The organism is Actinoplanes sp. NPDC049802, from assembly GCF_040656595.1.
In the GTDB taxonomy this organism is placed as follows: domain Bacteria; phylum Actinomycetota; class Actinomycetes; order Mycobacteriales; family Micromonosporaceae; genus Actinoplanes.
The window spans coordinates 1-55,081 of sequence record NZ_JBFAMR010000049.1 but is presented as its reverse complement, the minus strand read 5'-3'; the positions used below and the strand labels follow the sequence as shown (position 1 = coordinate 55,081).

Here is a 55,081-nt window from a genome sequence, read left to right as displayed (position 1 = left end):
GGCCGCATAGGTGGCCCAGTCGCCATTGGACAGTCGCTGCATTTGGATGGCGGCTTTGATGTGGATGCCGAGCATTTTCGCAAGGATCGTGGCGGGGACCTCGGCGGCGAGCATGAACAGCGCGATGTTGCGGCCTTGGCGAGGTTGCAGGCTGTGCACGTGGAGTCGTCGGGCGAGAGCACCTTCGGTGAGGGGACGTCCGGGCCATCGTCCAGGGAAGAGCCAGCTGGACGGGGTGTTGATCAGGCTGCCGCCCGATGGTTGGCGTGTGGCATCGGCGAGTTCGTTGACGAGGCGGTCCAGCGGGGCGGGCAGGACGATAGGCCGGCTGCCCAGGGCGAGCAGCGTTTGGCCGCCGACGTGGCTCAGATGTTGGGTCGTCAGCGCGCAGATGACGTTGAGCATCTGGGCGTAGAGCAGAACGAGGAGACCGGCGACCCGGTCGGCGGTCGGATAGGTGTCGTCGTGCAGCAGCCGTCGCGTGTCGGCCCAGCGGCGGTCCTGGTCAAGGGCCGGGCAGGGCCGGTCCAGCGGGTTGCCGGAGCGGTGAGCCGGGGCGCGTAGTGGTGGATGGCGGCCCACCGCACGAAGTTCGCAGATCGGGTTGCGCGTGCGGGCTTCTGGCCAGCCACTGGTCGAGATCGGCTTGAGTGCAGGTGGCCAAGGGTGGATCCGCGGGTGTGCAGCCAGTCCAGGAAAGCGGCGGCGCGAGGTGTCGCTGACGGCGGTGCCCGCGGGATCACCCCCGCGCACGCGGGGTGATCCGTGGGGCCAGGACGTGCCGATCACCGACGAGCACTGCTCCCCGCAGCTGCGGGGATGATCCCGTCTGCCCTCACCTCGCCCGAGGCCGGCGTCTCGGGTCGCTGTTCGCGGCATCTCGGACGACGTACGCTGGCGGGCGTGGGTATTCGTGGGACAGCGGCGGCGGACCGGCAGAGCCGGCCGGGGCGGCGTGCGCTGGTCGCCGCCGACCTGAGCATGCTGCGGGGCCCGGTGAGCGGGGTTGTCGTGCTGCCGAACCGGCTGGTGTGGGCGCCGGCGCCGGCGGGCCGTTTCGACCTGGACGACCCGTTCGACCGGCTGCGGGTGTATGAGATCGTGCTGCGCGAGGCCGTCCATGAGGCCGAACTGCGCAGGTGGCTGAACGGCGCCGTCCTGGTCGAGGTGTGGCCGCATCTGTATCTGCCGCGAGGGGTGCGGCAGGCGTGGGAGGCGATCCACCCGCAGTTGGCGGTCGTGCCGGCGCGGTGACAACCGAATCGGTGGACGCCTTTCATCTGCGGGTGGCCCGGATCGCGCTGGCGGTCGCCGACCGGTACGGGTTCGCCCTCGGCGGCGGCCTGGCGTTGATCCTGTACGGCATCGTGTCCCGGCCTACCGAGGACGTCGACGTGTTCGGGGAGGAGGGCTGCAGCGTGGCCGCCGCCGCGGCTGCGGTGACGGCGGCCTTGCGGGAGGCGGGCATCCGTGTCGAGCCGGTGGACGCGAGTTCGGAGGTTGTCGACCTCGATTATCTGATGGCCGAGTTGGTCGCCTACCGGCCCGATGGCCGGGCGGTGCGGTTGAGTCTGGGCCATCTGTCCCGGACCCGGGAGCCGGTGTTGTTGGACATCGGACCGGTGATGGCCGTCGACGACCTCATCGCGTGGAAGGTGGCCGCCTTGGTGAACCGGGCTGAGGTGCGCGACTTCGTGGATGTGGCGGCGTTCCTGGACGGCCGCTCCCCCGGCATGTTGTTGAAGCTGGCGCGGACGGTGGATCCGGGGTTGTTCGACGAGGATGTCGCCGCTGCGGGCCGCAGGCTGGATCGGACGCCGGATCGGGCCTTCGCCGCCTACGGCCTCGCCCCTGTCGAGGTGACGCGGTTACGAACCCGATTCAGTGGCTGGCCACGCAGCTGACCGCTCCGGTTCCCGGGACGCATCCGGCGGATCATCACGGTTCGTGAGGATCGATGCCAGGGCGAGCTTTCCCGGTCAGCGGATGGTGGCTTGGCCGGGTTCGGCGGTCGCCTCGTACACGGCGATCGCTGTGCCGTCGGATCGGGTCACTACCCAGACGTGGCCGGCGTAGGTGGTTTGGTCGTAGCTCTGGCCGGGCGCGAGATCGGCGTACCAGACTCGTTTTTGCTGGTAGTCGAGCCATTGCACGGAGACGGACGCTCCGGTGGTGTTGAGGAATCGGATCGAGCTGGCGTCCCAGACCGCCTTGGCGCTGCTCTTCTCCTTTTCGGCGCCGGCGGGCAGTGCGGTGAGTTCGGGCAGTTCCGGCGCGGCCGGTGTCTCGGCGGCCGGCAACGTCGGCTCGGCGGGGGCGGCCACCGGTGCGGCCTGCGAGGGTGCCTCGTCGCGCGAGCGCCATTGGGTGATCAGCACCACCGAGGCGCCGATCACCAGGATCGCGGCCAGGACGGCAGCGAACACCAGTTCCGGTCGGGTCCGTTTGGTGGGCGGCGGCGCATACGGCAGCACATAGGCCTGGTAGGGGCCGGTGGTCTCGGGCGGCGGTTCGGAGGAGTCCGCGGGCACCTGGTCGGGCGGCTGGTACGCCTCGGGAGTGTCGGGCAGCTTCTCGGTCACGACATCGACCGTAATGGTCGCCCGCTCCATTCGGGCACATGAAACTCCGCCGTCTTCGGATCATGTCCGGGTGTGGCTCTCCAGCCCGTACTGCCGGAGTGGGCCATGGTCCGGTTTTGTCGTGTTTCGCACGGAGCCGAGCCGGGGTCGTCTCCGTTGTTCGAGCGAGGTTCGCACGGACGAATCGGCGTGCCGCGACGATGCACTGCTGCCGGGCTCAGTTCGGGGCGGTGTCGTCGAGGAAGTCGCGGTAGGTGTCGAGCACCCCGGGCGCCAGCAGTGCCCGCGGCCGGAACACCGCGGTGAGCAGGCCGAGCGTGCCGGAGTCCTCCACGGCGGGACGGGCCATCGAGTGTGCCGCGTCGAACATGGCCACGGTGACGTCGCCGCCGAGGATCCGCCGGTAGGCCGACTCGGTCTCGGCGACGTCGACGTTGCGGTCGGCGGTTCCCAGTGTCAGCAGGACGGGGACGTGCCGGCCGGCCATCGCGCGCAGGTCCGCTGTCGCGTCGGCCCGGAAGTTGCGCAGCACGAAGCCCCAGCGGTCGGCGCTCATCGGCTCGGGATCGGTCGTCCGGGCGAGATAGCGGTCGTGGTCGGCGCCGGATTCCAGCAGTTCGCGGGTGCGGTCGCTGTCCTCGATGGCGGTGCGCCGCTCATGCTCGTCAGCGCCGTGGTGGTCCAGTTCGGCTGTCAGGTTGAAGCGTCCTTGGCGTAACCAGTTCACTGCGGGGCTGACGGCCACGATCGCGTCGATGTCCGGGCGGGATCGCACCACTTTCGGCAGGACCCATCCGGCCTGGCTCGCGCCCCAGAGGACGATCGTGTCCGTCGCCAGTTTCGGCTGTGTCGCCGCCCAGTCGAGGACGTGGGCGACCTCCGCGGCGCGCTCCTGCATGTCCTGTCTCAGCCAGTTGCCGGTGGATCCGTCCACCCCGGGTTTGCTCCAGGACAGCGTGGTGAAGCCGGCGTCGGCGGCGGCTTCGAACCACGGCCGGTCCAGGCCGTCCTGTGTGGCGTCGACCGGCCCGTCCCCGTGCACGAAGACCACGAGCCCGCGGGCTGCGCCTTCCGGGTGGGCCACGACCGCTTCGAGCGTTCCGCCGGGTACGGGCACGGTGACCCGCCGCTCGGCGAAGCGGTAGGTGTTGCCGACCACCATGAGTGTGCCGATCGACAGTGCCACGGCAAGGAGGACAACGGCGACGGTAGCTATCTTTCTTCGCACGGTCGTAGCGTATGCGATAGTTGCAAGGTGGATATCAGCCTGGGCTTCACGCCTGACGAGCGCACGCGGGTGGGCGGGTTGTACTGGGAGGCGTTCGGCGCCAAACTGTCGTGCGCCTTCCGTGACGACGGCACGGGCCGGGCAGCGGTCACGGCCGCCCTGTCCGCCGATCGTTTCCTGGTCGCCCGGGACGGCGGCGACGTTCTCGGCGTGTGTGGTTTCCGTGCGGCCGGAACAGCGGCGGCGGACTGGTCGTGGCGGGCGGCGCGGTCGCGGCTGGGCTGGGTGGCGGCGGTCCGGGCAACGGTGGTTCTCGCGCCGTTGGCCGGCGGTGACGTTCCCGGTGTCCTCGTGCTGGACGGGTTGTGCGTGGCCGCGGGCCGGCGCGGCGCCGGCATCGGGTCGGCGTTGCTCACCGCGGCTCTGGACCTCGCGGCCGCACGCGGCGACCGGGCCGTCCAGCTGAGCGTGGTCGACACCAATCCCCGGGCCGAGGCTCTGTATCGGCGCCGTGGTTTCGTGATCGTCGGCCAGGGCGAGATGGGCCCGCTCGCGGACGTCTACGGTTTCCGTCGTCACCGCACCTTGCGACGCTCGCTGGAGGAACGGCCGTGTCAGTCAACGTGACGCCCGCGCCACGAACGGTGGTCGAGGCGTTCCTGCCGCTGCGGGGCGAGGTCGGCTGCGGCCTTGTCTACGACACCGCCAACGCCGTCGGGCTGCTCGACCAGCCGGTCCGGCTGACGATTCGCCGGCTGATCGCCGCGGGCGAAGTCGTACAGGAAGGTCGTGGCCGTGGTGGAATGTTGCGGCTGACCGCTTCCGGGCGGGCACGGATCGACCGCGACCGGCTGGCGCTGCGCCTGGCTCAGGCCCAGGACGCCGGGGCGGCGCCGTGGGACGGCGCCTGGCACCTGCTGTCGGTGAGCGTCGAGGAGTCCGCCCGGTCGATCCGGGACGCGTTGCGCCGGGACCTGGTCACTGCCGGGGCGGCGCTGGTGTCCACCGGGTTGTACGTCAGCCCGCACGACCTCACCCCGCTGCTGGACGCGACCGATCGGCGCCACCTCGTGCTGGCCACCACGAACCACTTGGACGTACGCGGGATCACCGACCCACTCGACCTGGCCGGGCGCCTGTGGCCGCCCGCGCCGGTGGACCGGGCCTACGACTGTCTCGCCGAGGTGCTCGCCCAGCCTCCCGCGCCGGATCCGCTCGTGCAGCAGATCCGGCTGGCCGACGCCCTGGAACGGGCCGTCCGCGGCGATCCCCTGCTGCCCCTCGAACTGCGCCCGAGCCCGTGGCGGCCGGCCGAGCTGCGCCGCCGCTGGTACGGCGTGTGGGCGTCGCTGACGGAGCGGCTCGGCGAACGGGCGCTCTACCGCGGCTGGCTGAGCTGGTGATCGCCCCACGGTGTGCCGCAGTGGACGCCTGTTTCGAGACCGGGGGGAGACCCACGGGAGATGACGGCGTCCTGCGTCATGACCACGATCGGTCCGGTCGGCAGACCAGTCACCTACCACCTCTGCCGTCACTTTCCGTGACCCTCGATGAGCGTAAAGATTTTTCGATTCCGGCGGCAGCAGCCGTGCACCGCCATCGCGTTCACAGGGAGGAACCACTTCCACCAGCACCAGAGGAGTCACATCGATGGCAGCCAACCGCAGGAAGCTCAAGCTGGGGATCGCCCTGACAGCAGTCGTGATCGTCGCTGTCGGTGTCGGCATCGGCACCGCGAACGCCGGCACCCGCGGTCCCTGGCACAGTTCCAAACCGGCCAGGACGGCTCCCAGGACGGCTCCCACGAAGGCTCTCCCCACGAAGGCCTCCCCGGCCGTCTCCTCCGCCGCGCCGAGCGCGACCTCCTCGCGGACGGCCTCCACCGCCCCGAGCGCCCCGGCGTCCCCCGTCACCTCGGCCTCGGCCTCGGCCTCGGCCACGAGCAGCGCGGCTCCGGGGAGGTGGACGCCACCGCCGGCGAACGCGACGTTCGACTACCAGATCGGCGGCGCCTACACCCCGCCCTCCGGGACGACCGTGGTCAGCCGTGACAGCGAGGCGACCCCGGCCGCCGGGATCTACGACATCTGCTACCTCAACGCCTTCCAGGCCCAGCCCGGCGCCGAGTCGTGGTGGAAGACCAACCACCCCGACCTGCTGCTGCACGACAAGAACGGCGAACTCGTCGTCGACGAGGACTGGGACGAGCTGATGCTGGACTTCTCCACCGAGGCCAAGCGCACCGCGCTGACCGGCATCGTCGGCGGCTGGATCGACCGGTGCGCCGCCAAGGGGTTCCAGGCCGTCGAGCCGGACAACCTGGATTCCTACACCCGGTCCGGGGGCCTGCTGACGCAGACCCAGGCGATCGCGTACGTCACGTCGCTGGCCTCCCGCGCACACGCGAAGGGCCTGGCCATCGGGCAGAAGAACACCGCCGAGCTGAGCAGTGCGAACGCCAGGAAGGCCGGACTCGACTTCGCGGTCGCCGAGGAGTGCGCCGACTTCGACGAGTGCGACGCCTACACCGCCTCGTACGGCGACAATGTGATCGTGATCGAGTACTCACGCAGTGGCTTCGCCAAGGCGTGCAAGGCATACGGGAGCCGCCTGTCGATCGTGCTGCGCGACGTCGACGTCACCACCCCGGGATCCGAGTCGTACGTCCATGAGGCGTGCTGACCCGCTGTCCCGATTCCGCAACGCCCCGGAGACCTCCGGCGCCCGTACAGCGCCCGGAGGTCTCCGGCATGGAGGCGAACAGGCCACGATGACCACCTCCCCCGCCCGCACCGACGAGTTCGACGACTTCGTCAACGGCCGCGGTCGCGCACTGCTGAGATTCGCCTACGTGCTCTCCGGCGACGCCCACCTGGCCGAGGACCTCGTCCAGGAGGTTCTGGCCCGGCTGCACCGGCGCTGGGACAAGATCACCGCGATGGACAACGCCGAGGCGTACGTCCGGACCTCCATCGTGCGGCAGTTCCTGTCCTGGCGCCGGCGCCGCGCGTACCGGGAGGCGGTCCTCGCCGAGGTGCCCGAACCCGCCGGACTCGACGCGCCCGAGCACCGGGTCCTGGCCCGCGACCAGATGTGGCGACTGCTGCGCGGCCTGCCACGCGCGCAACGCGCCGTACTGGTGCTGCGGTTCTACTGCGACCTGCCGGACTCCGAGATCGCCGCGCTGCTGGGCTGCGGCCAGTCCACCGTGCGCTCCCAGGCGGCCCGCGCGCTCGCCCAGATGCGAACCATGATGAGCCAGAGAGGAGCCGGTGACGATGGATGACCTGAACCGCATGATCGCCGAGAGCATGCACGACGCCGCCGGGGACGCGCCCTCCGACGCCGGGCTGCTCAGCACCGTGCACGAGCGGTCCCGCCGCTACCGCAGGCGCCGCCTGGTCACGGTCACCGCGACGGCGGCGGCCGTGGCCGTGACGGTCGCCGGCATCCCGTTCCTGACGAGGTTCGCCGGCCGGCCGGAGCCCGCCGTGCCGCCGGCCGCGTCGGCGCCCGCCCCGCCGGTGACGCCCTCCAGCCCGGTCCCCGGCCCGTCCTCGGCGTCACCGGCCGGCAGCACGCCGTCCCGGCGGACCTCGTCGGCACCGGCGGCCGGGAAGTCCACCGGCCTGACCACGGTGAACCTGATCTCCGGCTGGACGGCGCCGGTATTCCCGTACACGCTGCCGGCCACCGACGGCATGAGCGCTCCCGTGGCCTCGATGAGCGACGGCGCCGTGACGGCCTTCTTCGAGGCGACCGAACTGCGCGACCACGCCGACGTCACGATCACCGTCACCACGACGAGGCCCGCCTTCACCACCTCGGCGAAAGAAACCCCGTTCGAGGTACGGGGGCACGCCGGCACTCTGCGGACCGTCGACGTCTCGCCGGCCAAGCAGCTCACGCTCCACTGGAAGGAGTCGCCGGGCCGGTGGATCCAACTCGCCACCGACGACACCTACACCCCGGAACAGGTGGTGGCGCTCGCGGACTCCCTGACGGGCGCGAGCATCCCCGTACAGCCGCCTTTTGATCTTGATCTGAGCCCGCACGGGCTGGTCGCCGACACCGTCACCGCGTCCCGGATGGTCTTCCGGTCGCCGAGCGCGGCGCCGGGCGCCGGCGGGTTCAGCACGGTGCTGCGCAAACGGCAGCGACTCATCGCCGCCGACCGGAAGGTCGGCCGATACGACGCCGCGCTGAACCGCACGGAAGACGAGGTGACCCTGTCGATCGACGTCACCGACTGGGACGCCACACTGCAGATCACCGTCGGCAACGGTCTCACCGTCAGCATCACCGATCTGATCCGGTACGCCGAGGGCGTCCACATCCTGAACCGCTCGAACCCGGAGTGAGCCGGTTGAGGTGCGGTGATGGGTACAGGCCGGCGACGGGCAGGGCTACGCCGGCCGGTGCTGTCCGTTCATCGGTGAGTAGATCGGTGACGCGAAGGCCGTGGCCGGCCGAACGGGTGATGGCCTCGTGGTCGCATGGCCACCCTGATCGGGCGAGAGCTCACGGCGGCCCCGCACCCCTGACGGTCCCGGCCGGTCACCCCACGGTCTGCCGGCTCCCCACACGGGCGGTCGAGGATGCTCGAACGTGGTGGGCCGCCGCAGCGCTGACCGCTGCCGCGAGCAGACCGGCCGTGAGGTAGCTCAGCGTCCAGGCCTGGGCCTGCCAATACAGCCCGCTGATGCCGTAGGCCGTCAGCACCAGCGCGGCGGCACCGAACGGGACCGCGAGGCCGAGCCCGAGCGCGACCGGCGACGGCGTCCATGCCTTCGCCCCCAGCACGGTGCCACGCCGAAGGAGCAGCCATGCCGCCAGCAGGAGCAGGCCGGCCAACGCCACGAAGGGGTAGGCGTCCCGGTCTCCTCCTTCGATCACCACGTAGAGATTCTCGCGGTGTTGCGTGAGACAGTCGACCGTCGGATTCGACGGCACCCACGGGCGGCCGCACATGCCCGGCTGGCTTCCGAATCGGTCGGTGGCGATCAGCAGCTTGGTCCATGGCCATCCGAGCAGCCAGGCCAGTACACCGTGCCCGCCCCACCAGATCATGACGATCCCGGCGGCGATCCACGTTCCGGTGAGCAGGCGGCGCAGTGCCCCCGCCACGTCCCGGGCGGCGACCGGCACGTCTCGCACGACGTCGGTCACCGTGCCGAACCGTTCGATGGCCTCACGTTCGGCGGCGTCGGCGTCCAGGCCACGGTCGCGACCGTCGTCGACGGCGGCCAGCAGGTGACTCTCCGCCTCGGCCAGCATCCGGCGCCCGGCGGGCCCGGTGCCGGCCAGCCGGTCGAACATCTCGTCGAGATACTTCTCCACCGGCCCGTCGCCGGCCGAGGCCGTCATGCCCCGGCCTGCGCTGCGACGGGCCCGATCACGGCTTGCACGCTGTCGACGAACCGCCGCCACTCGCTCTGCTTGGCCGTCCGGGCGAGCCGGCCGTCGCGGGTCAATTCGTAGACCCGCCGACGTCGAGGCGTTGCCTGCTCCCATCGGCTGACCACCAGGCCGGCCCGCTCCAACCGGTGCAGTGCCGGATACACCGTGCCCTCCGGCACGTCGAAGGCACCCTTCGAACGCTCTCGCAGGGCGGTGATCACGGCGTAACCATGTGCGCTGCCCGCGTCTGCCAGAACGGCCAACAGCAGCAGATCGAGATGACCTTTGACATCCATACCTAGAGAACCTAGGCATTGGAGATCTAGGCGTCAACGCCGCCGGTCTCCGGGCCGTCGGGATCCACTCCGGCTGGCTGTCAGTGCGGTCTCACTCACGGTGGGACAGCACTGACATCCAGCCGAGCGCTCAGGAGACGTTGAACTCGTCCCTCATGACGTCGGCGACGGGCGAAGCGGGCCGCTGCCGGAGCACGCCGTCAACGGTCACGTCGACGACCTCGTCGAAGAACGCGACCAGGCCGGCGAGCGGCGATGCCTCAGGCAGCGGGTCCGGGTAGGTCCAGGCGAGGTTCTCGCCCACCGCGAACGACAGGTACGCCGCGCGGCCCTTGTACGGGCAAGCCGTCACCGTCCCGCTGGGCAGAACCTCCGCCTTGAGGTGCTCACGCGGCAGGTAGAAGCGCGGGTACAGCTTCGTCTCGAACACGAGTGTCGGGGTGTGCGACTCGGCGAGCAGCACGCCGTCCCGCTCGATGCGCACGTGCCGGCTGCTGCGCCGCGCGTCGACGCGGGAGAACGGGTCGCGTGGGTGCGCGAACACGGGCTCGTCCTCCTCCGTCCAGTCGAACGCGCCGAAGTCGAACACGACGTGACCGGTGAGGTCCGCGTCGTCCGGGCGGAACGCGGCACGCTCGCGGACATCACCCCCGACGCGTACGTCATACGCCTGGCCGGGCGTGGAGTGCACCGCGAACGGAATGCCGGGATGCAGCACCGCCACGCCGCTGTCCGGAGGGGAGTCGCGGGGTACGAGTTCGGCCCGGACATCGGCGTCCGGCACGGCGTACGTGGGCACGATGCGGCGCGGTTCCCACACCAGCAGCGCGGCACGGCTGTCGGCGACGAGCCGGCCACCGAGCCGGGCGCGGACCCATTTGCCGGTCGGCTCGTGCCGCAGCACGCCCAGCAGCCTCATCATTTCGTCACCGACGTTCAGGCTCATACCGGCGAGTCTTCCCGCCGAACCGGCGGCCCGGACGTTCTCCGTCGGATTCTCAACTCGGCACAGCGCCGTGCCGGCGACTGGTGTCAGCCGGCGATGCGCTCGCGCAGAACGCCGAGGTCGGCGTCGGACAGGCCGCCGTCGCGCAGGTACCGGGCCGAGCCGCCCCGCTCGTCGAGCCACGCGAAAACGGCCTTGATCGCCTCCGGCGGTGTGGCGGTGACCAGGTCGGTGATCGCCGGAATGAGGGGCGCACCCCAGGCTTTCAGGCGGGCCAGCATGAGTTCGGTCCACTCGCCGGCGAGATTCGTCTCACTGAGCACGTAGTCGGCGATGACGGCGCCGCGGTCCGCGCCCGCCGCGTCGAGCAGCAGGGCGACGGCCACGCCGGTGCGGTCCTTGCCGGCCGTGCAGTGCACGAGCACGCCACCGTAGGTGTCGCCGGTGGGCCTGGCGACGAGTCGTGCGACCTCGGCGAAGGTTCCGGCGGCCGAGCCGAGCATCCGGATGTACAGGTCCGCCAGTGAGGGGATGCGCGCGAAGACCTCTCGCATCGCGGCCTCGTCGAGGTCGGCCGCCGCCGGCATGCCCGTGAACGACCCCTCGAGCAGCGGCAGTTCCACCACGGTGAACCGGCGTGCCGAGCCGGTCCGGTTCGGCACGCCGGTCTTCTCGAAGTCGCTGCGGAGGTCGACGATCGTCCCGATCGGGCTCGCCGTCAGGGTGCGGATGCCGTCGTCGGTCGTGCCGGCGAGGGCGTCCGACCGGTACAGCACCCCGGTGCGGGTCGAACCGCCCGCCACGAGCGGGATGCCCCCGGTGTCCCTGGAGTTGTAGGTTCCGGCGATCATCGCGCTCACGCGACCTCCTGTTTCCCTGATGCGAAGGCGGCAGGGCGCGTCCGCGGCGCCAAACAGACCTAGTGGCGACTAAGTTAGTCGGTAGATCATGGATACGTCCAGGTCCCGCCGCCTTCCCTGGCCGCCGCCGGGAGACGTACATCTCGTAGGGTTTCGGGGTGGAAAGCTCAGAGCGGCCCCCGGACGGCGACCACCGGCTCGCCCGCGGCGACGCACGGCGAACCCGGATCCTCGCCGCCGCCACCGACGAGTTCGGCCGCAAGGGCTACGAGGGCGCCCGCATCGCCGACATCGCCCGGTCGGCAGGGGTGACGGACGCGGGAGTGCTGCACCACTTCGCCACCAAGCACGACCTCTTCATGGCCGTCGTCGAACGCCGCGAGGAGGTCTACCAGACGATCAAGCTGCCGACCGAGTCGGTGCGCGCGCTCCTCGACGAGATCATCGCGGTCGTACGCCTCGCCGCGCAGGAGCCCGACCTGCTGCGATTCCGCGTCATGCTCACCGGCGCGTCCCGCATCGAAGGTCATCCGGTGGAGGGCCGTGCCCGGCGCAACCTCGAGGCCGCGCTGGACACGCTGGTCCCCTTCGTGCGCGAGCGCATCGCCGCCGGCGAGATCGCCGAGGGAACGGATCCACAGCAGCTCGTCCTCGAACTGCTGGCACTCAACGAGGGCATCCGCGACCAGTGGTCCACGATGCCCGACCGCGTCGACTACGTCTCCGTCTTCACGGCCGCCGCCAACGGACTCTACGAGAGGGTACGCACACGGTAGCCACCCTGGCCGATCCCGCCGAGCCGCATCGGATTCCCCCGTGCCGCTAACATCGGGTCCCGTGATCGTATGGATCAACGGCACCCACGGAGCAGGCAAAACAACGACCAGCGCACTCGTGCAGCAACTGATCCCGGACTCGCGGGTGTTCGACGCCGAGAAGGTCGGCGAGACGCTGATGGACATCACGCCAGGGCTGCCCGCGACGGACAACTTCCAGCACTGGCCACCCTGGCGGCCGCTCGTGGTCGAGACCGCCCGCCGCGTCCTCGACTTCACCGGCGGCACTCTGGTGATCCCGATGACGGTCCTGGTCGAGCAATACTGGCGCGAGATCAGCGCGGGCCTCGCCCAGCACGCCATCCCGGTCAGGCATTTCGTCCTCCACGCCGACCAGGGCACGCTCCGCGGGCGCATCGAGAGCGACCATCCCGTCCCCTCACCGTTCCGCCTCAAGTACCTCAAGCCCTACGCCGAGGCTGCCCGCACCTGGCTCCACGCCGAGGCCGAAGTCATCGACACCACTGATCTCACGCCCACCGAGGCTGCGCTGCAGATCGCAGGAGCCGTCATGGCTGGACCCCGAATGATTGACACTCGCCACTAGTCATGCGGTTTTGCCGGGCCCGCAGCCTCCGTGTGCCGGCACCCACTGGCACCGCGGTCGTGGTAGCCGATCTGCCGACGCATCGACGGAACCGGCGGCCGTACCGCTTACATGCCGCCAGGAGAACGGGCAGACTCGGGCCATGTCTGAGGAAATCGAAGTCATCGGACCGGCGCCCGTGCAGAGGTTCTCGGTGCTGATCCCCAGCGGCCACGGCACACGCGGACCCGACGGCTTCGTCGAGTTCCGGTTCAAGAACCCGGTCACGCTTGGCGGGCGCCCGAGCGTCACGGTCTGGAACGAGACAACCGGAGTCACGGTCACCGGTCAGCAGCTGCGGATGGAAGGCAAGGACATCGTGATCAGGGTGCACGTCGATGCCATCGCTGAGACGACCGCCCTGTCCGTCACCGTCATCGGTTGACCAGCCCCTGCCCAGGCGGAATCGTGGTTTCCGGTTCGGCGCCCGGGCCGGCGTTCGAAGATGAGGGAAGGTAAGAGTCCCTCAGCCGACCAAGGTGTTCACCGTGCCGATCCACTGGTTCTCCGACGGCAGCGTACGAGCCGAGGTTCATATCGCGGTGGTTGTGGTCGCCGTGGTTGTCGGCATACAGTCGCTGCTGCTGCCACGTGACGCCGACCGGCGCATGGCCACGGTGACCCGGACGATCGTCCCGCGGCTGGAGGCGACCGGTGACCTGCGGGGAGCTCAGGCCAAGTTGAACGATGCGGCGGCCCGCCAGATCGCGGGTCAGCTCACCGAGGACGCAACGATCTCCGCCCCCGCGAACTGCGTTGGGTGTCACCGGGAGTGACACGATGGTGTGATGCTCTGGCCGGTCCTGCTCGACACCGCTCCCCGCGACACGGTGTAGTCACCGGGTGAACGGGTCTCGACCCGCCTGCGGTGGCTCGACCACCCCGACCTTCCCGGTGACCTGGTGTTGCGCCGGATCGTCGTGCGGGCCGGCGCGCTGCCCGGTTTCGACGGGCGGCCCTGGGCGCAACTCGTCGAGGCCGGTGACCTGCGCGCGGTCCGGGAGGGCGATCACCGGGTTGGTGACGTCACGCTCGACGGATGCCTGGGCTTCGACGCCTTTCTGGGGATCATCGGGGAGCTGCCGGCCACGGTAGGCATCGTCCGGCGGGTACGGCTGGTGCAGGACCTGCACGATCGCGGCGCTGTCGAGTGGATCCGCCGGCCCGGGGACGTGCGCCTGACCGACGTCCCCGACGCCTGCCCCACGCGCCTGTGCGACGACCCGATGCCTGACCCTCGCGACCCCGAACCGGGCGAAATGAAGATTTTCAGCCCCGAAACGTACTTTCGAGCGTTCCGTGAGCACCTGCCGGCGCAGCAGTGGCAGGCGCGCGGATTCCTCGTCGACCTGGATGTCGCCGATCCCTGCTGAACCCGTCTCGGTGGTGTCTCCCTCCAGGGCACCCGGGACCGCGGTCGTCGTGCGTTCAGCCCGCGTCCGCGTGGGCTCCTGCCGGGCAGGGTCGCCGCGGTTCAGCGGGTCGTCGCCTCGGTGCCGGGGGGCGGCTGGACTCGCTCGAACCGCACCCGGCTCAGCCAGCCCGGGTAGTCGCTGAGCACGTACAGCTCGCCGTGCACGTCGGCGCCGATCGCGGTCGGCTGGGTGGGGAACTCGCCGATCGTGGCGGTCTCGTAGCTGCCGTCGCGGTGGGGCCGCACCGCGTACACGCGAGGCGCGCAGTAGTCGCTCGCGATGTAGGTGCCCCACGCCGCGGGGGTCCGGGCGCCGCGATACACCACGCCGCCGATCACCGAGCAGCTCTCAGTGAGGAAGTGTTCGTATTCGAAGACCGGGTCGACGTACCGCACGCCCGGCCGGCACTGCCCGGCATCGAAGAGCGGGGTGCCCTCCTTGCAGGACCAGCCGAGGTTCGCCCCGCCCTGCCACGGGCGGATGTGGTTGATCTCTTCGACCAGGCCCTGACCGACGTCGCCGATCCACAGCGAGTTGTCGACCGGGTCGACGGAGAACCGCCACGGGTTGCGCAGCCCGTAGAGCCAGATCTCCGGCCGCGCGCCCGGCGTACGGATGAAGGGGTTGGTCGAGGGCACGCAGTAGGGCTTGGCCCCGCAGGCGCGGTTGACGTCGATCCGCACGATCTTGCCGAGCAGGGTGCCGAGGTCCTGACCGGCCTTGAACGGGTCGTTCGCGTGGCCGCCGTCGCCGGTGGACCAGTAGAGGTAGCCGTCGCGGCCGAATGCCACCTGTCCGCCGTTGTGGTTGCCGTACTCGGCGTGCTCCTGGGTGAGCAGCACCTGGAGGCGTTGCGGGGCGTGGAGGGGCAGCCGGGCCAGGGTCAGCGCGCCGGCCGGCAGGCTCGTGTAGGCCACGTAGAGCATCCCGGTGCGCGTGAAGTCGGGCGCCGGCGTGATGCCGAGCAGGCCCTGCTCGTTGTCCGACGCCTCGATGCGGGCGGTCAGGTCGAGCACCGGCTCGGCTGCCAGGCCGATGCCGGGGTGGTAGGCGCGGACGGTGCCGTTCTTCTCCGCGATCAGCATCCGGCCGTCCGGCAGCCCGGTGATCGCGATGGGGCGCTGCAGGCCGGAGGCCACCTGTTCGGTCACCACGGTCAGCTCGCTCAGTGGTGCCGCGCGGCTGCCGGAGGAGGCGGTGCCGGCCGCCGACACCGAGGCCGACAGCAGCGCGGATTGGGCCAGAACGAGCAAGCCGGCCAGCAGGGTGGCCGGGAGACGACGCCGTCGCGACATGTTCGGCTCCTTGAGCAGAGGGGCGGACGCGAAACGGGAGCGCTCCCACAATACATCGACACCGAGCGATATCCGCTCGCCGTTCCGCGGAAACGTGCCGCACCGCCGGTTCGCTTCTCGTCAAGGGCAGGCGACGACGGCGCGCAGGCCGGGGCAGCGCCGCCGGAGCCGGTCCGCCAGCCGCCGCTGGAGGGTCGCCTGCGCCGCCGGGCAGCCGTCGCAGGCGCCCGCCAGCCGTACGGTGACGACCCCGTCGCGCACGTCGACCAGGTCGATGCGGCCGCCGTGCGAGCGGGCGAACTCCCCCGCCGACCCGTCGAGCAGTGCGACGGCCGCCTCCCGCAACGGTTCGTCGGCGTACGCCGTACGCCCGCCGTCCGGTTCCCAGCCGGCCGGGTCGCGCAACGCGGCGTGCAGGGCGGACCGTACCCGCGGGCCGTCCTTCGCCCAGCCGTTCCCGCCGGCGAGCGTGGTCACCACCGCGCCGGGCTCCACCGAGACCGCTGCCAGGGTGCCGTCGGCGAGCAGGCGCTCCAGCGGCGCCGGAACCCGTGCGGGCACGCCGGTCAGGGGCAGCAGCCCGGCGGGGACGATCCAGCGGAGCCGGTCGGGCCGGCCGGGGCAGGGTTGCGGGTGCAGGGGCACCATCAAGGCGCCCCGGTGAGCAGGGCGGTGACCGTCCGGGCGAGGAAGGCCATCACCCACGCCAGGGCGGTCAGATAGCCGAGGGCGCAGAGCGGCCACTTCCAGCTGCCCGTCTCCCGCCGCAGGACGCCGACCGTGGCCATGCACTGCAACGCGAAGGCGAACCAGGCGAGCAGCGCCGCGATGGTCGGTGCGGTGAAGACACGCTGCCCGGCGTTCGGTCCGTCCGGATAGGTAATCGACCGCAGCGCCTGTGCCGGATTCTCGGGGTCCTCCGCGGCGGCGACCTGGCCCAGGGTGGCGACGAAGGTCTCCCGCGCCGACTGGGCCGACAGGACACCGATGTTGATCCGCCAGTCGAACCCGAGCGGTTCGAACACCGGGGCGACGAAACGGCCGACCGTGGCGGCGTAGCTGTGGTCGGTGACGTACGCCGCCACGGCGCGCTCGTCGCCCGGGTCGATGCCGTGGGCGCGCAGGTCCGCGGTGGACTGTGCCGGCAGGTTGAGCAGCAGCCAGAGGGCCAGCGTGGTGACCGCGATGATGGTGGTGCACTTGCGCAGGAACGAGCGGGCCGCGTCGCCCATGGCGATCAGCACGGACCGTACGCCCGGCAGCCGGTACGGCGGGATCTCCAGGTAGAACGGGAGCAACGTGCCGCGATTCCGGGTGATCCGCTGGAACGCCCAGGCGGTGAGCATGGCCGCCGTGGCGCCGCACACGTACATGCCGAACATGACCAGGCCCTGGACGTTGAACGGGCCGGCCCGCTCGCCGGGGTCGACCAGGAGGCCGATCAGCAGCACGTACACCGGAAGCCGGGCCGAGCAGGTCATCAGCGGGGCGGCCATCATCGTGGCCAGCCGGTCGCGGGCCGCCGGAAGCGTCCGGGTGGCCATGATGCCGGGGACCGCGCACGCGAACGAGGACAGCAGCGAGACGAAGGCGCGCCCCTCCAGGCCGGCACGGGCCATCACCCGGTCCATCAGGAACGCCGCGCGCGGCATGTAGCCGGTGCCCTCCATCAACGCGATGAGCAGGAACAGCAGCATGATCTGCGGCACGAAGACCAGGACCCCGCCGATGCCGCCGAGCACGGCGTCGCCGAGCAGGCCCGCCGCCCACGGGTTGTCGACGTGGGCCGCGACCAGGCCGGACAGCCAGGCGAAGAAGCTCTCCACGTACCCTTGCAGGGGTGCGGCCAGGCCGAAGACGGTCTGGAAGAACAGCACCATCACCGCGGCGAACACCAGCGTCCCCCACAGCGGGTGCAGCAGTACGGCGTCGATCCGCTGGGTGGTCCGGTGCCGTCCCGGCTGCCGGTAGCCGGCGAAGGAGAGCACGGATTCGATCCAGGCGTTCAGTTCCGCCGGATCCGCCGGGGGCGCGAGCACGGGCGCCGGCCACGACGCCCGGTCCGCGATGAGCTCGCGCAGGCCGTCGATGCCGCGGCCGCGGTTGCCGACGACCGCCACCGCGGGTACGCCGAGGGCCTGCCCGAACGCCTCCACGTCCAGGGCTCCCTGCCGGGCGGCCAGTTCGTCGGTGAACGTCACCACGACGGCGGTCGGCAGGCCCCGGCCGAGCAGTTGGGCGACGAACCGCAGAGACCGGTGCAGTGTGGTGGCGTCGACGACCGCGAGCACCCCGTCCGGGCGTTCACCGGTGTCGGTGCGGCCGTCCAGCACGTCCACCATGATCTGCTCGTCCGGGCTGATCGGGTCGAGGCTGTAGGCGCCCGGCAGGTCCTCGATCAGGTGGCGGCGCCCGCCGATCTCGGTGACGCCGACGTACCGGGAGACCGTCACGCCGGGATAGTTGCCGGTTTTGGCGCGCAGCCCGGTCAGGGCGTTGAAGATGCTGGTCTTGCCCGCGTTCGGGCTGCCGGCGAGCACGATGCGCGGTGTCGCGGTGGCCGTCGCGGCGGGCACGGCGCCGCCGGCGTCGTGGCAGGCGGCGCTCATCCGAGCCTGGCCAGCAGGTAGGCGGCCTCGGTCCGGCGCAGGCACACCTCGTACCCGCGGATCCGGTAGAGCACCGGATCCCGTAGTGGCGCCCGGCGTACCACTTCGACCTCGGCTCCCTCGGCGAAGCCGAGATCCCGCAGCCGGCGTGCGGTCACCGCCGGCACGCCGGGCACGATCCCTGTGATCGTGACCCGGCAGCCGGGGGCGAAATCTCCCAGCGCCTGCCTCACTCGGGGCTCCGGCCGGGAAAGGGTTTCGGATGCTGATCGCTGCACTCGGTCACCATAAGGCGAGCCTTGCCTAACCAGTGCGAATCAGGGTCTGACGGCGGCGAGGACGCGTCCAAGGTCCCGGGCCGGGCGGGCCGGCCGCCCGGCGCGTCAGACGAGGGACAGCGACGCGGACGCCGGGGTGACCGGGGACGGCAACCCCGCGACGCGGCCGCCGAGGTAGGTGTGGATCGCCGACGCGGCCGCACGCCCCTCCGCGATCGCCCACACGATCAGCGACGGCCCGCGGCGCATGTCGCCGGCGACGAACACGCCCGGCACGGCGGTCTGCCAGTCGTCGCCACAGTCGAGGGTGCCGCGCCGGTTCCGGGCCAGCCCCAGTTGGTCGAGCATCGGCGCGGGCTCCGTGCCGGCGAACCCGATCGCCAGCAGCGCCAGATCCGCGGCCTGCTCCCGCTCGGTGCCCGCAATCTCCTCCAGCGGGAACCCGCCGCCCACGGCGGATCGGACGTCCACCAGGCGTACGGCCCGCAGCCGTCCCTGCTCGTCGCCGAGGAACTCACGGACCGCGGTCGCGAACAGCCTGCTGCCACCCTCCTCGTGGGCGGTCCCGGTACGCAGGATCCACGGCCACGTCGGCCACGGGTTGTGCAGCTGGTCGCGTACCGCCGGCGGTTGTGGCGCCACCTCGATCAGGTGCGCGCTCGCCGCGCCCTGCCGGTGCGCCACCCCGAGGCAGTCGGCGGCGGTGTCGCCGCCACCCACGATGATCACGTTGCGGCCGAGCGCGTCGATCGGCGGCGCCGCGAGCCGGCCGGACACCACACGGTTGGCGCCGACCAGGTAGTCCATGGCCTGATGAATTCCGGTCAGCCCGCGTCCCGGCGTGTCCGGCAGATCCCGTGGCAGCAGCGCGCCGCCGGTCAGCAGCACGGCGTCATGGCGTTCGCGCAGTTCGTCGACGGAGACGTCCACGCCGACCGCGCACGAGGTCACGAAACGCACCCCTTCGGCGGTCAGCTGCTCGGCCCGCCGGTCGATGTGCGCCTTCTCCAGTTTGAAGTCGGGGATCCCGTACCGCATGAGGCCACCGACCGCGTCGTCGCGCTCGTAGACGGTGACCGCGTGCCCGGCCCGCGCCAGCTGCTGCGCGGCCGCCAGGCCCGCGGGCCCGGACCCCACCACCGCGACCGTACGCCCGGACGGCTCGCCGGCCGGCATCGGCGTGAGCCCCCGGTCGGTGATCCAGTTGGCGATCTCCACTTCCATCTGCTTGATGGTGACCGCTTCGTCGCCGATCCCGAGGACGCAGGATCCCTCACAGAGGGCGGGGCACAGCCGCCCGGTGAACTCGGGGAAGTTGTTTGTCGCGTGCATGACCTCGACGGCGCGTTCCCACTTGCCGGCCCGGACCAGGTCGTTGAAGTCCGGGATGAGGTTGCCGAGCGGACAGGCCTGGTGGCAGTAGGGAACTCCGCAGCCCATGCAGCGCGAGGCCTGCTCGGTGATGAGACGGTCATCGGCACGCTGATAGACATCCCGAAAGTCCTGGATGCGCACGGCAACGGGCCGGGAAGCCGGCAGTTGCCGCCGGTACTTCAGAAATCCGGTCGGGTCAGGCATGGACATACCTCCGGGTTCGGGCTCCACACGAACACGGCGGGACGACGTCGGCCCAGCCGGCGGCTCCGGCGAACCGCGCTCCGGCAAGCTAGCCCGCCGACTCGCCCCCGACACAGTGCCGTTGGTCCCGCGACCGGTGACCGGTCCACCGCTCGTCCACGGCCGAGAGGTGCCCGGAGACCGCCGCCTTCGCTACGGCTCCGTAGCGTAAGCTGCCGAAGGTGATCTCCTCCTCCCGGCCCGCCGCCGAGCGGGCCCGCCCACTGCCCGCCACCCCCGCCCGCACCCGTGGCATCGGGCGGAACCTTCCGCTCCCGCACGTCACCGGCCGGCGGCCGGCCTTCGCGGTCGTCCACGTCTACCTCGGCGGACCACGATGAACGCGCCGATCCTGGTCGTCGGCGCGTCGGGCAACCTCGGCGGCGCCGCCGCCCGGTCCCTGCTCGCCTCGGGGCAGGAGGTCCGGGTGAGCGGCACGAACCCGGCCCGGCTGAGCGAGGAGTTCCCCGGCGCCGAGACCGTCCGGCTCGACCTGCACGATCCGGCCACCTTCGCGCCCGCGCTGGCCGGTGCGAAAGGCCTGTTCCTCATCCGCCCGCCACGGATCGCCCGGGTCGGGCCCACCCTCAACGCCCTGGTGACCAGCGCCGCGCGAAGCGGGGTGGCGCACATCGTGTTCGCCTCCGTGACCGGCGCCGACACCAACCGGATCGTGCCCCATCACCGGGTCGAGACACACCTGCGCGGCGCCGGCGTGCCCTGGACGATCCTGCGCCCGGGATTCTTCGCCCAGAATCTCGCCGACGCCTACCGCGAGGACATCCGCGACCACGATCGCATCGTGCTGCCCGCCGGGCACGGCCGAGCCGCCTTCGTCGACACCCGTGACGTCGGCGACGTCGCCGCCACCGTCTTCGCCGGCCCGGAGAAGCACAACGGCCGCGGGTACACCCTCACCGGGCCGGAGGCGCTCGACTTCGATACGGTCGCCGCCCTGCTCACCGAGGCGCTCGGCCGGCGGATCCGCTACCAGCCGGCCGGAGTCACCGGTTACCTGCGGCACCTGCGCCGCGCCGGCGTCGGGTGGCCGCGTGCGCTCGTGCAGACGATCCTGCACACCGGGCTGCGGGACGGGCAGGGCGAAGGCGTCGACCCGGCCCTGCCGGGCCTGCTCGGCCGGCCGGCCACGACCCTGGCACAGTACGTCCATGACCATCGGCGGCTGTGGACGCGGTGACCGTACGCGCGGGGCGGGCCCGTCGTGACGCGCCGGACGGACCCACGGATAGTGCGCAGCCGGGCGGCGGTGCTCGGCGCGGCACTGGAACTGCTGGCCGAGCGGGGCATCACCGCGACCACCATCGAGGCGGTCGCCGAACGATCCGGGGTCGCCAAGACGACGATCTACCGCCAGTGGGACAGCCAGGCCGCACTGGTCCTCGACGCCTTCGGCAGCGTTCTGCGGGCACCCGCCGACCCGGACACCGGAACACTGCGGGGTGACCTGCTCGAGCTGCTCACCGGCTACGCCCACGCCCTGTCCCGCAAGCCGGCCACCGGCCTGCTGTTCGCCCTGATCGACGCCGCCGAACGCGACCCCGCCTTCGCCACCCTGCACCGCCGCGAGGCCGGCAACCGGCACACGGTGATCCTGGCCGTCATCGCCCGGGGTGTCGCACGTGGAGAGCTGCCGCCCGGCACCGACCCGGCCGACGTGCTCGACCTGGTCGCCGGCCCGCTGTTTCACCGGCGTGCCGTCTCCGCCGGCACCGTCGACAGCGGCTTCGCCGAACGAGTGGTCGACCGGGTGCTCGCGGCGTACCGGTGAAGAGCCGACCACCCGGCGCCGGCCGGCGTGGTGGTGCGAGGCTGTCGGCATGGAGTTTCTGTGCTACCACCGCGACCGGCCCGGCTCGCCGGCCCTGCGCCTGGAACTGGGAGAGGCCCATTGGGCGTACATGGACGGTTTCGCGTCGCAGCTGATCGCCCGCGGTCCGACCCTGACGCCGGACGGTGAGACCGCCACCGGCAGCCTCCACATCGTGGACCTGCCCGATGCGGCCGCCGCCCGCGCGTTCGCCTTCGACGAGCCCAACTATCAGGCCGGCGTGTACCGGGACGTGCTGCTGCGGCGGTGGCGCAACGCGCTGGGCCGCACCATGTGGGACTTCCCCGCGGGTTCCGCCGAGGACAGCCGGTACCTGGTGCTCGGCTTCGGCTCAGGGCCGGCCGCCGATCTGCGCGTGCCCGAGCGGGCGAAGGATCTCATCGCGTACGGGCCACTGCTGTCCGACGACGGCACGACCTGGCTGGGCACGGCGCTGCTGACCGTCGCGCCGCATCCGGACGAGGCGTGCGCCGTCCTGACCCGAGATCGATACGATGCCGTCGAGGTGCACCCCTGGACGTTCGGCGGCCGACGGTAGCGAATGCCGGGCCATCGACGACCCCGGCGTCAGACGGTCCGCACCACCAGGTCCGGCCGCCCGCCGCTGATCGCCGCGATGCGCCCGGCCTCGGCGGTCAGGTCCTCTTCGGGTACCCGGCCCGCCTCGCCGAACAACGTGACCGTGACGCCGCTGTCCGTCTGCTCCCAGACCCCGGCCACCCGGCCTCCCGCGACCACGACAGGTGAGATCCAGCCGGCCGCTTTGCTGATCAGCGGGCGCCGGTGCGGGGCGACGACGTGTTCGTCCCTGGTGCCGGGGCCCAGGACGAACTGGTCGAACGCCGGCAGCAGCCGCACCCGCGGCGCTGGTTCGGCGGTCGCGATGTCGTCCAGATCGACGGTACGGGCGTAGGCGGCCACGCCGTCGACCGTCACCCCGGTGAGGACACCGGACCGGCTCAGGTCGCCGAACCACTTCCGCAACGACGCCTTCCTGGACGCGCCGCGGATCAGCCACTGGTCGAACGACTCCATCGTGGCCGGGCCGAACGCGCCCAGATAGGCCGGGATGACCCGCATCGCCGCCTCGTCCGGCTCCGGCAGGCCCGTCCACCCCTCGATCCACGTCGCGGGGCTGGTGAACGTCGCCCGGTTGCGGTCACCCGGCCCGTGGCACAGCAGGCCCTGCCAGGCCAGCGGTTTGAGCACCGCACCCCAGCCGGAGGAGAGCGGCCCGGTCAGCGACGCGTCGCCCGTACGCTCGAGAATCTCGCCCGCCAGTTGCTCGCGGGTGAGGACACGGCCGGGCAGGATCTCCCCGACGGCGGCGGCGATCGCGGTGATCTGCCCGGTGGTGGCGAACGTCCTCTGCCACGACCCCTTCTCCCACGTGCGGGCCGCGGCCAGCAGGCTCAGGAAGTCGGCGACGTCACCGGCCGTGAGCAGGTGCAGCGTCCCCCGCATCGCCCACACCTTGACCAGCGTCCGGCGGTCCAGGGCCGTGCCGGTCTCGCCGCCGGCCGGCGGCTCCCGGCGGACGGCGACGGCCGTCTCGGCGGCGGAGGCGACCTGGGCCTGCACACCGCACAGCCGGCCGACGACCGCCTCGGCGGAGGATCCGCCCGGCCCGTCGAGGAACTGCCGGCGCATCCGCCACGCCAGGACCTGGTCGATGGAGAACCGGCTTGACGGGGTCTGCGAGTTCACGCTCCGTACCCTATCCGGGCGCCGTCACCGACTGGCACACGGCAATCGTTGCCGCTCGCCGGGGCCGCTCTTACGGTTGTCGATAGATGCTTCGCTGCAACAGTCTGCGCCGCGAATCGCGATCGGTCCGCCCCGCACCCATGACACGGCCTCCCCCGGCCGCGTGCGCCCGCCGGCGAAGCCCTCCAAGAGCATTCTGAGGAAGGCCCGGTCCCCCATGCGCCATGCCCGTTTCCGCGCCACCGTACTGGCCGGCTCCCTGCTGTTGAGCATGGTGCTGCCGGCCTCCCCAAGCCAGGCCGCCGTCCTGGCGCCGACTCTGGCGAGCCGGATGTCCGCGGTCCAGACCGCCAAGACGATCAACTACTACCCGTCGAACGCCGGATGGACGGCGATGTGGACGAACTTCGACCCGGTCCGCATCGACGGTGACCTGGCCAGGGCGGCCGCACTCGGCGCGACGAACGTCCGCGCCATCGTCTTCCCGCAGACCTTCGGCTATCCCACCCCCACCACGGCGTACGCCCAGAAGCTCAGCCAGTTCATCGGCATCGCCGAGGCGCACGGGCTCACGGTCAAGTTGACGCTGTTCGACTGGTGGAACGGCTACTCCGACGTCGCGAACAGCATCACCTGGGCATAGGCCCTGGTGGCGCCCTACGCCGACGACCCTCGGGTGATCGCCGTCGAGGTGAAGAACGAGTTCCAGCCGTCCGACGCCGCCGCGGTCACCTGGGTGCGGCAGGTCATCCCGGCGATCCGGGGCACCGCCCCGGCCATGCCGCTCACCCTGTCGGTCGACGGCGGCACCGGCGCCGCCGGCATGACGAGCATCAGGTCGCAGCTGGCGACCACCCCGCTGGACTATTACGACTTCCACTTCTACGGCGCCTCGGAACGGTCCCTCGCCGAGATCCGGCGCGCCCAGAACGCGGTGGCGCCGGACCTGGTCGTCATCGGCGAGACCGGCGTCAGCACCCACTCCGGAACCGAAGGGGAACAGGGCGCCTACCTGGCCCGGGTGTTCCGGGCGGCCGGTGAGGCGGGGGTCGGTTCAGTGGCACCGTGGACACTCAACGACTTCTCCCCGGGTGCGATCCCGCCGAACTCGGCGGTGTCGACCATGCCCGCCCAGTACAAGTTCGGGCTCTTCCACACCGACACCAGCCCGAAGATCGGCGCCTCCGTCGTCGACGACGCCTGGACCACCGGAACCACGTCGAACAGCATCCTGAACCTGGGCTTCGAGGCCGCCGCGATCGACTCGCCGTGGCGCAACTACCAGCCGGCGGCCGGCACCGCCGTGATCACGACCGAGTCGCCGCGCACCGGCGCCAGGTCGGCACGGTTCACCGGCACCACCCGCAACGGCAGCAATCTGCCGTCGCTGCTCACGTCGCCGGTCACCCCGGTGCAGGGCGGCCAGGCGTGGCACGCGGAGGCGTACGCCCGTGGGGTGGCCGCCACCGGGATCACCGAGATCGCGCTGAGCTGGTTCGACATCAACGGCACGTGGATCGGCCAGAACACCTCCAACCGGCTGCCGACCGGCAACACCGGCTGGACCAGACTGTCCGTGGACGCGACCGCCCCGGCGGGCGCCGCGAGCGTCCAACTGCACCTCAAGTGCGGCGACAACACCGGCACCGTCTACTACGACGACGTCGCCATCTCCTGACAGCGGAAGCGGGACGAACGCGGCGAGGACACCGTCACCCCAAGGGTTGGACGGTGTCCTGCCGGGTGTTCAGGATCGGGGCGCACCGGCGGGACCCGATGGTGCCGGGCACCGGGCCGGACTCGCCCACCGGGGAGCCCGCCAGTCCTCGGCGAAGGCCCGGCCCGTTCGCAGGCTCCGGGCGCCCGCAAGCAGATCACCGACGAGCAGCTCAAGGCACAAGCCGTCAGCCGGGCGTGGTCCGGTGGCGCTGGTAGTGGCGTGCGGCCTTGGCCCGGCTGCCGCAGGCCTCCATGGAGCACCAGCGGCGGGTGCCGTTGCGGGAGGTGTCGAAGAAGTACAGCACGCAGGCGGGGTGGGCGCAGCGCCGGATCCGGGTGGGGTCCTGGCGCAGCAGGCCGAGGTAGTTGCGGACGGCGTGCCAGGCCGGGGACCAGGCAGGGTCGATGTCGGCATCCTCTCGCACGGTGCCGTGGTGCAGCGTGTATCGGACGACCCCGTGCGACAGGACCGTGTTGAGTTGCTGGTCGGCGTGCTCGCCGGGTTGTTCCAGGGCGCTGCGCAGCGCCGCCCGGGCCTGCCGCAGTGGTGCGGCGACGGTGGCCTGGTCGCCGGCCAGTTGCTGCTCATCCAGCCAGGCCCGCAGTTGACCGGGCTCGTCGAAGAGGTCGATCGTGCGGCCGTGGTCGGCCCATCGGGTATTCACCAGATCCAGGGACAGGGGTTCACCGGCCAGCGGTCGTGACATCACCCACCCACCTTACCCCCGTAACGCCGTTGACAGGTGAGACGACGCCCGCCATGCTTCTAACCACTGAACAGCCTCACAGTGGTTAGAACTGAGGTGCCGGACAGTGCTCGGTCGTCGACACGACGTCTCGCGGCGCCCCGGCACCGGTCACCACCCGAGATCCCGGCGGCCGGCCGCCGCCGCCGGCAAGGAAGAAGGAGCAGTTGATGACCGACACCGCACCAGCCGGCACCGGCACACGTGCCGTGCACCACCGCACCGCCACGATCAGCGGCCGGACCGTGTTCTACCGCGAGGCGGGCGACCCGTCCGCACCCACGCTGGTGCTGCTGCACGGTTTCCCCACCTCGTCACACATGTTCCGGCGGCTGATCGTCGAGCTCGCCGACGCCTACCACCTCATCGCCCCCGACCACATCGGCTTCGGCTACTCCGACGCACCCGCGGTCAGCGACTTCGACTACTCCTTCGACAACCTCACCGCCGTCACCCTGGGCCTGCTCGACCATCTGGGCCTGGACCGCTTCGCCCTCTACCTCCAGGACTACGGCGCCCCCATCGGGTTGCGGATCGCCTCGCGCCAACCGCGGCGGGTCACCGCGCTGATCGTGCAGTCCGGCAACGCCTACACCGAAGGCTTCACCCCGTTCTGGGACGTGCTGTTCGCCCACGCCAAGGACCGTGCCGCGAACGAGGCCGCCGTCCGCCGACTCCTCGAACCCGAGGCCACCCGGTGGCAGTACACCCACGGCGTGCCCCCCGACCGCCTCGACCGGCTCACCCCCGACACCTGGACCCTCGACCAGAGCCTGCTGGAGCGGCCCGGCAATGCCGAGGTCCAGCTGCAACTGTTCTTCGACTACCAGTACAACCTCGACGCGTACCCCGCCTTCCAGCAGTATCTGCGCGCCCACCGCCCGCCGACCCTGATCGCCTGGGGCGAGCACGACGAGATCTTCGGCGCCGACGGCGCCCGCGCGTTCACCCGTGACCTGCCCGACGCCGAACTGCACCTGCTAGACGCCGGGCACTTCGCCCTGGAAACCCATGGCGACGAGATCGCCGCCCTCATCCGTGACTTCCTCAGCCGCACCCTGACCTGAGAGCCCGTGCGCCCGGGCGGACCAGCGCCGCCCGGGCGCACGGGATCCGCGCCGCACCGAAAGGGACTCCGACCATGCCGCACCGGTATCTCCAGCGACTGACGACGGCATCGGTCGCCGCAGCGCAACAGCAGTACGGCAGCCGGGCCGCCGTCGACCGCATGGTCGCCGGCGTGGACACCGGCGCCCTGCTCGGCGCCGGCGAAGCCGCGTTCATCGCCGCCCGCGACGGCTTCTACCTCGCCACCGTCAACACCGACGGCTGGCCCTACCTGCAGTACCGCGGCGGCCCACCCGGCTTCCTGCACCTGCTCGACCCGGTCGGCGAGCACAGCGTCCTGGCTTGGGCCGACGTACGCGGCAACCGCCAGTACCTGTCGGTCGGCAACCTGCGCTCCTCACCCCGGGTGTCGTTGTTCCTCATGGACTACGCCCACCGCCGGCGGCTGAAGATCCTCGGCACAGCGGCCGTCACCGACATCCGCGACGGCGTCCCGGCGCACCTCGCCGACCGGCTCGGCACCCACACCACGACAGGCACGGTGGAACGGCTCATCACCGTCGACGTCCACAGCTACGACTGGAACTGCCCGCAACACATCACCCCGCGCTGGAGCGAACCCGAACTGCACGGCGCCCTGGCACCGGTCCGCGAACGACTCGACCGGCTACAGGCAGAGAACGACCATCTGCGGAGCCTGGTACGCCGCGACCACCCCGAGCGGCAGCCGGTCCAGAAGACCCGATGACAGCAACCGGCACGGCTCGCCGACCCCCGCTCGACACCCGAACCCATTGACCTTTTCGGTTACCGTGTCGAGATGCCAATCAGCCCTGATTCCGGTGACGATATCCGTGTCGAGATCGTCCTCAAGGGCGACGAATCCGGCGAATCCTACAATGAACTGCGTAAATGGCTGCGCGGCGATGAGGATCTCGCCGGCGTACGCGTGGACGCCGTCACCGCGGCTCCCGCACCGGGCCGGATGGCGGGCGGCGCGGTCGAGGCGCTGATCGCGACGGTCGCCGATCCCGGCCTGCTCGGGGCGCTGTTCGGGGCGCTGGGCGGGTGGGCCGCCGCACGGGCGTCCACCAGGCGCACCAGGATCCGGGTGCGGGTCGGCGAGCGTGAGGTCGAGGTGGAGGGGCCCGCGCTGCGGGATCCCGAAGATGTGGCACGCCGCCTGCGGGCGGAACTGGGCGAGGCGCCGTGACATGCGGCTGCCGGATTTCGAACGATCACGGGCGGTGCTCATCGGCACGGCCCGCTATGACCGGGATTCCCTGCCGGATCTGCCGGCGGTAGCCAACAATGTCGCCGCATTGCGGAAACGGCTGACCGATCCGGCCCTGTCCGGTTTCCGGGGCGCGCAATGCGTGAGCAAAGTGAACCCCCGGTTTCCGGGCCAGGTGCTGGATCCGGTGCGGGAGGCCGCCGGGCAGGCCGAGGATCTGCTGTTCGTGTATTTCGCCGGGCACGGCCTGCTGGACCGCGGCAGCGAACTCTATCTGGGCGTGCGGGGCTCCCACGAGGAGCGCGCGGAGACGAGTGTGCGGTTCGCCCAGTTCGCCGATGCGATTCTGGACAGCCCCGCCACATCGAAGATCGTCGTCCTGGACTGCTGTTACAGCGGTCGCGCCATGCGGCATCTGCACATGGCCGACGACCGGCTGGTCGCCCGGGCCACCGCGCAACTGAACATCGACGGCCTCTACGTGCTGACGTCGAGTTCGGCCACCAAGATGTCGCTGGCGCCGGAGGGCGACGAGTTCACCGCCTTCACCGGGCGGCTGCTGGAGTTCATCGACACCGGAGTGCCCGGCCCGCAGGAACTGCTCACCATGCAGACCCTGTACGCGGCGGTCCGTGACGAGATGCAGCGCCGCCGGCTGCCCCGCCCCCAGCAGCAGGGCGGCAACTTCGCGGGCGAGGCGGCCCTGGTCCGTAACCGTGCCTACGTCCGGCCCGCGGACGGCGTACCCCTGGACGGTTTCGAGGAGGCCGGGGAGGACGACGCCGGCGGGGAGCAACTGCCCGGCCCCCGCGGGATCCCGCTGGTGTGGCGGAGGTCCGTGGGTGGCGGGTTGTGCCTGGCGGTGCTCGCCGCGACGGCGAGCGCGGCGGCCGGCCCGCAGGCTCTGGCGCGATGTGCGGCGCCGACCGCGATCCGGATGCTGGTGCCGCTGGACACGGTGGAGATGTTCACCGACATCACCGACTCCTACGAGTACGCCACGCGCGGCGCCGGCGACTGCCAGCGGATCCGGGTCAGCGTGTCCGGCGCGTCCCGGGACGACGTCGCGCGGGCGTTCGCCCTGTCCTGGCGTACCCCGCCGGGGGCGTCCGCAAGGGATCGGCGGCTGCTGCACCGCATCGGGCTGCCCCCGGACGTGTGGGTCGCCGACCTCGGCCCGGACATGGCGGCGGTGCAGTCCACTCTGGCGGGCACTCCCGGCGCCAGGGTGCGGATCCCGGACGGTCCGGAGCAGTGGTCGCTGGCCGAGTCACCGGTCGTGCTGGCCGAACAGGGTGAGCCCGGCGGCATCCCGCTGGCGGACCGGGCCGCGCCCTGGGCCGAGCACGTCACCGGTACGGTACGGCCCGACCCGGACACCACGACGGTCGGCAGGCTGGTCAACGCGTTCCTGTTTCCGCCGGGGCAGCAGGCGGCCGTCGCCCGTGCCGAGGTGCAGTTGCCGTTGGACGCCGCCGCGGCCGCCGCCGGGCAGGGCGCCGGGCCGCCGGATGTCACCGCGCTGCTGTGCCGTCCGCGGGGCGTCCGGGTGATCGTCGCGGAGTGGCAGCTGGTCCGGCACAATCTGCATCGGGGCGACGGCGGCCGGTGCGGCGGGGTGTGGAACACCTGGTATCCGGCGGACACCGGCTGGCTGGACTTTCCGATGACGCAGCCGGTGTGGGCCCACCCGCAGAGCGATCGGGTCCGGCGTGCCGCCGGCCGGCTCACCGCCTGGCTGCGGTCGGCGGCCGGTGGCCGGGTGCTCGCCGACAACGGTCTGCGGCCCCGCGGCGCCGTCCTGGAAGCCGGCCTCATCAGCGCGAACGGGGCACTCCGGGCCTGGCACGCGCGACAGGCCTACGCCACCAGTGCGGCGAACCTGGAGCGGGCGGAGCAGGCGTACGCGGCGGCCAGGATTCCGGCGACCGTCCTCGTCGCGGTCGACGGATCGGGTTCGATGACGGCGAGCCGCGGCGGACGGACCCGGTTCGGCGCCGCGCTCGACGGGATCACGGCGGCGGTCGGCACGATGGGCCGGCACGACCGTTTCGGCCTGTTCATCTTCTCGACGGCGCTCGACGGCGGCATCGCCGAGGTCACCGGCGACGCCCGGACCGCCACCGAACGGGCCCGCGGATACCGTCCGGCCGGCGGCACTCCGCTTCATCTGGCGGTGGATCACGGGGTCCGGAAGCTGCGCGACGGAGGCGGCGCCGGCGGCCGTCATCGCATCCTCGTGGTCCTGACCGACGGTGAGGACACCACCGGCCACCCGCTGCCCGAGCTCGGTGACGACCCGGTCCGGGTCGTCATCGTGAACGTGGGCGTGCCGGGTTGTCCCGACGCCGAACTGTCGGCCCTGACGAAGACGCACGGCGACTGCATCGGTGTGCCGTCCGATCTGGTCGACGTCCGGGTCGCCGAACAGATCGGGCGGCTGTGGCAGAAGGAGGCGACATGACGAGCGCCGGAAGGCGGCGTGCCCTGCTGGCCGGCGCGGTCTTCGTGGCCGGCGCGCTGGCCGGCGCCGCGATCTTGACGGCCGTGGACCGGTGGCGTGGCGGGCCGCCGGCCGAACTGGTGATCGTCAGTGGGGTCGAGGACGGTGAAGGCGCGGCCCGGCAGACCCTCATCGACCTGTGGAACCGGACGCATCCCGACCGGCCGGCCAGGATTCACCTGGTGGCGGGCAGCGCCGACGAACAGCACGACGCGATGGTCCGGTTCGCCAGGGGTGAGGTGGCCGTCGAAGCCGACATCCTCAATCTCGACGTGACAGCGGTCGCCGAGTTCGCGGAGTTCCGGTACATCGCCGAGTGGCCCGCCACCGACACGCCCCGGGAACTGCTCGGCACCCTGCTGCGCAAGCCCCGCGAGAGCTGCTACTACGGCGGCAGGCTGTGGAGCCTGCCGTTCAACACCGACGCGGGAGTGCTGTTCGCCCAGCGCCGCCTTCTCGGTCAGCAGACACCGACCGCGCCCACCGCCTACACCTGGGACGACATCGTGGCCCGCGGCCAGGGGCTGCCGGCGAAGGACGACAAACCCACTGCCGCGTACGCCGGTCAGCTCCAGGACTACGAGGGCCTGACCGTGAACACACTGGAGGCGCTCTGGGCGGTCGAGAAGGAGCGGACCGGGGCGGTGGCGGCCACACCGCTGGGCGTGTCGACCGACCCGGCGATCTGGTCGGAGGCGGTGAACCGCCTGTTCGGCCCGCCCGGCCGCGGCCGCGTGGTCGACGCGCGATCGACCGCCTACCAGGAGGCCGACACCATCGCGGCGTTCCTGGACGACCAGATCCTGTTCATGCGGAACTGGCCGGTGGCCTACCGGTCGCTGGTCGAGGGCAGCGATCTGCGGGCCTCGGCCGCGGCCGGGGAGATCGGGATGACGCCGCTGCCCGGCCCGGCCGTCCTCGGTGGCCAGAACCTGGCCGTGGTGGCCGGTTCCCGCCACGCCGACGACGCCCGCGACCTGATCGAGTTCCTGGCGTCCGAGCCGTCCCAGCGGCTGCTGATGCAGGTCGGCGGTTACGCGGCGGCGACCAGCGCCACCTACGACCGGGCCGAGATCAGAGCCACTCATCCGTACGCCGAGACGGTGCGGACGGCGGTGCTGGACAGCCGGCAGCGGCCGGCCACGCCGTACTATCCGCGGTTCAGCGAGGAGATCCGCAACGTGGTGGCCGAGATCCGCGCGGACGGCGGCAAGGTGCCCGCCGATCTGGAGCGACGGCTGCGGGACGCGTCGGAGGGCCGGCTGCCGCCACGCTGAGTCACGGGCCTTGGGGCCTGACGAGTCGATCCGTCCGGCACCGTGAGACCGGGCGAACCGGGTAGGGGCGGCCGGCCCTACCCGGCCTCTCGGCGACCGTCCTAGCGTCGGGTCCGGAGGTGATCGCATGCTCGTCTCTTCCGCCCGGCCGGTCGTCGCCGGGGTCAGCGGATCCCCGTCCAGTACGCGTGCCGTCGAGGTGGCAGCCCGGGAAGCCGCCGCCCGTGGGCTCCCGCTCCGCCTGGTGCACACGGTCACCTTCCGGCCCGGTGTGGTCGATCAGCCGGGATTCGCCGGTGATCTGCTGCGGCGGGCCCGGGCCGTCGCCACCGCCGTCGAACCGGGACTGTGGATCAGCGCCGAGCTCATCGAGGGCCATCCGGTGACCGGCCTGCTGCGCCTGTCCCGGCAGTCGTCCCTGACCGTGATCGGCGACGGCGATCTCGCCCGGCACGAGTGTCTGCCGAGGGAGTCCACCGCGGTGCAGGTGGCGGCCCGCGCGGACGGCACCGTCCTGGTCACCCGGGCGGCGCCCACGCCGGACGGACCGGTGATCGTCGGCGTCGACGCGGCCTCGGTCTCCACGCCCGCTCTGGAGTTCGCGTTCGCGGCCGCCGCCCCGCGGCACGCCCTTCTGCGGCTCATCCATGTCGGCGAGGTCCCGGACCGCGCGCACGTCCTGACGGACGTGATCCGATCACGAGCGATGGCGTACGGCATACCCGCCCGCCTCGACACCCTGACCGGCGATCCGGCCGACGTCCTGCGTCACGAGTCTGAGGAGGCGGCCCTGGTCGTCGTCGGCGCTCGCGGGGATCGGCCGCACCAGCGGCTGCTCGGATCGGTGGCACAGACGCTGCTGCACCAGGCCGGCAGCCCGCTGGCCATCATCCGCCGTCCCCGGCCGCATCTGCGGACTCGCATCTCCGCCAGGTTCGCCCGGTCCGGCGCGGCGGTGGCCCGCTGGGCGTGACGGGTCGCGGGTGCCCGGCCCGGAGCCGGGTCACGAGCCGGAACGGTCCGGCCGCGCGGCGCTCTGCCGCACGACCGGACCGTTGTGGACGACCGCGCCCGGTGTGGGTCAGCTCGGGAACGAGTCGGGGTCGACGTCGGACGACGTGGCGTTGCCGCCCAGCACTTCCTTGAGGCTGACCTCCCAGATCGTGTACTGGCGGGAGGTGGTGGTGAACTTGAAGCTGGAGTCGAACTTGGTGAACTGGCAGTTGCGGGTGAAGCGCTTGCCGTCCCAGTCGGTTCCGGCGGCCAGGTAGACCTGGTAGGTGCCGTCCTTGATGCGGCCGGTCGTGACCTTCTTCCCACCCCGGACGTAGACGGCGACGGACGGCTTCTTGGAGCCCGCCTTCACCAGCTTGACCACGGTGTCCACCGAGTTGCCGTTGTCGACCTTGAACTGGCCGCTGCCGCCGGTGGTCCGGGTCAGGTAGCTGCCGTTGGCCTTGCGGCGGTTCTGATCCTTGACGGCCGCCGGGACGAACGAGCCGAACTTGTACTTCGCGACCGGGTCGGCGGCGGCGAGCGCGGTGATCGCGGTCCGGAGGTCCGTCGCGGCGTCGGCCCGGCCCAGCGCGGCGCTGGCGGCGCCGCCGGTGCAGACGCTGCGGCCGGCCGCGGACCCGGACAGCGAGGTCAGCTCGCTCTCCAGGGAGGACAGCGCGGAGACGAGGTCGCTGTGCGCGGTGCCGGCGGTGGCCGGCGCCGTCAGCGCGGACAGCGCGGACGTCTGGGTGCTGACCTTCTCGGCCAGGGCCTCGGCCGCGGTGGCCACGGCGGTGGGCGTGGTGGCTCGCTGGAGGGCGCCGACGGCGGCGGCCAGTTCCTTGTCGGCCGCGGTGAGCGAACTCTGGTAGGCGGCCGGATCGAGCGGCGGCGCCGAGGTGACGCTCTCGGCGAGCGGCTCGGTCGTCGGGGTGGTGGCGCCCGTGGTGCTGCCGTTGCTGGTCGTCTCGGCGTCGTCGCCCTTGAACAGGCCCGGCACCAGGAGGATGACGCTGAGCAGGGCGAGGGCCACGGCGACGGCGACGATCCGGGCGCGCGGGCCGAACCGTTGCGGGGCGGGCGCGGCGAAGCCGGGCGGCGGCGGCCCGGGGTGTCCGGGCGGCCCGTACTGCGGGGCGAACCCGGGCGGCGGGGCGGGCGCGGCGAAACCGGGCGGCGGCGGCCCGGGATGTCCGGGCGGCCCGTACTGCGGGTAGGCGCCGGTGCCCGGGAACGCCCCGGCCGGCAGCACCCGGACGGCCACGGAAACGGTCCTCGTGGAAGCCGCGCCGGTGCCCGGGTCCGTCCAGGGCAGATCAACGTTCAGAACCATGCCGTCGCGAGCGCCCGGCGGAAAATAGACCATGACGGGCGTACCGCCCGACGGCGCCGCGATCGGCCTCGTCGCGCCGCTCGCGGCCTCCGCCGCGCTCAGCTCGACGACGACATCCGCGGGCCCGCCGGCGAAGCCACCCCCCGAATTCGAATCCATTTCTAGAGTATTGAGAGGTTGCTTCCGGAAGTCCATCGACAAAATCGCCGTCGTCCGTCACGCGGCCCTCCAGAAGCGGTGTCACCTGCGGCGATGCCGTGGCAAGGGCGCCGACCCGTGTCGTCATGATCACTTGGGCGGGCCCCGCCCGCGGCGACGCGGGATCAGGCTCCCACGGTGGCGCCGGCCGGCCGATGCCGCAGGTGAGGGCCGGGACGCTGCCGGCGGCCAGGCGGGTTCGCGCCCGGCCGACCGGGGACGAGCCGCGCAGGCGAGCCGGGGCGGGTGCTCATCGCATCGGTCGGCGCCAGGGCGAGCCGGGCCACGGCGGACATACGGGGCCGATGCCACGCGCGCCGCCGGGCACGACCACGGGCGCTCCGGTGACGCGGCGGCTCAGTGCGGATTCCGGAACAGATCGCGTACCGCCTTGCGGTTGATCTTTCCGACGCTGGTCAGGGGCACCGCGTCGAGGACGGCGACCTCGCGGGGGTACTTGTACTTCGCCATCCGGCCCCGGGCGAACTCGACCAGCTCCGCACCGGTCGCCTGCTGTCCCGGCGCCAGCTGGACGACCGCGACGACCTCCTCGCCGGTCTGCGCGTCCGGTCTGCCGACACAGGCCGCGATCTGGACGGCCGGATGTTCGAGCAGCACGTCCTCCACATCGCGGGGGAACACGTTGAAGCCGCCCCGGATGATCAGGTCCTTCATCCGGTCGACGACGTAGAGATAGCCGTCCTCGTCGAGCCGGCCGACGTCGCCGGTGTGCAGCCGGCCGTCCCGGACGGTCTGCGCGGTCAGCTCCGGGTCGTTCCAGTAGCCGAGCATCACCCCGGGCCCGCGTACGCAGATCTCGCCGTCCGCACCCGCCGGGACCTCGTTGCCGTCGGGGTCGAGGATCGACACCTCGGCGTGCGGCAGCGGCTTTCCGACACTGCCGGGGCGATGCTCGGTGAGCGTCTCCGCGGAGATCACCGCGCTGGACTCGGTGCAGCCGTAACCCTGCAGGACGGTCACGCCGAACGCCTTCTCGGCCGCCGCCCGGATCGCCGGCGGCAGGGTGGCCCCGCCCGAGCCGAACGACTGCAACGACGACAGGTCGTACTTCTCCAGCGGCTGGGCGAGCAGCATCTGCAGCATGGTGGGCACGACCGGGCTGGTCTCCAGGCGGTGCTCGGCGACCAGTTCCAGCCAGCCGACCGGGTCGAACCAGCGTTGCAGCACCGAGACGATGCGGCGTTCGGAGTGCAGGCCACCGATCGAGACGATCAGCCCGTACGCGTGGGACAGCGGCAACGGCAACAGCGCCCGCGTGGACGTGCCGGACCGGTTGACCAGGTCGATGCCGCGGCCGGACTCCCACAGCCCCCGGTGGCTGAGCATGACCCCTTTGGCGCGGCCGGTCGTGCCGCCGGTGTAGAGCAGCGCCGCCATGTCGTCGTCGGCGCGCGGCTCGATCCCGCCCGGCTCGCCGGCTTCCAGGTCGGCGTAGTTCTTCCCGACGACGAACGGGGCGATGTCCAGCCCGTCGGCGGCGGCCCGGAACAGGGCGGTCAGCTCCGGGCTGACGATCGCCGCGGTGGCGCCGGAGTCGGTGAGGATGTGCCGCAGTTCGGCCTCGCTCTGCAGGAAGATCACCGGGGTCACCACGGCGCCGGCCCGCCAGATCGCCCGGTAGGAGATGAACACCTCGGGCGTGTTCATGGTCATCACGACCACCCGGTCGCCGGGCCGGACGCCGTGCGCCCGCAGGCCGGCCGCGACCACCGTCGACCGGTGGTGGATCTCGCCGGAGGTCAGCCACCGGCCCTCGAAGAACAGCGACTCGTAGTCGCCGTGACGCTGAAAGGCCTCCTCGGCCAGGACGGCGAGGTGGTGCCCGGTCATCGTGCCGCCTCCATCGCGAGCCGGGCCACCTCGTCGAAGGCGGCCACGTCGTCACCGAGCAGGAACCGGTCCACCTTGGCCCGCCGCCAGTACAGGTGGGCGTCGTGTTCCCAGGTGAAGCCGATGCCGCCGTGCACCTGGATCACCGTCTCGGCGGCGTTCTCCAGGGTGGTGGCCGCGGCGGCCTTCGCGGCGGCCGCGGCCAAGGGCAGCTCGCCGGGAGAGTGGTCGGCGGCCCACGCGGCCCACCAGACCAGCGACCGGAGTTGTTCCACCTGGACGTACACGTCGACGAGCATGTGCTTGATCGCCTGGTAGGAGCCGATCGGACGGCCGAACGCCCGCCGCTGACCGGCGTAGTCGACGCCCATCTCCAGAAGCCGGCCGGCGGCGCCCAGGCTCTCCGCGGCCAGGACGGTACGGCCGACACGTTCGGCCTTCTGCCAGCGGTCGCTCGCGTCGCGTACCAGAACGGTGGTGCCGTCGAGGGTGACGTCGCCGAGACCGCGAGTGGCGTCGATGGGCGGGCGGGCGGTCACCTCGCCCGGCCCGCAGATCAGTGCGCCGTCACGCAGGGCGAGGAAGGTGTCGGCGCCGACCGCGTCCAGGACGGGGCCGCTGTCGTCGACGACGGCGACGGCGAGGCTGCCGTCGGCGAGGCCGGTCAGCCGGTCCCGGTCACCGTCCAGGAGCACGGCGGCCCGCGCGAAGGTCACCAGCGACGGGCCGGCGAGCACCCGCCCGGCCTGCTCCGCGACGACGGCCAGGTGCAGGACGCTGCCGCCTCCCCCGCCGGCGTTCTCCGGCACGGTGATCGCGGCGAAGCCGCTCTTGAGGAGTTCGGCGCGGCCCGGCTGGGCGGCGGCGCCGTCGTCGAGGGCGGCCCGCGCCGCCGCCGGGGAGGCCGAGGCGGACAGGAACTCACCGGCGGCGGCGGCCAGGTCGAGGTGCTCGCGGTCCAGGTCGAAGTTCACGTCAGGCTCTCCTTGAAGGTGACTCCCTTGTCGGCGCGGGGCTCGGCGGGCAGGCCCAGCACCCGCTCGCCGATGATGTTGCGCAGCACCTGGTCGCTGCCGCCGGCGATGGCGATGCCGGGCAGCGCCGCCTGCATGGTCTGCCAGTCGCCGTCGCCGTCGCGGGTCGCCGCGACGCGGGCGCCGTCGCCGAGCACCCGCACCGCCAGGTCGGTGAGGTCGCGGGCCGCCCGGGTGCCGCTGAGCTTGCCGGCGGACGCCTCCGGGCCGGGGAGTTCGCCGCGGCTGAGTCTCGACAGCTGCCGGTAGCCGGTGTAGCGGGCGCCGAGCGCGGCGACGAGACCGCGGCCGAGCTGCTGGCGGGCCAGCACCTGCCGGTCGGTGGGCAGGGTGCCGAGGTGCGCGGCGACATGCCGGGCCACCGTCTCCGGTTTGGGGCCGATGGCGGTGCCGCCGCCGCCGAGCGAGAGGCGCTCGTTCATGAGGGTGGTCAGCGCGACGGTCCAGCCGGCGCCGACGTCGCCGAGCCGTTCGGTGTCGGGGATGCGTACGTCGTCGAAGAACACCTCGTTGAAGTGGGATTCGCCGTTCATCTGCCGCAGCGGCCGGACGGTGACGCCGGGCGCCTTCATGTCGACGACGAACATCGTGAGCCCGCGATGTTTGGGCACGTCCGGGTCGGTACGCGTGAGCAGGATCCCGTAGTCGGCGAGGTGGGCGAGGGTGGTCCACACCTTCTGCCCGCTGATCCGCCAGTCCCCGCCGTCGTCGCGGACCGCCCGGGTGCGCAGCGCGGCCAGGTCGCTGCCGGCGGCCGGTTCGCTGAACAGCTGGCACCACAGGTCGTCGGCCCGCAGCAGCCGCCGCAGGTAGCGCCGCTTCTGATCGTCGCTGCCGTGCATGATCACGGTCGGCCCGCACATGCCGATGCCGATCAGGTTGATCAGGGGACGCAGCCCGAGCCGGGCCATCTCCTGGTCGACGATCGCCTGCCGCATCGGGGCGCCACCGCGTCCCCCGGCCTCGACCGGCCAGGTGACGCCGACGAATCCGGCGTCGTAGAGGACGGCCTGCCACTGCCGCGGGTCCTCGGCCGGAGGGTGCTGTTCCAGGAAGGCGCGCACCTCGGCACGCCAGGCCGCCTCGTCGGGGGTGTCGTCGAAATCCATGCTGGTCCCTTCCGGTCACCGGATGCGCGGCCGCCGCAGCGGCCTCAACTGCCTGTCGCCGAACGCCACGACCGCCTCGGTGCGGCGGCCGGGTTGCGGACCAGCACGATCGGCTGGCCGTCCTTGGGGTACGGCAGCGCGTGGTGGTCGATCGGCGGGACGTACCCGGGATCGACGGTCCAGTGGTACTCGCGCAGCAGCCGGTGCATGATCGCCTTCACTTCGAGGCCGCCGAAATGCAGGCCGATGCACTTGTGCACGCCACCGCCGAACGGCTCCCAGGCGAACCGGTGCGAGCGGTCCTCCCGGCGGCCGGGGCCGAAGCGTTCCGGGTCGAAGGTCTCCGGGTCGGTCCAGTACTCCTTCATGAGATGGGTGAACTGGATGCCGACCGCGCACGGGGTGTCGGCGGGGATGCGCACGCCCTGCACCACGGTGTCCTTGACGGTGTGGCGGACCAGCACCGGCACCGGCGCGCGCAGCCGCAGCGCCTCCCGCATGACCAGGTCGATCGAGACGAGCGACTCCAGCTCGGCGCGGTCCGGGGCGGGCCCGAGCGCGAGCGCCTCGGCCCGGCAACGGTCCTGCCAGTACGGATGCTGGCCGAGGTACTGCAGCATCGTGGTGGCGGTGATGGTCGACGTGTCGTGCGCGGCCATCATCAGGAAGATCATGTGGTTGACGACGTCGTCGTCGGAGAACCGCTGGCCGTCCTCGGTCTCGATGTGGCAGAGCACCGAGAAGATGTCGTCGCCGGCCGTGGCCCGTCTGGCGGGCAGGTAGCCGCGCAGGAATCGCTCCAGCACCCGCCGGCCGCGGTAGGCGCGGCCCCAGCGGGTGAACGGCACGTCGGCGCGGACGATCCCGGCGGCGGCCTGCACGCAGGCGATGAAGGCCCGGTTGATCCGCTCCATCTCGGCTCTGCTCGTGTCGTGGGCGCCGCCCATGAACAGGTCGGCGGCGATGTCGAGGGTGAGCCGCTTGAGCCGCCGGTAGGCCGGCACCCGCTCGCCGGTCTCCCAGCTCGCCGTGGCCTGTGCGATGGCCGGATGCAGCCGGCGGGTGTAGCCGTCCAGCCGGTCCCGGGTGAACGCCTCCTGCATGATCCGGCGGTGGCCGTGGTGGTCGTCGAAGTCGAGGAGCATGAGACCGCGGTGGAAGAACGGGCCGACCAGCCGCGACCAGGCGGGCCCGTTGGCGAACGCCTTGTCCCGGTTCTGCAGCGCCTCGCCGCAGGCGTCCGGGCCGAGCAGCATGACCGAGCGCCGGCCGAGCAGGTAGGACGGGGCGACCGGCCCGTAGTGCTCCCAGTGGCGCCGGTAGAGCCGCACCGGGTCGCGCTGGTAGGCGAACAGATTGCCGATCCACGGCAGGCCACGGTCCTCGCGGCGCAGCGTGGGGATCTCGTGCACGTCCCGGGTCTCGGCCGTCATGGCTCACCTCCTGGGTATCGACCAGCCTGATTCGGGAAGGGACGCCTGTCAATGTTTCCGGCATGCTGTGGCATCGTTACGCCCATGGCGGTCCAGTCAGGGATCTATCGGGGCGTCAGCGCCGCCGACCGGGTGGCGCAGCGCCGTGACCGGCTGCTCTCCGCGGCGCTCACCGTCTGGGCCGACCCGCTGACGCGGACCACGATGACCGCCGTCTGCGCCGAGGCCGGCCTCAGCGAACGCTACTTCTACGAGAGCTTCACCGGCCTGGAAGCACTGCTCGAAGCGGTCATGGAGACCATCGCGGCGGAGATCGAGGAGACCAGCCGCCGGGCCGCGGAGACCGCCGGAGAAGATCCGATGGTACGGGTACGCGCGGCCGTGCGAGCGTTCCTGGACCTGCTGCTCGACGACCCGCGCAAGGGCCGGGTCGCCATCGTCGAGTCGGTCGCCGTGCCGGCGTTGCGGCGGCGCCGTGCCGAGCTGCTGCGGCATCTGGCCCGCCGGTCGGCGCTGGAGTCGCGCGAGCTGTTCGGTGCGTCCGGGCGCAGCGCCACCGAGGACGAGATCGGCGGCCTGCTGTTCATGGGCGGCATGGCCGAGCTGATCACCGCCTGGCTGGACGGCACGCTGGAGGCGTCCACCGAGGAGATCGTGGAGGCGGCGTCGCGAGCACTGCTCGGCCTCTACCGCTGACGCCGCCGGGTCAGCTCCGCGGGTCGGCGGTGGCGCCCGGCCCGGCGAGACCGTGCAGCACGAAAGCGGTGAGGCTGTCGACGATCTCGTCGTCGGACAGGTCCGTCGCTCCGGAGCTGAGCACCGCGTAGCCGAGCATCGACAGCATCCCACCGATAGCGGCCGCGATCAGGGTCGGGTCGCCGGGCAGTTGGTGTCCGCTTTCGCGCAGCCAGTCGAGGTGCGCGCGGATCACCGCGGTGTCCCCGGTCAGGCTGCGCCAGGCCCGGTCCGAGCTGGGTCCTGCGGACATCGTGGACTCGAACAGCGCCGTCATCACCGGCAGGTTGTCGCGCATCACGTGCCAGGTCGCCCCGAGGTGCTCACGCAGCTGAGCGCGGTCGGTCAGGTCGTGCTCCCGCGGGTGCGCCTGCCCGGCGAGGCGCTCCCGGGCCTGGCTGTGCATCTCCGCCAGCAACTCGTTGAGCAGTTGCTCCTTGTCGGTGAAGTGGTCGTAGAAGACGCCGGTCGCCCGGCCGGCCGCCGACGTGATGTCCGTGATCTTGGTATTCAGGTAGCCCCGCTCGACGAACTGGGCGCGGGCGGCCGCCTTGAGCGCCTCCCGGGTGCCGGCGGCCCGCATCTTCCGAACGCCCATCGATTCCTCCTTGACGCGTCGCTCGCCGACAGCCTATAACTGAGCCCAGATTCGCCGAATGCTCATTCGGTGAACATTAATTCGGCGGAGGCTGAAATGGGACACACCACCAGCGCGCTACGGATGACCGGCGTGAGCCGCACCTACGGCGCCGGGGAGGCCGCCGTGCGGGCCCTGGACGAGGTGAGCCTCGACCTCGCCGCCGGGTCGTTCACCGCGATCATGGGACCGTCCGGATCCGGCAAGTCCACGCTGCTGCACTGCGCGGCCGGCCTGGAACAGCCGGACGCCGGGCAGGTGACGGTGAACGGGCAGCCCATGCCCCGGGGCAGCGAGACCCGGCTGACCAGGTTCCGGCGGGAGCGCATCGGCTTCGTCTTCCAGCAGTACAACCTGCTGCCCACCCTGACCGCGCTGCAGAACGCCACACTGCCGCTCACCCTGGCCGGAAAACGCGCCGACCGGGCCCGCGCCGAGTCCCTGCTCACCGAGGTCGGGCTCGGCGGCCGGATGCACCACCTGCCTGATCAGCTGTCCGGCGGCCAGCGCCAGCGGGTCGCCGTGGCCAGAGCCCTGATCACCGCGCCGAGCGTGGTGTTCGCCGACGAACCGACCGGGGCGCTCGACACCCGCAGCGCCCGCGATGTGCTCGCCCTGCTGCGCTCGACCGTGGACCGGCACGGCCGGACCGTGGTGATGGTGACACACGACCCGCTCGCCGCCAGCTACGCCGACACGGTCGTCTTCCTTGCCGACGGCCGCCTCGACCCGTCCGGCGAACTGCGCCGCCCGACCCCCGACGCCGTCGCGGCACGGCTGGCCCACCTGGGTGACCGGGCCGTCCGGGTGGGGGCGTGAGCATGTTCGTCCTCGCCCTGCGCTCGGTCCGGCAGCGTCCCGGACGTCTCGCCGCCACCCTGCTCGCCGCGTTCTTCGGCGCAACCGTCGTGATCATGTTCAATTCACTGCACGACACCGCCCGGCAGCCCGGAACCGACCCGGCCGGCACCGAGTCGCTCACCCTGACCGCCGGCGTGGTCGGCGGCTACGGCACCCTGCTGGTCCTGCTCGGCATCGCCTCCACGCTCACGGTCACCGTGCGGCAGCGCGCCGAGGAGATGGCCCTGCTGCGCCGCACCGGGGCCACGCCCGGTCAGATCACCCGGATGGTGGTCGGCGAGGCGCTGCTGGTCGCGGCCGCCGGTGCGTTGCTCGCGATCGCCCCGGCCCTGCTCGCCGGGCGCGCGCTGGTCGCCCGCTTCCACGAGACCGGCCAGGTCGCGGCCGGCGTCGACCACGTCCTCGGGCCGATCGGGCTCGGCGCCGGCCTGGGGATCACCCTGCTCGCGGCCGCCGGTGCCGCATGGCTGGCGGTGCGCCGCGCGCTGCGTGCCCGCTCCCGCAGACCCGTGACGCGTACGATCGCCGGCGCGCTCGCCCTCGTCGCCGGTGCCGGCGGGGTCGGCGCGACCTTCGCCATGGAGCCCACCGAACCGGCGCTGATGGCAGCACCCGCGTTCGGGTCGATCCTGATCGCCGCGGGCCTGGCCGCCTTCTCCGCTCCCCTGCTGCGCGCGCTGTCCACGATGTCCGGCGGCGCGCTACGGCTGCTGCTCGGCGCCGGTGGCCACCTGGCCGTCCTCAATCTGCGCCGCCGCGCCGACGAACTGACCGGGGTGCTGATGCCGTTGATCCTGTTCGTCGGCATGGCCACCGCCACCCTGTGCATCCAGGCGGTGGAGAGCGACGCGATCGCCGCGTCCGGGCTGACCCGGTCGACCGAGGACAAGAACCTGGAGACGCTCAACGTGGTGGTGGTCGGCATCGTCGCGGTGTTCTGCTGCCTACTGCTGATCAACAGCCTCGCGTCGGCGACCGCGTTCCGGCGCCGCGAGTTCGGGCAGCAGCGCCTGGCCGGCGCCACCCGGGGCCAGGTGCTGCGGATGGTCGGCGGCGAGGCGCTGCTGCTGGTGCTCACCGGGATCCTGGCCGGCACCCCGGCCGCGCTCGCCGGCGTCCTGGCCTTCACCGCGGTCCGCACCGGCACGGTCCGGCCGGCCGCGACGCCGGGGGTCTGGCTGGGTGTCGTCACCGTCGCCGCGCTGGCCGCCGGGCTCGCCGGGCTGCTCACCGCGATCCGCACGTTGCGAACCCCGGCGACCGTGGCGGTCGCCGCCTGACGTGCTGATCAACCGCCGCAACAGCGCCCCTCCCGGTCTGGTGATCAGCACCGCGCCGGTCTGGTGATCAGCACCGCGCCGGTCTGGTGATCAGCACCTCTCCCGGTCTGGTGATCAGCACCTCTCCCGGTCTGGTGATCAGCACCTCTCCCGGTCTGGTGATCAGGGCCACTCGCGGTCTGGTGATCCCGCCACGAGACCGCGAGAGGCGCTGTGCCGACATCGTCTCGTGAGTCCGCCACGAGACCGGGGGTGCTGTGCCGACGTCGACGGCTCACCACGGGTCCGCACGGTCGATCCGGTCGAGCAGTTCCTGCAGGTAGAGGCCCCGGCGCACGTCCAGAACGTGCGGCACTCCGGAACGGACGGCGGCGGCGAACTCGGCGCGCAGCACCGGCCAGCACTCGCCGTGGTCGATCGTCGCGAAGTCGAGGCCCAGTGTCCCGTCCGGACCGTACAGTTCGATCCCGGCGTGCGAGCGGGGCAGGCCGACCGCACCGGACAACGACAGCTGGCTGACCGTGCCGCCGGCGTGCAGGCAGGTCAGCTCGATCCACCGGCGCCTGTCACCGGCGGCCCGGGCCCTCTCGATCGGGCCGAGAGCGGTGTCGGCGAGGTCGAGCAGGTGCGGGCCGAGGTCGTAGAGGGCGCCCCGGGTCAGCCGCCAGCCGGTCGCCATCCCACCAGCGAGGAAAGCGCCGTGCAGGTAGCGGGCCCGGGCGCCTGCCGTCTCGAAGGAGGCCGCCGCGGCGAGGAACTCGCGGGTGGCCCGGTGATAGCGCTTGGTCAGCACCAATTGGGTGACCACACCGGACTCGGCGACGGCGCCGGCGATCTCGCGGGCCCCGGCCAGGTCGAGGGCGAGCGGCTTCTCCAGCAGCAGCGCCTTGCCGGCGCGCGCGGCGCGCGGGGCCAGCGCGGCCTGCACGTCGGGAGGGACCGCGAAGGCGACCGCCTCACAGCGGTCGAGCAGCTCCTCGAACGAGGCGGCGGCGTACGCGCCGAGCTGTGCGGCGAGCCGTGCGGCGGCTTCCGGGCGGCGGGCCCACACGGCTGCGAGGCGGGTCTGCGGGCCGGCGGCGAGGACCGGGCCGTGCATGGTGGCCGCCCACGGCCCGGCGCCGGCCAGCCCCACCTCCACCGGGGATCTCAGCATGTCATCGGCTCCGTGGTAGGCATCATCCGGGCGAGTTCGGTGTCCACGGCCGCTGGGGCGTAGACCTGGTCGACCACCATCGCGTGCCCGCCGATGACCACCGACTGGTCGCCCAGGCGGCTCGCGCTGACCTCCAGGTGACGGGTCGAACGCGGCAGGGCGCACTGGTAGAGCACCTCCCGCACGCCGGTGACGAAGTGGATGTCGGCCAGGTCGCCCGCGATGACCAGGACCGCGGGGTTCACCATGCACACCACCGTGGACAGCACCTCGCCGACGAGTTTGCCGGCGGTCCGGGCCAGGTGCACCGCCTCGGCGTGCCCGGAGCGGATCCGTTCGACGAGCTCGGCGCCCGAGGAGGTGGGCGTGCCGGAAGCGGTGAGCCGCTGGGCCAGGGCCAGTCCGCTGGCCACCGCGGCGAGACAGCCGTAGAGGCCGCACTCGCAGCGGGCCTCGCGGTGCTCGTACAGGCGGATGTGCCCGATGTCGCCGGCACCGCCGTCGATGCCCCGGTAGACCTGCCCGTCGATGACCACGCCGGCGCTGATGCCGGTCGCCACCTTCACCAGAACCAGCGCCGGGCAGTCCGGGTAGTGGACGGTCTGCTCCCCCAGCGCCATCAGGTTCGCGTCGTTGTCCACGTAGACCGGGCGGTCCCAGGTGCGGCGCAGCCGTTGCGCGATGGGGAAGCCGTCCCAGCCGGGCATGATCGGCGGCTGGGTGACCATGCCGGCGTCGAACTCGACCGGTCCGGGTACGCCGACGCCGATGCCGCGGACCTGGCCTGCGGTGCGGCCGGCCCGCTCCAGCACCCGGTGGAAGGCGCCGTCGACCCAGCCCAGCACCGCCTCCGGCCCGCTGCCGATCTTGATGGGTTCGTGTTCCTCGGCCAGCGGCTGCCCGCCGAGGTCGACGACGGCGGCCCGGGCGTGGTTGCCGCCGAGGTCGGCGACCAGCACCACGCCGTGCGCGGTGTCGAACTCCAGCAGCTCCGCCGGCCGGCCGCCGGTGGACTCCTCGACACCGTGGGCACGCAGGAACCCGGCGGCGCGGAGCACGTCGATGCGCTGGGCGATGGTCGAACGGGACAGACCGGTGTAGCTCTGCAGCTCGCCGCGGGTCCGGGCACGCCCGGTACGCACCAGCCACAGCAGGTGACCGGCCGAGTTCTGGTCGCGGCCCCACCTCGTGGTCAGCACCGACCGTGAACCCCCTCGTTCGTACGCCTGGCCTGGACAACTGCGGCAAAGCAGACTTTCACGCCGGTTAGCGTCTGCGCCACCGACACGGCGGACCGCGACCATTTTCACCGCCGCAAGCGGCGACTATTGCCCGGCGGCCCGGCAAAAGTCGCGCCGGCGGCCGACGTAACTTCCCGCGTTCTGCCCGCACGACTGAAGTAAATGCGGTCAAATGTCCGAGTGTCGCAGACAGTGCAGATCACCTCACCCCGTCAGGTCGAGGTGATCGATGAGCCCACCCCGGACCTGAGCGCCGGACAGGTGCGGATACGCACCACCTACTCCGGCATCTCGGCCGGCACCGAACTGACCGCCTACCGCGGGTCGAACCCGTATCTCAACCGGACCTGGGATCCCCACCTGCGGATGTTCGTCGAGGACTCCGGCGGATTCGGCTATCCGGTCGCCGGGCTCGGCTACTCCGAGGTCGGCCAGGTCGTCGAGGTCGCCCCCGACATCGCCGGCGACCCCGGCGTCCCGCCCGTCGGCACGCACGTGTGGGGCATCTGGGGACACCGCGGCGAAGCCGTCCTGCCCGCCGAGAAGCTGCGCGGATGTACCGTTCCGCCCGGGCTCGACCCGATCGCCGCGACGTTCGCCCGGGTCGGCGCGGTCGCGCTCAACGCGGTGCTCGCCGCCGACATCCACCTCGGCGAGACCGTCGCCGTCTTCGGCCAAGGCGTGCTCGGCCTGCTCGCCACCCGGCTGGTACGGCTCTCCGGCGGCACCGTCGTCGCGGTCGACGCGGTGCCCGGCCGCCTCCAGAAAGCCCTGGAATACGGCGCCGACACCGTCCTGGACGCGCGCGACGGCACCGCCGGGCAGCAGATCCGCAAACTCACCGACGGCCGCGGCGCCGACGTGGCCATCGAGATCAGCGGCTCCTACCGGGCACTGCACGAGGCGATCCGATCGGTCGCGGTCAGTGGGCGGGTGGTGGCGGCCGGCTTCTACCAGGGCGACGGCGCGGGGCTGCGGCTCGGCGACGAATTCCACCACAACCGGGTCGAGCTGATCTGCTCCCAGATCGGCGGGGTGCCGCCCGCCGTCGCCGGCCGGTGGGACCAGAGCCGGCTCAACCAGACGTTCCTGCGGCTCGCCTCGGATCACCGGATCGACCCGGCCGGGCTCGTCACCCACGTCATCCCGGTCCAGGAGGCGCCGGCTGCCTATCACATGCTCGACCGCAACCCGTACGACGCGCTCCAGGTGGTGCTGACTTTCCCATGATCAGGATCTCGTGTCAGGAACAGCTGTTGCAGGGCCGCAGCCTTCAGGAGAAGTTCGCCTTCGCCCGGGACGCCGGCTACGACGGCATCGAACTGCGGGCCCGCGGGGACTTCGCGTTCCGGGACCGGCTGCCGGAGCTGCGCCGGGCGGCCCGTGACGGCGTGCCCATGCCGTCGGTCTGCGTGGACATGCCGCACTTCTTCGGCGCGTTCGACGCCGATCTGCGCCGTGACGCGATCACCCAGCTCAGGTCGCAACTGTCGGTGATCGCCGAGGTCGGCGGGCCCGGGGCGGTCGCCTGCACCCCCGCGTCTTGGGGGATGTTCTCCCGTCGGCTGCCGCCGTTCGAGCCGCCGCGCGGCCCGGAACAGGACCGGGCCATCCTGCTCGAAGGGCTCGCCGAGCTGGGCGAACACGCCGCGCGGGTGGGCGCGATCCTCGCGCTCGAGCCGCTCAACCGGTACGAGGACCACATGGTGAACCGTCTCGACCAGGCCGTCGACCTGATCGAGACCGTGGGCCTGCCCTCGCTGAAGGTGCTGGCCGACACGTACCACATGAACATCGAGGAGGACGAGCCCACGACGGCGCTTCTGCGGGCCGCGCCCCACCTGGGTCACGTGCAGGTCAGCGACTCCAACCGGTTCCAGCCGGGCGCCGGGCACCTGGACTGGGCGGCGCTGCTGGGCACCCTCGACGCCGTCGGCTACGACGGCCACCTGGCCGTGGAGTGCCGGCTGCGCGGCGAACCGGGCACCGCGGTCGCCGCGATCCCGGCTTTCCTGCGCCGCCACGACCTCGGCGTCCGGGTATGACCGACCGCACCGCGCAGAACCCCGTGCGGCACGCCGTGACCGGCCGCACCACAGCGAACTCGAGGCCGGGAGGGCATGTCCGATGGAGTCCAGCGTGACGGCCTGCCTCGACCGGGGCCCGGACCTCGGCACGCTCACCGAACTGGACCGGGCCGCCCGCCGGATCCTCGCCGCCAACTGGCGGCGCCACGCCACCGTGCCCGCCGCCCGGCTCTATCCGCATCAGTGGAGCTGGGATTCGGCGTTCATCGCGATCGGGCAGCGGCACCTGTCGCCGGCCCGGGCACAGCGGGAACTGGAGGCGCTGTTCGGTGCGCAGTGGCGTGACGGCCGGGTGCCGCACATCGTGTTCGATCCGTCGGTGCCGGCCGGCGCGTACTTCCCGGGCCCGTCGTTCTGGCGGTCCACGGCCGTGCCCGGCACGCCGGGGGTGCCGACGTCCGGGATCGTCCAGCCGCCCGCGCACGCGCTCGCCGTCTGGCTGACCTTCCTCGCCGGCCCGGCGACCGCCCGGGCCCGCGGTTTCCTGCCGCGGATGTATCCGCGCCTGGTCGCCTGGCACCGCTACCTGACGACCCGCCGGGACCTGACCGGCAGCGGGCTGATGTCCGTGGTGCATCCGTGGGAGTCGGGGATGGACAACAGCCCAACCTGGGACGAGCCGCTGTCGCGGGTGGTGCCGGTGCCGTCCGCCGAGTTCACCCGCCGCGACCTGGACCACGCGGTGGCCGCCGAACGGCCGACCGACCTCGACTACGGCCGGTATGTGCGGCTGGCCCGCGACTATCGCGACGCCGGATACGCCGACACCGCCGGCGGGCACGGCTTCACGGTCGAGGATCCGCTGTGCAACGCGCTGCTCGCGGCGGGCGAGCACGCGCTCGCGTCGATCGCCGGGGAGGTCGGCGCGGACCCGGGGCCGCACCGGTCGGCGGCGGCCCGGCTCACCGAAACCCTGACCACGAACCTGTACGACGGCTTCTTCTTCCCGCGCGACGTACACACCGGCAGGCTGCTGCGGTCGTACACGATCGGGGGTCTGATGCCGCTCGTCGTGCCGGGCCTGCCGGTCGCGGGCGCGCTGGTCGAGACGGCTCTCGGCGACCGGTTCCGGCTGGGCGCGGCCACTCCCCTGCCCTCGTACGACCTGACCGCCCCCGGCCACACACCGGGCGACTACTGGCGCGGACCGGGATGGGTCAACACGAGCTGGCTGTTCTGGCACGGGCTGCGCCTGCACGGGCACGAGGCGCTCGCCGGTGATCTGCGCGGGCGGCTGCTCGACCGGGTGCGCGAGGCCGGCTTCCGGGAGTACCTCGACCCGCTGACCGGCGCCGGGCACGGCGCCGACCGGTTCAGCTGGACGGCGGCGCTGGTGCTCGACCTGATCCGCGCGCGATGACCGGGCACACCGTCGTCGCGGGGACGACCTGCCTGCTCACCGTCGAAGGCGCCGATCTGACCGGCGGCCTGGACGGCTTCTTCGTCGACGACTGCCGTCACCTGTCCCGGCTGGTGCTGCACGTGCCCGGATCATCGCTGCGGGTGCTGCGCGCCGATCCCGGCTCGACCGTGTACGTGCACGACACCGGACGGCACACCGATCCGCCGTACGTGCTGGTCCGCCGGCGCCGGGTCCGGCCCGGCGAGCTGGTCGAGACGCTGGAGCTGACCGGTCTCACGGCCGCGCCGCAGACGGTTCAGGTGGGTTACGAGGTGGCGGCGGACTTCGCCGACCAGTTCGAGCTGCGCTCGGCGCGCACGTTCGGCAAGGCCGGGGCGATCCGCGGCACGGAGACCTCCGGCGGGCGGGTGACCTATTCGTACGCCCGCGACGGGTTCACCCGGGCGACGACCGTCGAGACGGAACCGGCGGCCGAACATCTCACCTGGTCGGTGCGGTTGCCGCCGCACGCCCCGGTGACGTTGCGGCTGGTCGTGACGGCGTCACCGGCCGCCGGCGCCGGAGCGTCCGCCGACCGGCCCGTTCCCACGGTGCACCGTGACGACCTCGCGCGTTGCGTACGCCAAGGGCTTTCGGATCTCGATGCTCTGACCATGCCAGCGCCCGGCGTGCCCGGCGCCGTCCTGCCCGCCGCGGGCGCGCCCTGGTTTCTGACCGTCTTCGGCCGTGACAGCCTGCTGACGTCGATGTTCGCGTTGCGGCACCGGCCGGAGCTGGCGGCCGGCACGCTCCAGGCGCTGGCCGCCTGCCAGGGGCGCGTCACCGACGAGTCCCGGGCCGAGGAACCGGGCAAGATCATCCACGAGACGCGGCGGGGCGAGCTCGCCACTCTCGGCGAGGTGCCCTATGCCTGCTACTACGGGTCGGTCGACGCGACACCGCTGTTCCTGATGCTGCTCGACGCCTACCACGACGTGACCGGCGACGACCGGCTGGCCGCGCGCCTCGAACCGGCGGCCCGCGCCGCGGTCAGCTGGATGCTCGGGCCGGGCGGCCTCACCGGCGGCTACCTGCGTTACCGCACCGACCTGCCCGGCCTCGTGCACCACTGCTGGAAGGACTCCGGAGACTCGATCGTCTTCCGCGACGGCACGCCGGCCGCCGGGCCCGTCGCGGTCGCCGAAGCACAGGGGTACGCCTACCGCGCGCTGCTCGGCGCCGCCCGCCTCGCCGGACGCCTCTGGCACGACCCGTCCTGGTCGGCGGAACTCACCGCCACCGCGGCCGGCCTGCGGAACCGGTTCGCCGCCGACTTCCGGCTGCCGGACGGATTCGTGGCGCTCGCCCTCGACGCGACCGGCGCCGCGGTCGACACGGCCGCGTCCAACGCCGGGCACCTGCTGTGGTGCGGGCTGCTCGACGACGACTGGGCGGACACGGTGGCCGCACGGCTGGCCGGCGACGACTTCTTCTCCGGCTGGGGCATCCGGACCCTCGCCGCCGGGCAGCTCCCGTACCACCCGATGTCCTACCACCGCGGCGGGGTGTGGCCGCACGACACGGCCATCGCGGTGGCCGGGCTGGCCGCCGCCGGCCGGCGCGACGAGGCGGCCATCGTCGCGGACGGCCTGATCGCCGCGGCCGCCCACACCGGCGACCGGCTGCCCGAGGTGATGACCGGCCTGACCCGCGAGCCGGGGCACGGGCCGGTGCCGTACCCGCATTCCTGCTCCCCGCAGGCGTGGGCGGCCGCCGCCCCACTGTTACTCCTGCTCACGTTGTGACACCGGCCCTCGCGGCAAGGCGGGGCGGCCGACGGAACGGGAAGGCGGCCCTTGGTCTGCTGAAGTGGTGACCTGCGCCCGCACACCACCGGGGCCGATGCTCGTACCATCCGGGGCATGACGTACGCGGCCGCCGACGGCGGGCCAACTCTCGCGGCGGTCCTGCCGCTCATCGTGCTGGGCCTGGGCCTGGTCGGGTACTGCCTCTACGACATCGTCCACAACGACGTGCGCTACCTGCCCAAGTGGGCGTGGGCGCTGATCTGCGTGATCTCGATTCCGCTCGGGGCGTTGATCTACCTGTTCGTCGGCCGCCGGCCGCGATGATCGCCGAGACGTCGGCGCTGGTGAAGCGCTACGGGTCACACGCCGCTCTGGACGGTGTCGACCTGCGGGTCCCGGCCGGATCGATCTACGGGCTCGTCGGCCCGAACGGCGCGGGCAAGACGACACTGCTGGGCATCCTCTGCGGACTGCGCCGCCCCAGCAGCGGAACCGTCCGGCTCGGCGCGGGACCCGGCCGGGTCGCCACCCTGCCGGACACGCCCCAGTTCGATCCCTGGCTGACCGGCCGCGAGGTCATGGCCCTGGCCGCCCGGCTGGCCCGCCCGCCGTCCGAGGCCACCACCCGGGCCGCCCGGATCGAGAGCGTGCTGGCCGAGACCGGGCTCGCCGAGGCGGCGGACCGCCGCGTCGGCGGCTACTCGCGCGGCATGCTCCAGCGGCTGGGCCTGGCCGCCACCGTGGTCGGCGAGCCGGAACTGCTGCTGCTCGACGAGCCGGCGTCCGCCCTCGACCCGGCCGGCCGCAGAGAGGTGCTCGATCTGATCGCCCGGCTGCGCGGGCGCGCGACCGTCATCTTCTCCAGCCACATCCTGGCCGACGTGCAGGAGGTCTGCGACCGCATCGGCATCCTGCGCGACGGGCGCCTGCTCTTCCAGGGCACGCTCGAGGAACTGCTGGTCGGACGGGCGACCCCGGCCTACCGCGTACGCCTGCGATCCGGTGCGGAGCCGGCCGCGACACTGCTGCGCCGGCAACAGTGGGTGACGTCCGTGCGCGCCGACGACGGCGGCCTGCTCGTCGGTGTGCGCACCCTGGACGAGGCGCAGACCCACCTGGCCGGCGTGCTGGCCGAGGCCGGCGCGCAAGTCATCAGCCTGGGCCCGCAGGAGGCCCAACTCGAGGACGTCTTCCTGGAGCTGACATCTTGACACTGTGGCGTCTGGAGTGGCTGCGGCTGGTGCGGACCCGCCGCCTGTTGGCGTTGCTCGCGGTGTACGCGTTCTTCGGCCTCACCGGCCCGCTGACCGCCCGTTACATCGGCGAGATCCTGCGTGCCGCCGGCACCGAGGGTGTCCGGGTCGAGTTCCCCGAACCCACGCCGGCTGACGGCATCGCCCAGTTCGTCGGCAACGCGTCGCAGATCGGCCTGCTCGTCGTGGTGCTGGTCGCCGCGTCGGCGCTGGCGTTCGACAGCCGCCGGGAGATGGCCGTCTTCCTGCGGACCAGGGTCGCCGGCGTGCGCAGAATCGTGTTCGCCGCCTACGGGACGACCGTGGCCGGAGCCGTCGCCGCCCTGCTGCTCGGATCCGCCTGCGCCTGGTACGAGACGGCGGTCCTGCTGGGCAGCCCGCCCACCGGGGCGATGCTGGTGGGAACGGCGTACGGCGCGGTCTTCCTCGCGTTCGCCGTCGCGCTGGTCGCCCTGGTCGCGGCGCTGGTGCGCGGCGTGCCGGCGGCCGCCGGGGTCACCCTCGTCCTGCTGCTGTTCACCGGTGTCCTCGGCAGCGTCGCCCGGGTGGACACCTGGCTGCCGACGGGGCTGCTGGGCGCTCTGGGCGACCTCACCGCGGGCGGGTCGGCGGGCGACTACCTTCCCGGCCTGGCGGTGACCCTGCTCCTCACCGTGCTGGCCCTGGCCGCGGCCGTCACGCTCGGCGACCGCCGCGAGATCTGACCCCCGTAGACCCGCGCGGTGACCACTCACCGGGCGAAGTCTGGGCCGCAACGACCCGTCATGGGGGAAAGACGGGCCCGCCCGGTTCGCCCCGGCAGGCCCGGCGCTGTGCGGCGGGCGGAGCAGCGACGGTGCCGGGCGGTAAACTGCCCGCACACTCGCGTGGCGAACGGCACCGGCGGCAGACGTGACACCGCCGTCCGGGCCGGGTCGCCGGCGGGCGGCGGGGGTTCAGGATGCCGATGTGGCTGCAGGCCGGCGGGTGGGGGCTGCTCGCCGGGTCGGCGCTGCTGGTCGGCGCCGCCATCGGCTACCTGGCCCGGGTGCCGCGCCGGCTGGTGGCGTCGGTGATGGCGTTCGGGGCCGGTGTGCTGCTGTCGACGGTCGCCTTCGAACTGATCGAGGAGGCCGAGGAGCAGGGCGGCATGCCGCCGACGGTGGCCGGGGCGGTGGCCGGGGCGCTGATCTACACCGGATGCAACCTGCTGCTGGCCCGGCGCGGCGCCCGCCATCGGAAACGGTCCGGCGCTCAGCAGCCGTCGGAGCGGGAGAAGACCGGTTCGGGTACGGCGATCGCGCTCGGCGCGTTGCTGGACGGCGTGCCGGAGTCCATCGTCATCGGTGCGAGCCTGCTCAGCGGCGGTTCGGCGGGTGCCGTGACGATCGTCGCGGTGTTCGTCAGCAACGTTCCGGAGGGACTGTCGAGCGCGGCCGGCATGCGCGCCGCCGGCCGCAGCCCGAGGTACGTGTTCGGTCTGTGGACCGCGATCGCGCTGATCAGTGGCCTGGCCGCGGTCGCCGGCTACACCGTCCTCGGTGACGCCTCCGCCGAACTGCTGGCGGGTATCACCGCGCTGGCGGCCGGCGCGATTCTGGCGATGGTCGCCGACACCATGATTCCGGAGGCGTTCGAGGACGCTCACCTGCTGGTGGGCCTGATCACCGTGGCCGGGTTCCTGGCGGCGTTCGGCCTGTCGCAGGTGGGCGGCTGACGCCGGGGCCGCCCTCGTGAGCGTACGAGGCCGGCAGCGGGCGGGTTCAGGTCATCGAGATGTCGGCCTGGGTGGCGTCGTTCCTGATCGAGAACTGCCGCAGGCATCTGCCGGCGATGTCGTCGCGCTCAGATCTTCGGCGACCGGGTGCATCCATCGGAGTGGGTGCGAGCGAAGTACAGGTTGGTGGCACCGAAGCCACCACCTTCGTACCGGAAAGGACGCACGAGAATGAGGATCACCCGACTGGGCAAGAGGGCCGCCGCCGTCGCGACCGCCGCCGTCGTCGCCTCCGCCCTCTCCGCCGCGCCGGCCGAGGCGCACGGCACGAAGCCGCTGAAGAACCGGTCGCTCGCCGCGGTGCTGGGCGCGGACAAGCGCGGGTTCGACCACAACGGCCACGACTACGACATCCTCACCGCCGCCGTGGGGGCGGTGCTGAAGGCCAAGCCGGGCAGCCCGGTCAAGGTGCTCGCGGACGGCAGGACGCCGGTCACCGCGTTCCTGCCGAACGACCGGGCGTTCCAGCTGCTGGTCAAGGACATCACCAAGGCCAAGCGGCTGACCGGTGAGAAGAAGACGTTCACCGCGGTGGCCGGCCTCGGCATCGACACGGTCGAATCGGTGCTGCTCTACCACGTCGTCCCCGGCGCCACGATCAACCGCAAGGCGGCGCTGAAGGCCGACAACGTCCGCTTGAAGACGGCCGCCGGCTCGTCCATCAAGGTCAACGTGTACGGGCACTGGCACAAGCGGATCTCCCTGATCGACGCCGACCGCAGTGACCGCAACCCGCGGGTGATCCGGTTCGACATCAACAAGGGCAACAAGCAGATCGCGCACGGCATCGACCGGGTGCTGCGCCCGGTCAACCTGCCCTGATCCGCCTCGGTGGGGCCCGGTCGGCACGGTCGATCACGTGCTCGCCGACGAGCGCGAGGACGTCTTCCACGGTCTGCTGATCGCGACCCCGGTCGGCC

58 protein-coding genes (1 of these 58 cut by a window edge) are annotated in these 55,081 nt (G+C 72.1%); 36 read left to right on the top strand and 22 right to left on the bottom strand.

Translation table 11 applies throughout. The annotated features are described in order from the left end of the window. On the bottom strand, nt 1–753 hold the 5' portion of the coding sequence (locus AB0I88_RS28255; protein WP_361030974.1) for a hypothetical protein. It extends 30 nt beyond the left edge of the window; the window shows 753 of its 783 coding nt (coding positions 1–753); it begins with the start codon at nt 751–753; the stop codon falls past the left edge of the window. Nucleotides 754–909: 156 nt separating this feature from the next. Here AB0I88_RS28255 and AB0I88_RS28250 point away from each other — a divergent pair, with 156 nt between their 5' ends. Continuing rightward, nucleotides 910–1,254: a hypothetical protein gene (locus AB0I88_RS28250; protein ID WP_361031007.1), complete on the top strand. Its 345-nt coding sequence runs from the start codon at nt 910–912 to the stop codon at nt 1,252–1,254. Continuing rightward, complete coding sequence (locus AB0I88_RS28245; protein WP_361030971.1) at nt 1,251–1,904, top strand: nucleotidyl transferase AbiEii/AbiGii toxin family protein; 654 nt, start codon at nt 1,251–1,253, stop codon at nt 1,902–1,904. The genes AB0I88_RS28250 and AB0I88_RS28245 overlap by 4 nt, the downstream gene beginning before the upstream one ends. 75 nt (nt 1,905–1,979) lie before the next feature. On the opposite strand, the gene AB0I88_RS28240 is transcribed toward AB0I88_RS28245, so the two are convergent. Further along, a complete protein-coding gene (locus AB0I88_RS28240; protein ID WP_361030968.1) occupies nt 1,980–2,582 on the bottom strand; it encodes a hypothetical protein in 603 nt (200 codons plus the stop codon). Nucleotides 2,583–2,799: 217 nt separating this feature from the next. Next, nucleotides 2,800–3,810 carry a CocE/NonD family hydrolase gene (locus tag AB0I88_RS28235; protein WP_361030965.1) on the bottom strand — a complete coding sequence of 337 codons (1,011 nt, stop codon included), beginning with the start codon at nt 3,808–3,810 and terminating at the stop codon, nt 2,800–2,802. Nucleotides 3,811–3,837: 27 nt separating this feature from the next. On the opposite strand from AB0I88_RS28235, the gene AB0I88_RS28230 reads away from it, so the two are divergent. The 5 genes from AB0I88_RS28230 to AB0I88_RS28210 all read left to right on the top strand — a co-directional run bounded on the left by AB0I88_RS28230 (nt 3,838) and on the right by AB0I88_RS28210 (nt 8,171). Beyond that, complete coding sequence (locus AB0I88_RS28230) at nt 3,838–4,437, top strand: GNAT family N-acetyltransferase (RefSeq protein ID WP_361030962.1); 600 nt, start codon at nt 3,838–3,840, stop codon at nt 4,435–4,437. Further along, complete coding sequence (locus AB0I88_RS28225; protein ID WP_361030959.1) at nt 4,422–5,213, top strand: PaaX family transcriptional regulator; 792 nt, start codon at nt 4,422–4,424, stop codon at nt 5,211–5,213. The genes AB0I88_RS28230 and AB0I88_RS28225 overlap by 16 nt, the downstream gene beginning before the upstream one ends. 247 nt (nt 5,214–5,460) lie before the next feature. Next, nucleotides 5,461–6,492, top strand: a complete 1,032-nt coding sequence (locus tag AB0I88_RS28220; protein WP_361030956.1) for an endo alpha-1,4 polygalactosaminidase — start codon at nt 5,461–5,463, stop codon at nt 6,490–6,492. Nucleotides 6,493–6,580: 88 nt separating this feature from the next. Beyond that, nucleotides 6,581–7,096, top strand: a complete 516-nt coding sequence (locus tag AB0I88_RS28215) for a SigE family RNA polymerase sigma factor (protein ID WP_361030953.1) — start codon at nt 6,581–6,583, stop codon at nt 7,094–7,096. Next, a complete protein-coding gene (locus AB0I88_RS28210) occupies nt 7,089–8,171 on the top strand; it encodes a hypothetical protein (protein WP_361030950.1) in 1,083 nt (360 codons plus the stop codon). Before AB0I88_RS28215 ends, AB0I88_RS28210 begins: the two co-directional genes overlap by 8 nt. A 196-nt stretch (nt 8,172–8,367) precedes the next feature. Here the strand turns inward: AB0I88_RS28210 and AB0I88_RS28205 are convergent, their stop codons facing one another. The 4 genes from AB0I88_RS28205 to AB0I88_RS28190 form a co-directional block, all read right to left on the bottom strand. Next, nucleotides 8,368–9,177: a permease prefix domain 1-containing protein gene (locus AB0I88_RS28205; RefSeq protein ID WP_361030947.1), complete on the bottom strand. Its 810-nt coding sequence runs from the start codon at nt 9,175–9,177 to the stop codon at nt 8,368–8,370. After that, complete coding sequence (locus tag AB0I88_RS28200) at nt 9,174–9,506, bottom strand: helix-turn-helix transcriptional regulator (protein ID WP_361030944.1); 333 nt, start codon at nt 9,504–9,506, stop codon at nt 9,174–9,176. Before AB0I88_RS28200 ends, AB0I88_RS28205 begins: the two co-directional genes overlap by 4 nt. 130 nt (nt 9,507–9,636) lie before the next feature. After that, a complete protein-coding gene (locus AB0I88_RS28195; protein ID WP_361030941.1) occupies nt 9,637–10,452 on the bottom strand; it encodes a DUF427 domain-containing protein in 816 nt (271 codons plus the stop codon). Between the two features lie 86 nt (nt 10,453–10,538). Then, nucleotides 10,539–11,303, bottom strand: a complete 765-nt coding sequence (locus tag AB0I88_RS28190) for a tyrosine-protein phosphatase (protein WP_361031004.1) — start codon at nt 11,301–11,303, stop codon at nt 10,539–10,541. Nucleotides 11,304–11,470: 167 nt separating this feature from the next. Here AB0I88_RS28190 and AB0I88_RS28185 point away from each other — a divergent pair, with 167 nt between their 5' ends. The 5 genes from AB0I88_RS28185 (at nt 11,471) to AB0I88_RS28165 (ending at nt 14,107) form a co-directional block, all read left to right on the top strand. Beyond that, entirely contained in the window at nt 11,471–12,088 is a 618-nt protein-coding gene (locus AB0I88_RS28185; RefSeq protein WP_361030939.1) for a TetR/AcrR family transcriptional regulator, read from the top strand. A gap of 61 nt (nt 12,089–12,149) precedes the next feature. Then, a complete protein-coding gene (locus AB0I88_RS28180; RefSeq protein WP_361030936.1) occupies nt 12,150–12,695 on the top strand; it encodes an ATP-binding protein in 546 nt (181 codons plus the stop codon). Between the two features lie 142 nt (nt 12,696–12,837). Beyond that, the gene (locus tag AB0I88_RS28175) at nt 12,838–13,119 is read left to right on the top strand and encodes a hypothetical protein (protein WP_361030933.1); all 282 of its coding nucleotides are present in this window, start codon (nt 12,838–12,840) and stop codon (nt 13,117–13,119) included. A gap of 94 nt (nt 13,120–13,213) precedes the next feature. Then, nucleotides 13,214–13,510: a hypothetical protein gene (locus AB0I88_RS28170; protein WP_361030930.1), complete on the top strand. Its 297-nt coding sequence runs from the start codon at nt 13,214–13,216 to the stop codon at nt 13,508–13,510. 126 nt (nt 13,511–13,636) lie between these two features. Further along, nucleotides 13,637–14,107, top strand: coding sequence for a hypothetical protein (locus AB0I88_RS28165; RefSeq protein ID WP_361030927.1), 471 nt, complete (start codon nt 13,637–13,639; stop codon nt 14,105–14,107). Nucleotides 14,108–14,208: 101 nt separating this feature from the next. On the opposite strand, the gene AB0I88_RS28160 is transcribed toward AB0I88_RS28165, so the two are convergent. From AB0I88_RS28160 to AB0I88_RS28140, 5 genes are all read right to left on the bottom strand, one after another. After that, nucleotides 14,209–15,444: a PQQ-dependent sugar dehydrogenase gene (locus AB0I88_RS28160; protein WP_361030924.1), complete on the bottom strand. Its 1,236-nt coding sequence runs from the start codon at nt 15,442–15,444 to the stop codon at nt 14,209–14,211. A 120-nt stretch (nt 15,445–15,564) separates the two neighbouring features. Continuing rightward, nucleotides 15,565–16,092: a NifU family protein gene (locus AB0I88_RS28155; RefSeq protein WP_361030921.1), complete on the bottom strand. Its 528-nt coding sequence runs from the start codon at nt 16,090–16,092 to the stop codon at nt 15,565–15,567. Beyond that, nucleotides 16,092–18,053 carry a ferrous iron transporter B gene (locus AB0I88_RS28150; RefSeq protein ID WP_361030918.1) on the bottom strand — a complete coding sequence of 654 codons (1,962 nt, stop codon included), beginning with the start codon at nt 18,051–18,053 and terminating at the stop codon, nt 16,092–16,094. The genes AB0I88_RS28155 and AB0I88_RS28150 overlap by 1 nt, the downstream gene beginning before the upstream one ends. Beyond that, the gene (locus AB0I88_RS28145; RefSeq protein WP_361030915.1) at nt 18,050–18,286 is read right to left on the bottom strand and encodes a FeoA family protein; all 237 of its coding nucleotides are present in this window, start codon (nt 18,284–18,286) and stop codon (nt 18,050–18,052) included. The genes AB0I88_RS28150 and AB0I88_RS28145 overlap by 4 nt, the downstream gene beginning before the upstream one ends. A gap of 150 nt (nt 18,287–18,436) precedes the next feature. After that, nucleotides 18,437–19,909 carry a glutamate synthase subunit beta gene (locus AB0I88_RS28140; RefSeq protein WP_361030912.1) on the bottom strand — a complete coding sequence of 491 codons (1,473 nt, stop codon included), beginning with the start codon at nt 19,907–19,909 and terminating at the stop codon, nt 18,437–18,439. A gap of 221 nt (nt 19,910–20,130) precedes the next feature. On the opposite strand from AB0I88_RS28140, the gene AB0I88_RS28135 reads away from it, so the two are divergent. The 4 genes from AB0I88_RS28135 to AB0I88_RS28120 are packed head-to-tail and all read left to right on the top strand — an operon-like array spanning nt 20,131 to nt 22,335. Continuing rightward, on the top strand, nt 20,131–20,289 hold the full coding sequence (locus tag AB0I88_RS28135; protein WP_361030909.1) for a hypothetical protein: 159 nt from the start codon (nt 20,131–20,133) through the stop codon (nt 20,287–20,289). Then, nucleotides 20,286–21,146: an NmrA family NAD(P)-binding protein gene (locus AB0I88_RS28130; RefSeq protein WP_361030906.1), complete on the top strand. Its 861-nt coding sequence runs from the start codon at nt 20,286–20,288 to the stop codon at nt 21,144–21,146. Before AB0I88_RS28135 ends, AB0I88_RS28130 begins: the two co-directional genes overlap by 4 nt. Nucleotides 21,147–21,197: 51 nt before the next feature. After that, nucleotides 21,198–21,737 (top strand): TetR/AcrR family transcriptional regulator, encoded by a 540-nt coding sequence (locus AB0I88_RS28125; protein WP_361030904.1) that lies wholly within the window; start codon nt 21,198–21,200, stop codon nt 21,735–21,737. A gap of 49 nt (nt 21,738–21,786) precedes the next feature. Beyond that, entirely contained in the window at nt 21,787–22,335 is a 549-nt protein-coding gene (locus AB0I88_RS28120) for a YciI family protein (RefSeq protein ID WP_361030901.1), read from the top strand. Nucleotides 22,336–22,364: 29 nt separating this feature from the next. Here AB0I88_RS28120 and AB0I88_RS28115 read toward each other — a convergent pair whose 3' ends face one another. Further along, the gene (locus tag AB0I88_RS28115) at nt 22,365–23,504 is read right to left on the bottom strand and encodes a winged helix DNA-binding domain-containing protein (RefSeq protein ID WP_361030898.1); all 1,140 of its coding nucleotides are present in this window, start codon (nt 23,502–23,504) and stop codon (nt 22,365–22,367) included. A gap of 217 nt (nt 23,505–23,721) precedes the next feature. Between AB0I88_RS28115 and AB0I88_RS28110 the strand changes: the two genes are divergently transcribed. Both AB0I88_RS28110 and AB0I88_RS28105 read left to right on the top strand, forming a co-directional pair. Further along, nucleotides 23,722–24,147, top strand: coding sequence for a hypothetical protein (locus AB0I88_RS28110; RefSeq protein ID WP_361030895.1), 426 nt, complete (start codon nt 23,722–23,724; stop codon nt 24,145–24,147). 6 nt (nt 24,148–24,153) lie between these two features. Next, the gene (locus tag AB0I88_RS28105) at nt 24,154–25,182 is read left to right on the top strand and encodes a cellulase family glycosylhydrolase (RefSeq protein WP_361030892.1); all 1,029 of its coding nucleotides are present in this window, start codon (nt 24,154–24,156) and stop codon (nt 25,180–25,182) included. A gap of 226 nt (nt 25,183–25,408) precedes the next feature. Here AB0I88_RS28105 and AB0I88_RS28100 read toward each other — a convergent pair whose 3' ends face one another. Beyond that, a complete protein-coding gene (locus tag AB0I88_RS28100) occupies nt 25,409–25,930 on the bottom strand; it encodes a CGNR zinc finger domain-containing protein (RefSeq protein ID WP_361030889.1) in 522 nt (173 codons plus the stop codon). Nucleotides 25,931–26,139: 209 nt separating this feature from the next. On the opposite strand from AB0I88_RS28100, the gene AB0I88_RS28095 reads away from it, so the two are divergent. The 6 genes from AB0I88_RS28095 to AB0I88_RS28070 all read left to right on the top strand — a co-directional run bounded on the left by AB0I88_RS28095 (nt 26,140) and on the right by AB0I88_RS28070 (nt 33,024). Next, entirely contained in the window at nt 26,140–27,036 is an 897-nt protein-coding gene (locus AB0I88_RS28095) for an alpha/beta hydrolase (protein ID WP_361030886.1), read from the top strand. A gap of 74 nt (nt 27,037–27,110) precedes the next feature. Next, nucleotides 27,111–27,785 carry a pyridoxamine 5'-phosphate oxidase family protein gene (locus AB0I88_RS28090; RefSeq protein WP_361030883.1) on the top strand — a complete coding sequence of 225 codons (675 nt, stop codon included), beginning with the start codon at nt 27,111–27,113 and terminating at the stop codon, nt 27,783–27,785. A 72-nt stretch (nt 27,786–27,857) separates the two neighbouring features. Then, on the top strand, nt 27,858–28,250 hold the full coding sequence (locus AB0I88_RS28085; RefSeq protein WP_361030880.1) for a hypothetical protein: 393 nt from the start codon (nt 27,858–27,860) through the stop codon (nt 28,248–28,250). A 1-nt stretch (nt 28,251) separates the two neighbouring features. Then, nucleotides 28,252–30,735 carry a VWA domain-containing protein gene (locus AB0I88_RS28080; protein WP_361030877.1) on the top strand — a complete coding sequence of 828 codons (2,484 nt, stop codon included), beginning with the start codon at nt 28,252–28,254 and terminating at the stop codon, nt 30,733–30,735. Then, nucleotides 30,732–32,051 (top strand): extracellular solute-binding protein, encoded by a 1,320-nt coding sequence (locus AB0I88_RS28075; protein ID WP_361030874.1) that lies wholly within the window; start codon nt 30,732–30,734, stop codon nt 32,049–32,051. The genes AB0I88_RS28080 and AB0I88_RS28075 overlap by 4 nt, the downstream gene beginning before the upstream one ends. Nucleotides 32,052–32,178: 127 nt before the next feature. After that, nucleotides 32,179–33,024: a universal stress protein gene (locus tag AB0I88_RS28070; protein ID WP_361030871.1), complete on the top strand. Its 846-nt coding sequence runs from the start codon at nt 32,179–32,181 to the stop codon at nt 33,022–33,024. 108 nt (nt 33,025–33,132) lie between these two features. Here the strand turns inward: AB0I88_RS28070 and AB0I88_RS28065 are convergent, their stop codons facing one another. The 5 genes from AB0I88_RS28065 to AB0I88_RS28045 all read right to left on the bottom strand — a co-directional run bounded on the left by AB0I88_RS28065 (nt 33,133) and on the right by AB0I88_RS28045 (nt 40,005). Further along, a complete protein-coding gene (locus AB0I88_RS28065) occupies nt 33,133–34,539 on the bottom strand; it encodes a hypothetical protein (protein WP_361030867.1) in 1,407 nt (468 codons plus the stop codon). A gap of 396 nt (nt 34,540–34,935) precedes the next feature. Further along, the gene (locus tag AB0I88_RS28060) at nt 34,936–36,429 is read right to left on the bottom strand and encodes an AMP-binding protein (protein WP_361030864.1); all 1,494 of its coding nucleotides are present in this window, start codon (nt 36,427–36,429) and stop codon (nt 34,936–34,938) included. Then, complete coding sequence (locus AB0I88_RS28055; protein WP_361030862.1) at nt 36,426–37,403, bottom strand: acyl-CoA dehydrogenase family protein; 978 nt, start codon at nt 37,401–37,403, stop codon at nt 36,426–36,428. Before AB0I88_RS28055 ends, AB0I88_RS28060 begins: the two co-directional genes overlap by 4 nt. Then, on the bottom strand, nt 37,400–38,572 hold the full coding sequence (locus AB0I88_RS28050; protein ID WP_361030859.1) for an acyl-CoA dehydrogenase family protein: 1,173 nt from the start codon (nt 38,570–38,572) through the stop codon (nt 37,400–37,402). The genes AB0I88_RS28055 and AB0I88_RS28050 overlap by 4 nt, the downstream gene beginning before the upstream one ends. Before the next feature lie 44 nt (nt 38,573–38,616). Then, nucleotides 38,617–40,005, bottom strand: coding sequence for a cytochrome P450 (locus tag AB0I88_RS28045; protein WP_361030856.1), 1,389 nt, complete (start codon nt 40,003–40,005; stop codon nt 38,617–38,619). Between the two features lie 84 nt (nt 40,006–40,089). Here AB0I88_RS28045 and AB0I88_RS28040 point away from each other — a divergent pair, with 84 nt between their 5' ends. Then, nucleotides 40,090–40,701, top strand: a complete 612-nt coding sequence (locus AB0I88_RS28040) for a TetR/AcrR family transcriptional regulator (protein ID WP_361030853.1) — start codon at nt 40,090–40,092, stop codon at nt 40,699–40,701. Nucleotides 40,702–40,711: 10 nt separating this feature from the next. On the opposite strand, the gene AB0I88_RS28035 is transcribed toward AB0I88_RS28040, so the two are convergent. Continuing rightward, on the bottom strand, nt 40,712–41,338 hold the full coding sequence (locus AB0I88_RS28035; RefSeq protein WP_361030850.1) for a TetR/AcrR family transcriptional regulator: 627 nt from the start codon (nt 41,336–41,338) through the stop codon (nt 40,712–40,714). A gap of 96 nt (nt 41,339–41,434) precedes the next feature. Between AB0I88_RS28035 and AB0I88_RS28030 the strand changes: the two genes are divergently transcribed. Both AB0I88_RS28030 and AB0I88_RS28025 read left to right on the top strand, forming a co-directional pair. Continuing rightward, nucleotides 41,435–42,196 (top strand): ABC transporter ATP-binding protein, encoded by a 762-nt coding sequence (locus tag AB0I88_RS28030; protein ID WP_361030847.1) that lies wholly within the window; start codon nt 41,435–41,437, stop codon nt 42,194–42,196. Nucleotides 42,197–42,198: 2 nt separating this feature from the next. Beyond that, nucleotides 42,199–43,518 carry an FtsX-like permease family protein gene (locus AB0I88_RS28025; protein WP_361031001.1) on the top strand — a complete coding sequence of 440 codons (1,320 nt, stop codon included), beginning with the start codon at nt 42,199–42,201 and terminating at the stop codon, nt 43,516–43,518. A 274-nt stretch (nt 43,519–43,792) separates the two neighbouring features. Here the strand turns inward: AB0I88_RS28025 and AB0I88_RS28020 are convergent, their stop codons facing one another. After that, the gene (locus AB0I88_RS28020) at nt 43,793–44,674 is read right to left on the bottom strand and encodes a Gfo/Idh/MocA family oxidoreductase (RefSeq protein ID WP_361030844.1); all 882 of its coding nucleotides are present in this window, start codon (nt 44,672–44,674) and stop codon (nt 43,793–43,795) included. Then, complete coding sequence (locus AB0I88_RS28015) at nt 44,668–45,873, bottom strand: ROK family protein (RefSeq protein WP_361030841.1); 1,206 nt, start codon at nt 45,871–45,873, stop codon at nt 44,668–44,670. The genes AB0I88_RS28020 and AB0I88_RS28015 overlap by 7 nt, the downstream gene beginning before the upstream one ends. Nucleotides 45,874–46,095: 222 nt before the next feature. Between AB0I88_RS28015 and AB0I88_RS28010 the strand changes: the two genes are divergently transcribed. From AB0I88_RS28010 to AB0I88_RS27970, 9 genes are all read left to right on the top strand, one after another. Further along, nucleotides 46,096–47,145 carry a zinc-binding dehydrogenase gene (locus tag AB0I88_RS28010; protein WP_361030838.1) on the top strand — a complete coding sequence of 350 codons (1,050 nt, stop codon included), beginning with the start codon at nt 46,096–46,098 and terminating at the stop codon, nt 47,143–47,145. Continuing rightward, nucleotides 47,142–47,960 carry a sugar phosphate isomerase/epimerase family protein gene (locus tag AB0I88_RS28005; RefSeq protein ID WP_361030835.1) on the top strand — a complete coding sequence of 273 codons (819 nt, stop codon included), beginning with the start codon at nt 47,142–47,144 and terminating at the stop codon, nt 47,958–47,960. Before AB0I88_RS28010 ends, AB0I88_RS28005 begins: the two co-directional genes overlap by 4 nt. A gap of 94 nt (nt 47,961–48,054) precedes the next feature. Next, nucleotides 48,055–49,362 (top strand): hypothetical protein, encoded by a 1,308-nt coding sequence (locus AB0I88_RS28000; protein WP_361030832.1) that lies wholly within the window; start codon nt 48,055–48,057, stop codon nt 49,360–49,362. Then, nucleotides 49,359–51,149, top strand: a complete 1,791-nt coding sequence (locus AB0I88_RS27995) for a glycogen debranching N-terminal domain-containing protein (protein WP_361030829.1) — start codon at nt 49,359–49,361, stop codon at nt 51,147–51,149. Before AB0I88_RS28000 ends, AB0I88_RS27995 begins: the two co-directional genes overlap by 4 nt. Nucleotides 51,150–51,266: 117 nt before the next feature. After that, nucleotides 51,267–51,476: a PLDc N-terminal domain-containing protein gene (locus AB0I88_RS27990; protein WP_361030826.1), complete on the top strand. Its 210-nt coding sequence runs from the start codon at nt 51,267–51,269 to the stop codon at nt 51,474–51,476. After that, a complete protein-coding gene (locus AB0I88_RS27985) occupies nt 51,473–52,363 on the top strand; it encodes an ABC transporter ATP-binding protein (RefSeq protein ID WP_361030823.1) in 891 nt (296 codons plus the stop codon). Before AB0I88_RS27990 ends, AB0I88_RS27985 begins: the two co-directional genes overlap by 4 nt. Continuing rightward, nucleotides 52,360–53,109, top strand: coding sequence for a hypothetical protein (locus AB0I88_RS27980; protein WP_361030820.1), 750 nt, complete (start codon nt 52,360–52,362; stop codon nt 53,107–53,109). Before AB0I88_RS27985 ends, AB0I88_RS27980 begins: the two co-directional genes overlap by 4 nt. A 236-nt stretch (nt 53,110–53,345) precedes the next feature. Next, nucleotides 53,346–54,101 (top strand): ZIP family zinc transporter, encoded by a 756-nt coding sequence (locus AB0I88_RS27975; protein WP_361030817.1) that lies wholly within the window; start codon nt 53,346–53,348, stop codon nt 54,099–54,101. A gap of 231 nt (nt 54,102–54,332) precedes the next feature. Beyond that, entirely contained in the window at nt 54,333–54,983 is a 651-nt protein-coding gene (locus AB0I88_RS27970; RefSeq protein ID WP_361030814.1) for a fasciclin domain-containing protein, read from the top strand. Nucleotides 54,984–55,081: the final 98 nt, after the last annotated feature.

Excerpts from the sequence above, each read along its gene's own strand:
- AB0I88_RS28085 (WP_361030880.1), top strand. The coding sequence starts at position 27,858 with ATGCCAATCAGCCCTGATTCCGGTGACGATATCCGTGTCGAGATCGTC.
- AB0I88_RS28155 (WP_361030921.1), bottom strand. The coding sequence starts at position 16,092 with ATGGTGCCCCTGCACCCGCAACCCTGCCCCGGCCGGCCCGACCGGCTC.
- AB0I88_RS28160 (WP_361030924.1), bottom strand. The coding sequence starts at position 15,444 with ATGTCGCGACGGCGTCGTCTCCCGGCCACCCTGCTGGCCGGCTTGCTC.
- AB0I88_RS28210 (WP_361030950.1), top strand. The coding sequence starts at position 7,089 with ATGGATGACCTGAACCGCATGATCGCCGAGAGCATGCACGACGCCGCC.
- AB0I88_RS28150 (WP_361030918.1), bottom strand. The coding sequence starts at position 18,053 with ATGAGCGCCGCCTGCCACGACGCCGGCGGCGCCGTGCCCGCCGCGACG.
- AB0I88_RS28200 (WP_361030944.1), bottom strand. The coding sequence starts at position 9,506 with ATGGATGTCAAAGGTCATCTCGATCTGCTGCTGTTGGCCGTTCTGGCA.
- AB0I88_RS28220 (WP_361030956.1), top strand. The coding sequence starts at position 5,461 with ATGGCAGCCAACCGCAGGAAGCTCAAGCTGGGGATCGCCCTGACAGCA.
- AB0I88_RS28025 (WP_361031001.1), top strand. The coding sequence starts at position 42,199 with ATGTTCGTCCTCGCCCTGCGCTCGGTCCGGCAGCGTCCCGGACGTCTC.
- AB0I88_RS28195 (WP_361030941.1), bottom strand. The coding sequence starts at position 10,452 with ATGAGCCTGAACGTCGGTGACGAAATGATGAGGCTGCTGGGCGTGCTG.
- AB0I88_RS28045 (WP_361030856.1), bottom strand. The coding sequence starts at position 40,005 with ATGACGGCCGAGACCCGGGACGTGCACGAGATCCCCACGCTGCGCCGC.
- AB0I88_RS28060 (WP_361030864.1), bottom strand. The coding sequence starts at position 36,429 with ATGACCGGGCACCACCTCGCCGTCCTGGCCGAGGAGGCCTTTCAGCGT.
- AB0I88_RS28215 (WP_361030953.1), top strand. The coding sequence starts at position 6,581 with ATGACCACCTCCCCCGCCCGCACCGACGAGTTCGACGACTTCGTCAAC.
- AB0I88_RS28205 (WP_361030947.1), bottom strand. The coding sequence starts at position 9,177 with ATGACGGCCTCGGCCGGCGACGGGCCGGTGGAGAAGTATCTCGACGAG.
- AB0I88_RS28065 (WP_361030867.1), bottom strand. The coding sequence starts at position 34,539 with ATGGATTCGAATTCGGGGGGTGGCTTCGCCGGCGGGCCCGCGGATGTC.
- AB0I88_RS28035 (WP_361030850.1), bottom strand. The coding sequence starts at position 41,338 with ATGGGCGTTCGGAAGATGCGGGCCGCCGGCACCCGGGAGGCGCTCAAG.
- AB0I88_RS28070 (WP_361030871.1), top strand. The coding sequence starts at position 32,179 with ATGCTCGTCTCTTCCGCCCGGCCGGTCGTCGCCGGGGTCAGCGGATCC.
- AB0I88_RS27985 (WP_361030823.1), top strand. The coding sequence starts at position 51,473 with ATGATCGCCGAGACGTCGGCGCTGGTGAAGCGCTACGGGTCACACGCC.
- AB0I88_RS28100 (WP_361030889.1), bottom strand. The coding sequence starts at position 25,930 with ATGTCACGACCGCTGGCCGGTGAACCCCTGTCCCTGGATCTGGTGAAT.
- AB0I88_RS28120 (WP_361030901.1), top strand. The coding sequence starts at position 21,787 with ATGGAGTTTCTGTGCTACCACCGCGACCGGCCCGGCTCGCCGGCCCTG.
- AB0I88_RS28110 (WP_361030895.1), top strand. The coding sequence starts at position 23,722 with ATGCGCCATGCCCGTTTCCGCGCCACCGTACTGGCCGGCTCCCTGCTG.
- AB0I88_RS28090 (WP_361030883.1), top strand. The coding sequence starts at position 27,111 with ATGCCGCACCGGTATCTCCAGCGACTGACGACGGCATCGGTCGCCGCA.
- AB0I88_RS27975 (WP_361030817.1), top strand. The coding sequence starts at position 53,346 with ATGCCGATGTGGCTGCAGGCCGGCGGGTGGGGGCTGCTCGCCGGGTCG.
- AB0I88_RS27995 (WP_361030829.1), top strand. The coding sequence starts at position 49,359 with ATGACCGGGCACACCGTCGTCGCGGGGACGACCTGCCTGCTCACCGTC.
- AB0I88_RS28175 (WP_361030933.1), top strand. The coding sequence starts at position 12,838 with ATGTCTGAGGAAATCGAAGTCATCGGACCGGCGCCCGTGCAGAGGTTC.
- AB0I88_RS28190 (WP_361031004.1), bottom strand. The coding sequence starts at position 11,303 with ATGATCGCCGGAACCTACAACTCCAGGGACACCGGGGGCATCCCGCTC.
- AB0I88_RS28140 (WP_361030912.1), bottom strand. The coding sequence starts at position 19,909 with ATGCCTGACCCGACCGGATTTCTGAAGTACCGGCGGCAACTGCCGGCT.
- AB0I88_RS28040 (WP_361030853.1), top strand. The coding sequence starts at position 40,090 with ATGGCGGTCCAGTCAGGGATCTATCGGGGCGTCAGCGCCGCCGACCGG.
- AB0I88_RS28080 (WP_361030877.1), top strand. The coding sequence starts at position 28,252 with ATGCGGCTGCCGGATTTCGAACGATCACGGGCGGTGCTCATCGGCACG.
- AB0I88_RS27990 (WP_361030826.1), top strand. The coding sequence starts at position 51,267 with ATGACGTACGCGGCCGCCGACGGCGGGCCAACTCTCGCGGCGGTCCTG.
- AB0I88_RS28050 (WP_361030859.1), bottom strand. The coding sequence starts at position 38,572 with ATGGATTTCGACGACACCCCCGACGAGGCGGCCTGGCGTGCCGAGGTG.
- AB0I88_RS28020 (WP_361030844.1), bottom strand. The coding sequence starts at position 44,674 with ATGCTGAGATCCCCGGTGGAGGTGGGGCTGGCCGGCGCCGGGCCGTGG.
- AB0I88_RS28095 (WP_361030886.1), top strand. The coding sequence starts at position 26,140 with ATGACCGACACCGCACCAGCCGGCACCGGCACACGTGCCGTGCACCAC.
- AB0I88_RS28130 (WP_361030906.1), top strand. The coding sequence starts at position 20,286 with ATGAACGCGCCGATCCTGGTCGTCGGCGCGTCGGGCAACCTCGGCGGC.
- AB0I88_RS28075 (WP_361030874.1), top strand. The coding sequence starts at position 30,732 with ATGACGAGCGCCGGAAGGCGGCGTGCCCTGCTGGCCGGCGCGGTCTTC.
- AB0I88_RS28030 (WP_361030847.1), top strand. The coding sequence starts at position 41,435 with ATGGGACACACCACCAGCGCGCTACGGATGACCGGCGTGAGCCGCACC.
- AB0I88_RS27970 (WP_361030814.1), top strand. The coding sequence starts at position 54,333 with ATGAGGATCACCCGACTGGGCAAGAGGGCCGCCGCCGTCGCGACCGCC.
- AB0I88_RS28005 (WP_361030835.1), top strand. The coding sequence starts at position 47,142 with ATGATCAGGATCTCGTGTCAGGAACAGCTGTTGCAGGGCCGCAGCCTT.